This is a genomic window from Conexibacter sp. W3-3-2 (genome assembly GCF_009707605.1).
Taxonomy (GTDB): domain Bacteria; phylum Actinomycetota; class Thermoleophilia; order Solirubrobacterales; family Solirubrobacteraceae; genus Paraconexibacter; species Paraconexibacter algicola.
The window spans coordinates 1-53,659 of the sequence record NZ_WLYW01000004.1; the positions used below are offsets into that span (position 1 = coordinate 1).

Genomic DNA, 53,659 nt, shown 5'->3' on the forward strand with positions numbered 1-53,659 from the left:
CGCAGATGTTGAGCGTGCCGTCGTTGCCAGGCACCTCGGCCCGTGCAGGTGGAGTCTGACCGGCGGGCGGGAACGAGGGCGCGACGACCGACGTGATTGTGCGGCGTGACCGGACGGCGCCGGCGGCGGCGTTGGGCACTTTTTCGGAGGGTCGCTTACGAGGGCGTCCAGCTGCGTCCGCAGGCCTCGGGCGAGGATGCTTTGGGGCAGGATCGACACGTTGTTACCAGGGTCAGGTCGACGGCGGCCCGTGGGTCGCGTCGCCGGCGGACAGGGTGGTGGCCAGGTTCGGCCCCAGTTTTCCGGTTTCCGAGCGATCGCTCCAGGTCCTCGCGGGCAACTCTACGGCGGCGGGAGACGGTGAGCCGCGACGGGTACGTCCATGGCCACGCAGTCGCCAGGCCCTCGCCGACTCCCGCGGCGCGCCGGCGCCGACAGCAGCCCTCTGCGCTCCGACGCCCGCTCCAACTCCGACGCCCTCAGCGGCCCGGCCCCGACGCCACGGCCGGCGCAGCCGGCGGTGCGGTTCTCGTCGGTGTCCCCGCGGCGGGCGCAGGACGGTCGGGTGACGATCCGGGTTCCGCGGTACGCACAGTGAGCGCTCTGGCCGGGCGAGGGTGCGGCTGCAGCTGGGTAAGCAATTGGTGACGCCGCTGATCAGGCCCTTCGCGCGCAAGCTCTCGCTCGACCTCGGCGTGCGGACGACGGAGTACGCGCGTGACGGTCCGGGTGGTCGCGATCGAGCGGGACCAAGTCTGTGACCAAGACGGCGAGGGTGAAGCGATGACGGCTTGCTGCTCACGTGCTCGCCGCTGTTGGCGTGGTGCTCCTACCTCGTCGGCGAGAAGCTGCTTGCGTCGGCGGCGTGGTGATCATGGCGATCGCGCTGGTCAACGGCGTGATGCTCAGGGGCAGGTCGGAGCCTGATGACGTTCCGCGACGTTCTGCTGGGGCATTGGCGTGGCTGGTCGGCCGTGCTGTTCGGGATCCGTTACGGCGTGTGAGGGCGTCGACGAATCGCCGAGCCCGTGCTGACCCCGCTGGTCCGCTCGATCATCGACCGAGCGTCCTGGCGCGGATATCGATTCCGCCAGCGGCGCTGGCGGATGACGCGGCAGTGGCGATCGCGGAGCGGCATTGCCGCGGCGAGGACGTCGGCGTGCAGGCGTTCCGCGCTGACGGAAGGCGACGAGATCGCGGCGGCGGGAGGATGCGCGCTGCTGTTCCGGTGAGCGGACTGGTGGGAGGACGACTGCGGTTCGATCGTTGAGGTCGACGAGGTCGCGCACCTGTTCCCTTACTCCGATCGCCGCTGGTCCGCGTGGTGCCGCAGTCGCAGCGCCGCTGATCCCCACTAACCACACGGCCTGCGTCGGTCAGCGAGGCGGGGAGCTGGCCCGGTCTGCGCATAGTGCTGGGGCGCGCTCGATTAGCGTCGATGAGGCGCCCGGAGTTCGGTGAGGCTTCGGCCGCGGTAGTTGCTGGCGATGAGGGTGGTGTCGGGGCCGGTGAGGCCCTGGTCCCAGATGCGGCGCTTGTTGCCGTGGGTGGTCTGGCCGACGATCTGGCGGTCGTGGCCGTCGAGCTCGTAGCTGGCGAGGACGGTGCGCTTGCCGTCGCCGCAGGGAGCGTCGTCGCGACCGGGGTGATCCCAGCTGGGCGCCTCGTCGTCGGTCCAGGGCTGTCGCCAGTGCGGTGGGCCTGGTGAGGTCGCGGCCGGTGGGAAGGTCGCGCCAGCGCGGTCGGCCTTCAGCTCGCGGATGAGCCCGGAGGCCTGGGCGCTGGTGAGCTCGGGGCTGCGGGATGCTGCGCCCGGCCTGCCGGGCGGGGGTGGCGGGAAACGCTGCGCTGGCGCGGTGTGGAGGCTTATCGGGCATGTCGGGCTCCTTCGGTTTGTGGGGCCCGGTCCTGGTGCCAGACGGTGAGCCTCGGACGACGGGCGCGCGGAGCCGACGTGCGGAGCGGGCTCGAACACGCGCCCACCTTCCGGACTCTGGGCTAGCGCAGTAAGAAGGGCGGCCGGCCCGTGGGCCGGTGAAGGTGGCGTGGCGGATTGAGCGCGCGAGTGCGGCGGGAGCACGTCCGTCAACGTGAGCGATTCGCCTGGTGACCGGGCTCCGGGTCCTCCGACCGGCTTTGGTGCTCGAGATGCGCGTCGGCCTCATCGTCGTTCAGGTGGCTCCTGGTGCGGCGTTGCGCCACAGGGGTCAGATCCGATTGAGCGCGTGTCGGGTGTAGGTCATGCGATGCATTTCCGACGCTGAATGGGCGACGATCACCGAGAGCCTCGACCTGCTGTTGGTCTTCGAGCAGAGCGCGCGGACGCTCGCGGGGGAGGAGGCGAGCCTGCGGTTTCGCTGGTATGTCGTCGACAACCTCGAGCGCGGGATCGCGCAGCCGTTGGAGTTGGCGGTCGGCCAGCTCTTGACCGAACTCGGTCCGTGACAGGCGGCCACGGGCCCGCGGGTCGTCGTCACGTCCCGCCGAGCTGGTCGCGGAAGCGGTCACGGTCCTGGTCGCGGCGTGCGGCGCGTGCGCGTTCGAGGTCCTCGAGGGATCTTGGCGCGGCGGTCTGCGGGGATCGCTCGGGCGGTGTCGAGCTCGATCTTGGTGCGGGTGACGAAGTGGAGGTCGGGCGTGATGCCGTCGCGGCGGCGCTGTTCCCATTCGGAGACGTCGAAGGGGTCGATCCGGGCGCGGTAGTCCATCTGCAGGCGGCCGTCGGTCCCGACGTCGAGCCTGCGGCCAGTGAGGTGGGCGTCGCGGATCCAGAGACGCCGTTGGTCGTTCCAGGCTGGGGGTGCCCAGTCCTCGTCGATCTACGGGGTGCCGTCGACGAACAGCGGGGCGCCGTTGTCATCCAGCTTGATCCATGTCGGCCACGGCTGATCGAGGCGGAACGCGATCCGGCCTGCTGGCGCCGTGGCGCGCTGGGTCTGGCGGCGCGTGGCCCGGGCTCGGGCCTTGGCGTCGTGCTGCGGGTCGTGGGCGGCGGCCTTGGCCCGCATGCGCTTGGTGAGCCGGTCGAGGGCCCAGATCGCGCCCTGAGCGTGCGCCCGGCCGGGGTTCCGGCCGCGGCGCTGGCGGCGGTGAGCGCCAGGAGCGCGGCGAGCGGGTGCTCGGGGGAGGTGCTCGGGCCGGTGCCCGGCGTGGTCGGCGTAGCGGCGGCGTGCGCGCTGCAGGCGATCTAGGTCCTCGGGATTCGCGGCCGCCGCCGGCGCTGGGCCTGGGGCCTGGGCGAGGGCGAGCGGGCCGGCTATCGCCGCGGCCCACGCCTCCTTGAGCCGCGCTAGCGGACCCTGGCGATTGGCGGGCCACTCGGCGAGCTGCAGCGCGCGGCGTCGGATGGCGTCGGCGAGCATGCCGTGGCTCTCCGCGAGGGCCTCTTCTCGGGCTCGTACGCGCTCCAGGAGTGCCGCGAGGTCGACCCGGGCGCCGGAGGCCTGCAGATCGCCCGGAACGGCCCCGTGCGGGCCGTCTGAGGCCCCTGCGGGCACCCGGAGCGGCCCGAACCTCCTTGCTTCGATGAGGCTGTTCCCACTGGGCTCGAGTGCGGCCACGAGAGGTGCGCCTTCATCGGAGGCCGCAGGACGGCTGCATGACGAATCTCCGGGTGCATGCGCGCGCATCACGCCTGTGGTTGTTCCGCAAGCGTCACTGATCTTCGGTGCGTTTGAGCTGCGATCCCTAAGCGTGTCCCGAGGCGCAGCCGAGGGACGGCTGTTCTGAGACGTAGTCGAAGCCCCGAAGGGGTGCTGGAACTGTTGAGAGGCGCTCACGAGATGCGAGCGCCTTCTTGGTGCAGCGGGCCCGGCCCCGATCGGCGGCCTGCTCGGCGCTCAGCGGCTTCCCGCGGCGGGCTGCGCCCTTGACCCCGGTGGAGGAGCCGGTGTTCAGCGCACGGCCGTAACGGCGCTTCCACGCGCGCAAGCGCTGCCTGGCCTGGTCGAGCTCGTCGGGGAGACGTCCGGGGCCGGTCGTAGACGGATCTCGGTCCGGGCGGGCTCCTCCTCAAGGTTCAGGCCCGCGCGCCAGCGCGGGACGCCGCACTCCTCCAAGACGTCGAGCCACTCCCGCATCCGGGACTGGTGGCGATCGCGGTCCGTGAACCGCTCACCGTCCATCTTCCAGCCCGGGCGGTTCTTGGCCTGGCCGGCGACGAGCTGCCCCATGCTCGTGGCGAACGTCCCGGACTTCTCTACCGCGGCGAGCCTCCGCAGCTGCTCGAGCACCACCAAGACGCTCTTGAACGTGCGGACGTCGTAGAGCTGCCGGCGCGAGATCTCGCCGACGTCGACGAGCTCCTGCCGCTGCCGGGTCAGGAGCACCAACAGCACCAGCGGCGGCACCGGCGCCGGCAGATCGGTGCGCTCCAACGGCACGCACGTCGAGCCCCGAGCCCGCTTGAGACCTCGCTCACGGGCAGGATCGCTGATCGGTCGCGGGGGCGCAGCTGCGGGCATCGCCCGCGACCCTGCGAGGCAGCGTGCCCGCTGCCCAGACTGGCGTTTTGCTCAGTGAGAGGTGGCGCCGGGCTCCCGCGAGGGTGGCGTTTAGCTCACGTTCTGCGGACCGGAGAACGCCGCGTCGAGGGTGGTCCTTTGCTCACGGTCGGCCTTGATGAGGGGGCAGGGGTGGCGGTTTGCTCACGAAAGGGTGGCGGTTTGCTCACGCCAGCCCGCCGGCGAGGGGTGGCTTCTTGCTCACGGGCTCTCGTTAGAACCGAGATTTCCTCGCGAAACCTCGATCGACAGGTTCGATCTACGAGGGTGGTCCCTTTGCTCACGGTCGGCCTTGATGAGGGGCAGGGTGGCGGTTTGCTCACGAAAGGGTGGCGGTTTGCTCACGCCAGCCCGCCCGAGCGACGCGAACGGTCAACCGGGGCTCGGCGTAGAACGTCCGATTCGCAGTCGGTCGACCTCGCCTTGAGCGACCGCGAGCCGAGGGTGGTCCTTTGCTCACGATCAGCCCGTCGGAGCTTGAGGGTGGCGGTTTGCTCACAAGGTCGCACGAGCGTGGGCCCGCTGGAGGGTGGCGCTTTGCTCTCCTAAAGCTGGCGCGTTCGGAGAGTGGCGGCTTGCTCACGGAGAGGTGGCGGTTTGCTCACGGATCCCGTAGGAGCGTCCGGGGACGTCCTTAAGTTGCTCGCGTGTCGCACACCGCGCAGCGAACGTTGATGGCCAGCCCGGAGGGGTCATCGAGGGTGGATGGACGAGGATGCTGCTTCCTCGAGCGCGCAGCTGATGGGTGACGGTCCGTCGGGGAGCCTGGTCATCGATTCTCGCGAGGTCTTGCGCTCAACCGCCCGGGTCGTCGGTGCCGAGTTCGGCGAGCTCCACGTCAAGACGTGGATGGCTCTCGTGACCATCTTCGTGAACGACGGGCTCCCGGAAGACGGCACGGGGAGCAGCACGATCGGGGAGCTGGCCCGCACGATTTGGGGCGCCGACAAGGGGATGGGCGGCGGGAACACGAAGCGAGTCGTGGGGGCGCTTCTCGATCTCTACCGTGCAGAGGTCGCTCTTCCCGGCTTCAACATCGCTACGGGTGAGGCGGCAGATGGTCTCTCCCTGAGCCGCCTGCTCAGCGATCTCTACGTCGACGAAGCCATCCGCCAGGCGTTCGACCTCCCCGGGTCGCTGTCACCGAAGGACGCAGGGCGCCGTTTCGGCGCTACTCGTGGCGAGACGGTCACCTGGGTTTTCAACCGGCGCTACGCCGACCGGTTGGCGCAGAGCGAGCTACGACGCTTCGACTGGAGCAAGGCTCAGCAGCTGCGCGGAACGGCGATGGCGATGTGGCTCCTGTTCGGGTCTCCCCCGCGTGCCGTACCGCGACTACTTCGGCGGCGGCGACCCAGATCTCGAGCACGTGTGGGTTCCGCTCACGCTTGAGCAGTGCCACGCGCTCGGCGTCCATGCTGCGACCGACGCCGCTAGGCGTCGGACTCTGAACCAGGCTGGGGCCCGAGTCTGCGCAGCCGATCCGATGTTCGTCGCTATGGAGGCGCACGGAAGCCGCGGTAGTCAAAGCGCGCTTCACGTAGTCCGGCGCCGGTCGCATGAGCGTTCGCTCTTGCGCCCCTATGAGCAGACGATGCAACTGACACTGACCTCCGGCGGTCAGTAGATCGTCAACTCCCCGGCGTACCGCGGCACATGGTGCGCCGCGTTAGCGGCTAGGGGTATCGGCCACGCCCTCACCTGATGGCCACATCGGTCGGCCTGGGCGGGGCGGGCACCAGGATGGCTGATCCGGTCAGAGCTTGGCCAGAAGCGCGGGCGAGAGCAGCGCGGACGCGCCAGGTCTTCTGGGCTGGGACCTGTGGGGGTTTGGTGTCGGGGTTAGGTGTCATGGACGCCTACGACGACGAGCTGGACGTTGCGGCTGAGGACGCGCTGCTGTTCGGAGATGAGGATGCGGCTGGGGATTCGCGGGCTGCGCCGGAGCTTGAGCTGAAGCCGCCGGGTCCTCGGCGGCATTCGCCGGAGCTGGGTCCGCGGGTGTTGGCGGCGTGGCGTCGAGGCGACGGGGAGCCGGTCGACCGCGAAGCGGACGTCGAGGCGGAGGGCACGGCGCCGATGACGGCGGAGCCGTTGTTCGCGTCAGCGGTGGAGGAGGCGCCGGTGCCCCGGCGTGCGCCGCTTGTCGTCGAGGCGGAGTCGGGGCCGCGCAGCCTGGGGCCGGCCCCATGCCGTCCGACGAAGGTGGAGCCGGTCGGCGGGTCGCCGCGCCTCGGGTGGCGGTGGCGGCCGGGCTCGGGGTGGCCGCTGTGGCGGTGGCGGCGTTGGTCATCCCGTCGCTGGGTGGCGAGCGCTCGTCGGCGTCGGCGTCGGCGGTCCCCGTGCCGACGGCGACCCCGGCGCCGGTGACGCGGACGGTGACGGTGACGGCGGCGCCGCGTCCTCGGAAACGGCCGACGTCGCCGCGGCCTGCGGCAAAGAAGCGGGTCCGGGCGAAGCGGCCGGTGGCGGTGCGTCGCGCGGTGGTGCCTGCACCGGCGCGGCCTGCGGTCGGCGCGCCGGCGGTGCCGGTGTATCGGGCGCCGGCGTACCGGGCCCCGTCGTCGGGCTCGGGCGCGGATGCGGCGTTTGGGGTGAGGACGCCGTGAGCGTGGGCGAGCTGAACGAGGCTGTCGCTCGGTTCCGCGCCCGGACGGCGGAGCCGGCTGCGGTGCGGGTGGCGCGGCCGGCCGTGGGGGTGGACCGCCCGCGGCCGCCGTTTGCGGTTCGTCGCGTCGCCGAGGTGGCGGCCGCGGTCGCGCTGGTCGTGCTCGTGGCGCTGAGGGTCGTGGGGGGCGTGTGATGAAGCGTCGGGTGTCGGTGCGCCGGTTGCGGTGGCGGGAGTCGTACAACCGGGTGCTGCTGAGCGTGGTCCTGGTCGCGCTCGGAGGATTTGGGGTGTGGCGGGCGGTGGATCCGCCGCGGGCGGTCGTCGTCGAGCGTCCGGTCGGCCGTCTGGCTGATCCGACGTCGGCGGCTCTGGCGGAGCGGTTCACGGACGCGTTCCTGGGCTACGACGCCGCGGCGCCCCAGCCGCGGGAGGACACGCTGCGGGCGATCACGGGGGATGGCCCGGTCGGGGCCGCGTCGATGAGCGTCCCGGCGGACGGTCGCCGGCGGGTGCGGGGCACGCGGATCGTGCAGGACCTCGAGACGTCGCTTGGTCGGCGGTACGTCGTGGAGGCTGACACGGACACCGACGGCCCGATGTACCTCGCGGTCACCGTGCGCCGGACCGAGGACGGTCCGCGGATCGTCGGGTATCCGGCGATCGTCGGGGCCCCTCGTCCGGTGAGGCGGTCGATCTGGCCGACCGGGGCGATGAGGCGCCGGATGAGGTGCGCGCGATCAGCGAGCGCGCGTTGAGGAACTTCCTGGCGGGCGATGGCGGGAACTTGCGCGCGGATCTCGCGCCGAGTGCCCGGGTCAGCTTGCCGTCGGTCGCGTTGCGACTGGACCGCGTGCTGTCGGTGCGGTGGAGCGAGCGTGGCCGGGCGGTGATGGCGACGGTGGTCGCCTCCGACCGGCACGGGGCGTCGTTGACGCTCGGCTACGAGCTCGGGGTGGAGCAGCGAGGTCGCTGGTTCGTCGCGGGCATTCACAACGACCCCGCGGCCGGCTAGGCGCGCGGGACAGGAGGTACAGACGATGTTCAGTTCAGGGATGCCGCGGGAGGTGGCGCGGCTGCTGGCGATGGTGGTCGTGCTCGTCTTCGCGGCGAGTGCGGCCGCCCCGGTGGTCGCGTCGGCTCAGCAGAGCTCCGGCGGGATGGTGACCGGGTCGGGCTGGGGCGGGGAGACCGGTCGGGCCGCCGGCGACAAGCCGGTCGGCGTGGGTGCGTCGGGCGGGTTCGGTGACATCGCCAAGAACACCAACGGGACCGTGAAGACGGTCGCGACGGTGCTGGTGGGGATCGGGCTGATCGTGGCGATCGGGGTGGCGTGGGCGCAGACCAGCGTGAAGACGCTGGGGTTCGCGGTGCTCATGGCGATCCTCGCCTCGATGGCGATCAGCGGCAAGCTCTACAACGCCGCGGAGGACACCGGCAAGGACCTCGGCGGGACCGGCACCACCGGCTCCGTGCACGTCCCGAAGCCGGCCGACCTGTCGGCCGCGCTGGCTGCGGGGCGGGTGGCGTAGGTGTCGGTCGACGCGGAGCCCGGGGTTCGGGTGCAGGTCGTCAACTTCGACAGGTTGTGGGGCGCGGATCCGCGCTGGTACCGGCTCGGCGACGACGTGTCGCTGGGCCGCCGCGGCGTGTCGCAGACGATGGTCCTGTACCTGGTCGCCGGGCTCGCGTCGGCCTGGTTCCTGCGTCAGGTGCCGCCGGCCAGCTGGCTCGTGGGCGAGATCTCGTGGTGGCTGTGGATGCCCGCCGTCGTCGGATCGTTCACCGCGGCTGCCGCGGTGAAGCCCAACGGATTGCGGATGCACGAGTTCCTCCCGGCGATCTTGGGCGCGGCGGTCTCGCCGCGCTGTCACTGGGCTGGGAGCCGGCGGCGGGCTTGAGGGCACGTGGACCGCTGAGGATCTGCCGCTGCTGGGCGACGGAAGCCCCGGCGGCGAGGAGATCCGCTATCGCGGCCCGGGCCGCGTGCGGATCGCTGGGGAGGTGACGCGCACCGGCGACGAGCTCGTGGTGCGCGCGGGTGGTCAGGGCGGCCAGACGGTCGTCGTGGATGCGGGCCAGACCGTGCGGATCACGGTCGATCGAGGGAGTGAGGCAGGGTGCAGCCGCTGACGTGGGTGTCGGGCAATGTCGTCTACGCGAGAGGCATGGACGACCCGTGGGCGGTCTTCCGGCTGCCGACGCGCAACTACGCGCTGCGGAAGGTCACCGACCGGCTGGGCCTGGTCGAGCAGATCGCCTCGCTGACCCGCGACGTCGAGGCGGACCTGCAGCTGCTGCGGGTCGCGCGCTGGTGGGACGGCGAGCGCTACGAGGATCTCGACGAGGCCGCCGAGCGCGGCGCGACGGACCCCGAGCTGCGCGCCGCCCGGGCCGCGTACCGGGCCGAGCAGGCCGCGTCGCTGTCCGGGGCGTTCGCGCCGTCCGAGGCGTTCGTGGCGATCTCCCTGACGCCGGCGCGACGGGCGCGCGGCGAGGTCGCCGCGGAGCTCCTCGAGGATCCGCGCTCCGGTCTTGACCGGTGGCGCTCGAAGCTTTCCAAGGTCTCGCTGGCTTCGGGCCGAGATCTCGCCGAGGTCGAGCGCGATCACGAGCTGGCCGACGAGCTGTTCGACCGCGTGCGCGGCGCCGTGAGCGGCGCACGGCCGGCGGATCTCGCCGAGGTCGAGTGGCTGGTCCGTCGCGCGTCGACGCGCGGGCTCGGGGAGCCGGTCGTCGACGGCCTGCACCACCCGCGCGCCGTGCTCGCCCAGCGGGGCGGACGCTCGCGCCTGACACCGTGCTCGGCGGACCTGCTCGCGTGGGCCGGGCACATCACCCGCTACCGCGATGCGGTCCACGTGGTCGGCGAGCTGGGCAACTCCTGGCAGACCACGTTGGTCGCCGAGACACTCCCGGTCGACGACCTCGCCCCCTCCGTGGCGCTCGAGGTCATGTGGCGGCCGTGCGACCGCCTGCCGTTCCCCGTCGACGTCACCCTCTCCACGCAGTACATCTCGCCGGCCCGGGCCCAGGCGCAGGTGCGAGCGGAGATGGCGAAGGCCGACGAGGCCGCGGACGAGGAGCACCTCGCCGCCCGCGGCGTCAGCGACGCGACCCACGACCGCACGCAGGTCGCGCGTGACGCGGAGAGCTACCTCGGCACCGGCGAGCCGCTCTTCGCCGGCGTGCTGCAGATCACGGTCGCCGCGGAGTCGCGGGAGGAGCTGCGCCGGCGGGTGCGGGAAGCGAAGACGGCGTGGTCGGCGCACGGGATGCGGCTGCGGGTCCCGATCGCGCAGCAGCTGCAGGGCTGGTTCGCGAGCCTGCCCGGCCAGCGCCCGTGGGTGCGCGGGTTCACCCGGCGGATGAGCGCCGAGCAGATCGGCGCATTCGCACCGACCGCCACCCGCCGCCTCGGCGCCGGGGACGGCTGGGTCTGGGGCCACACCCGCAACGCCTCGGCGACCGTCGTGCGATGGAACCCCGCCGACGGCTCGAAGCTCAACCGGGCCGCGGGGATCTTGATGGTCGGCGACTCCGGCGCCGGCAAGACCACCGCCGGCGGCAAGCTCGCGATGGAAGCCGCCCTGGACGAGGCGATCGTCTTCGACTCCACGGGCAAACAGGACGACCACCACTGGCAATCCGACCCCGCTCTCGGCGACCGCGTCGACGTCGTCACGCTCGGCGCCGACCGCCATCTGCGCGGCCTGCTGGACCCGTGGCGCAACGCGCCGCCGGAGCTCCGCTCGGACGCCGCCACCGACTTCCTCACCGCACTGCTCCCACGGCTCGCGCCGGCCGTCTGGGAGACCGAGCTGCAGCAGGCCGTCGCCGCCGTGCGCGAGCACGAGGCACGCCCGACCAACTCGCACGTCCTTCGCGCCCTGCGCGCCCGCGGGGAGACGAGGCGATCGCTCTGGTCGAGCACCTCGAGACCTACGCGACCAACGGCCTCGCGCAGCTCGGGTTCGCACCCTTGGACGGGTCGGTCCGGGCGATCGGGGATCGGCAGATCACCTGCATGGTCACCGAGAACCTCCCCGTCCCGGCGCGCGGGGTGTCGCGCTCGGAGTACGAGCCGCTGGAGCGGCAGGGCGCAGCGTTGACGAAGCTCATCGCGCTGTTGGGGATGGGCGTGATGAGCAGGTTCCCCGACCGCCAGAAGTTCATGTGCTTCGACGAAGCCCGGCTGCTCCTCGACGATCCGGCCGGGCGGCGGATGATCGACAGCGCGCAGCGCCTGGGCCGCTCCAAGCAGGTCGTCCCCGTGATCGCCACGCAGTACGCCGCCGACGTCGGCCTCGAGCGCGGCTCGGTCGGCGCGCTGTTCGGAGCGGTGTGGGCGTTCCGCGCGGTCGACGAGGCTGACGCTCGTCAGCAGTGCGAGCTCCTGGGGATCGACCCGGAGCCCGACACACTGCAGACTCAGGTCGGCCTCGACGACGGCCAGGCCACCGTGCGCGATCACCGCGGGCAGATCGAGACGATCCAAGTCACGCTCCCGGCCAGCTTTCGGCGGCGTGTGGAGACCAACCCGCTCAAGCGCGCCGCGCAGCGTCAGGCGGTAGCCACCGATGCGCGCTGACCGGTGGATCGTGCTGGTGGCCGTGGCGATCGCCACGGCCCTGACCTTGGCCGGACCGGTGGGCGCGCAGGAGCGACGTCCGGCGACCGATCCCCCTTCGCCCGTGAGCACGCCGACGCCGGCGACCACCGGGATCGGTGGAACGTCGGCGAGCGGGACGGTCGGGACGGGCGCCCCGGCGGGGATCGGGGTCGGTGGCTCGAGCAGCCTGCAATCGGGGGTCGTGCGCGGCGCACGCGGGGACGATCTGCTGTCCGGGAACGGGTTGAAGTCGCCGTGGTGCAAGGTCCCGATGGGCCGCGAGGCGGCGGCCAACTGCGCGGTCGGCGGGCAGGCGTCGACGATGGCCGTCGGCAACCGCTGGTCGTGGGACATCCACGTCGACACCAAGTCCTGGACCGGCGCGCCGCGGCCCGGCGACACCTTCATCGCGATGCTGCTGGAGCTGCTGCGGTTCGGCTGGGGCCTCATGGTCCTCATCACCCGCGGCTGCTTCTGGCTGGTCGAGTTCGCCCTGGGGTTCCAGCCGCTGGATGGCTCCGGCAAGACCGGGCTGGCCCGTGAGCTCTCCCGGGGCGCGGACACGATCACCCGGCCGCTGGCGTTGCTGCTGGCCCCGATCGGGGCGGTGTGGCTGATGTGGACTGCGCTGCAGCGCCAGCGGCAGGGCGAGGCGCTACAGCAGCTGGCGCTCATGGCCGTCTTGGGCGCGGTCGGTCTCGCGGTCATGCACAACCCGGTCGCGACGATCAACGGCGTCGCGACCTCTGGCCAGCAGCTCGGCCTCGCCGTCATCGGTGCCGCATCCGGCAACGGCTCCAACGGGGAACGGGCCGCGCAGAGGGCCTGGGGTCGATGGGGCGCAGCGTGATCGACCAGCCGCTGGCGCTCCTGCAGTTCGGCGACGTCGACTTCGGCACCAACCCTGACCGCCTCTCACCCGAGCTGCGCGCGGCCGCGGTGAAGCGGGCGGCCGGCGAGAACAACCCGGAGCGGGTCAAGGCCGTCGCCGCGGCGCGCACGAACCTGGAGCTGTTCACGGCGTGGCCGATGAACGCCGGCGCGCGGAACTCGATCAACGACGAGGACAGCCTGCTGCGCGTGATGTGCGGCGCCGAGGACACCGAGAAGTGCGAAGGCCCGATGGCCGAGTACGCCCGCTTTCGCACCGAGTCCGGGGCGTGGGACCGGATGACCGGCCTGGTGCTGGTCTTGATCCCGATGGTCCCCCTGTGGGTGATCCTCGCGGTCACCGCGGTGCTGATGATGGCGGCGCAGATCATGGTCGTCGTCCGCACTGTGCAGTTGCTGTTCGTCGTGGCGCTCAGCACCGCCGGGAAGGCCGGGACCGAGCGCGTGGTCTCCTACGCCGGCGAGCTGCTCGGCGACCTGCTGGCCGCGTTCAAGCACGCGGCCTTCCTCGCGCTGGTGCTGGTGATCTGGCGACTGTTCTCCGCGGAGGTCGGCACCGGCGCGATCGGCCAGTGGCTGGTACTGGCGATCGTCCTGGTCGTCCTGGTCATCAAGCGCGAGTCCCTGTGGGGGTTCGCCAGCAACGGCCGCCAGCGCGACGCCGGCGCCGCGATCGCCACCCGCCTCGCCGCGGGCATGGCGGTCCGATCCGCTGCGCGCGCGGTGATGAACCGTCGCGACCCGCGCATGCAGCACGCCCGGCTGATGCAGAAGCAGGCCAAGGCCCGGACCCGCAATGCGGACGGCTCCGGGACAGTGCCGGGGCAGCGGGCGCTCGGCGCCGCGCTGGCCGGTCCGATGGGCCCGCACCTGCGCGCCCCGGGCGCACACGAGCATCGCACCGCCGAGGATGCGCGCACGCCGCCGGTCGGCGCTGCTGGCGCCCCCGCGCCGGTGGCCGCGGCGCTCGGCGTTCCGGGCACGTCGCCGAAGGCGGCCGGAAACGCGGGCGTCGAGGTTCCGGCGGGCTCGGATGCGCTGGGGCAGGCCCGGGCGGACCGGGCGCGGCGGGTCCGGTCGACGCTCGACGAGCGCGACGCGCTGCTCGAGCGCAAGACGCTCGACGGCGAGCAGGAGCAGCAGGCTCGCACGCAGCTCGCTCGCCGCCGCGGCGAGCTGGCGCGCGTCAGGGATCTCCGCGGGGCCGAGCGCGACCCGCGCAAGCGGCAGGCACTGCGCAAGCGCGAGGTCAGCTTGCAGCGCCGCGCCGCGGCCTCGCAGGCACGCCTGGCGCGATCCGATCGGGCCCGGGACTTGGCGAAGGAGCCGCTGGCGGTCCGTCGCGAGAAGGCGAACACGTGGCTCCGCGCGCAGGCCAAGCTCAAGCCCGGGGCCGCCCCGCACGGGGCGGCACGTCGGCGTGAGTACCGCAACTACCCGCAGCTCGCCGGGCTCGCGGGGAGCAGTGCCCGGCAGTACCGCGACGGGTCCTCCGCGCAGCAGCTCGCCACCCGGGCGAAGGTCGACCGGGAGCTTCGCCGCCACCAGGCCGACGGCAAGGTGATGGCCAAGGACCGCGCCCGGGCCGCCAAGTCCGCCGCTCCCGTTGGGGGCGGGGAGAAGCAGGTGCCGTATCGCAAGGACGCGGGGCGTCACGAGCAGCGCAGGCAGGGATGATCCCGTTCCGACTCATCGCCGCTGCGGTGGCGATCGCCGCGCTGATCCTGCTCGGCTCGTTCATGGCCCTGTTCGGCGTGGCGGTCCCGTCGGCGACCGCGTGCACACCGGCGGGCATGTCACCCGTCCTGGCCGCCGCCGCGGCCGCGCAAGGCGTCGACCCCGGAGCGGTCGAAGGGCAGCGGGCGACGTTCCGCACGCTGCAGTCCGGCGGGGCGGTTGGCGATATCCCGCCGACCTACGCGGCGCTCTACCAGCAGGCCGCGGCGAAGTACAGGCTGGGGGAGTGGGCGACCTTGGCGGCGGTGGGGTCGATCGAGACCGACCACGGCCGCAGCCCGCTCCCGGGGTTCGGTCCGGCACCAACAGCGCGGGCGCCGCCGGGCCCATGCAGTTCATCGCCTCCACGTGGGCGGCGTACGGCGTGGACGGCAACGGCGACGGCCGCCGCAACATCTACGACCCGCAGGACGCGATCCCGGGAGCGGCGAACTACCTGAGCGCCTCCGGCGCGCCGGGGAGCTGGCAGAGGGCGCTGTTCGCCTACAACCACGCGCAGTGGTACGTCGACGAGGTCCTCGCCCGCGCCCGCGAGTACCGGGAGCTCGGCGCCGGAGCGGTCGCCGGCGCCGACCCGAGCATGCAGCTGACCAGCTGCGCCGCATCGGAAGACGTGGCGGCCGGGGGCAGCTCGGAGGTCGGGGCGCGGATCGTCGAGATCGCGCGCGGCGAGCTCGGCGAGCTTGAGCGGCCGATCGGCTCCAACTGCACGAAGTACAACGCCCCCGGCTGCTACGCGTGGTGCTCGGCGTTCACGACCTGGGTCTGGCAGAGGGCCGGCGTCCGCGTCCCGATCATCCCGTGCTCCGGGAACGTGCTCGGCTGGGCGGCCGCCAACGGCGGCCGCCGTCTCGGACCGGACGCGACGCCGGCACCTGGTGACGCGATCGTCTACGGCACCGGGCCGACGTGCCCGGCCAGCGTGCACATCGGCCTCGTCGAGCAGGTGTTCCCCGACGGGCGGATCGCTACGATCGAGGGCAACGGCAGCGACAGCGCCGTCTCCCGCAAGGCCCCGTTCTTCCCCGCTCAGGCGCAGGCCTCCGGCCGGCCCGGGCCCGTGTACGGCTACGCCCGCCCACCCGGCTCGAGCACCACGACGGAGGACCGCACATGACCCGACGAACGCTCACCGTGGCCGCGGCGATCGCCGCGGCCTTCGCAGGTTGCGCAGACGACGACGCTGAGCGCCAGCCGGTGATCGAGGCGGCACCGGTGATTCGGCAGGCGCCGAGCCCGGCCGGCCAGGACCAGTACACGCCTGAGCAGGCGCGCAAGGAGCGCCGCGCGCAGGAGGCGATGCCGGCGCTGCAGGACCTCCCGTTCACGGGCGGTGGTGTGCGGGTCGAGCTCGTCGACGTCGCGCCGGACGGTCGGCTGGTCGTGAAGGTCACGGCCGCCTCGGAGCGGCAGGCGCGGCGTGGGTACCGCCGTTGGCTTGCGCGTTCCGGGGATTCCGGGGCGCGCTTCGTGCCGCTCTATCGCTGGACCGCAGCTCAACGATCAACGAAGGGACGACGATGAGACGACAGGACGACGAGACCGCGCTTGTGACCGGGGTGCTGGTGATCGCCGCCGCGTTGGCGGTCGCGGTCGCCGCGGCGTACGTGATGTGCGCCGGGCCCGCGTGGGTCGCGACCGGCCAGCTGCCCGCGGTGTGGCCGACGCTTGAGGGCGCGGTCCGTCTCCCTGGCGAGCTCGCGGATCCGGCCCGGGCGTTCGCCCCCGAGGTCGCCGGGCTGATGCCCGGCCCGGCGGGGTGGTGGGCGGTGTTCGCGCTGATGACCGTCGGCACCGCCGCAGTCGTTCTGCGGGTGTGGTTGAGCGTGGACGGGTTGCGCGGCCGCGCTCGGATCGGCCTGCGCTCGTACGACCCGCGCGGTTGGGTACGGACGCGATCGTGGGCGCGGCCGCGGGATCTCGCGCACCTCCGTACCGGCGACGGGGATTCGTGGACGATGGTCCGGCTGGATCGTCGGCTGATCGGCACGCAGGCCGAGACGCATGTGCTGACGGTCGCCCCTACCGGCGCCGGCAAGACGTCCGGTCCGGTGGTGACGTGGTTGCTGGAGCACGACGGTCCCGCGATCGTGACGAGCAGCAAGACCGACGTGCTGAAGCTCACGCTCGGCGCCCGCCTCGCCCGCGGACCCGTCTGGGTCTACGCGCCCTTGGTGCCGCCGGACGCACTCTCGGTGAGGGGCGCGGGGTGGACGCCGCTTGCTGGGTGTGAGGAGTGGGAGTACGCGAAGCTCATGGGCCGCTGGCTGGCCGCAGCGGAGGGCGAGTCGGAGAGCCAGTCCGACGGCGCGCGGTTCTACCGCCACGCTGCGGCGACGCTGATCGGCCCGCTGCTGCACGCCGCGGCGCTCGAGGCACGGCCGATGGCCGACGTCCTGATGTGGATCCAGACGCGATCCACCGAACCGGTCGACTTGCTCCGTGGCCGCGGGGCGGTGGCGGCGGCGCGGACGGTGCAGGAGACGTGGAACCTCGACGACCGCGCGCGGTCGCTGACCACGCTCACCGCGCTGCAGCTGCTCGACGGGTTCACCTATCCGACGGTGCAGCGCCTGGACCGTCCGGACATCGATCCCGCGAAGCTGATCGCTGGCCGCGGGACGCTGTACATGATCGCCCCGGAGTCGCTGCAGGAGATCACCCGCCCGCTGTTCGCGGGGCTGCTCGCCGCGGTGTTCCGCGAGTGCGAGCTGCACGCCAACCGCAACGGTCCGCTGGACCCGACGCTGCGCGTGGTGCTCGACGAGACGCGGCGGCTGGCGGCGATCGAGGACCTCCCCGGGCTGCTGTCGGTGTGCCGCTCGTGGGGCGTGCGGGTGGCGACGGTGTGGCAGGGGCTTGGGCAGATCGAGCAGCGCTACGGCAAGGCCTCAGACGAGGTCCTGGGGAACTCGTTGGCCAAGCTCGTCATGGGCCCGTTGCAGGACGAGCAGACCCGCGACTACCTGGTCGACCTCCTCGACGAGGAGCGTCATGTGGAGACCAGCTACGACGTGTCGGGCCCGCTCGGGCGGACGGCTCGGCAGCAGTACGACCGCGAGCGCGACAAGGCCCGGGCGCAGACGCTCCAGCAGCTCGGCCGCGGCGAGGCGATCTACCTGCACGGCCGCGACCTGCCGGCCAAGGGCAAGGTGCAGCCCTACTGGGAACGCCCAGACCTCACAGCAGTCATGCAGGCCGGGGACACCTACCTGGCCGAACGCCGGGCGCGAGCCGCAGATCAGACCGCCACCCGGAGGATTGCGGCCACCGGTGCGGTCACCGAAGGGGAGAGGACCTGATGGGCGTCGTCCCTCGTTGGTGGCTACCAGTGGATGAGAAGCACCGTGAGAAAGCCGGCCGCGAACATCCCGGCAAAGACGGTCAAGGCCGATCGCGCACGCTGCGCTGCCCCGCGCTTTGCCCGTCGTAGCGCGACAAGCGCTACGACTAGGCCGCCGATAGCGAGCCAGGCTTGGACCCAGGCGACCACCTGGAGAAGGTCGTCGCGCTCGGACTGGATGCCGGCGATGAGCGCGGCGCTCGGGACCCAGAGCAGCGCCAGAAGCACTGCGGCGACACTCGCAACCGAGACGCTCGCGCTTGATTTGTCCGTGGTCACTGCTGGCGGTCGCAGGACGATTTCGACTAGGGGTTCAGCCGTCGACGCAACGCGGCGGCGATTGCTATCCCGATTCCGAGAAGAATGACGGTGAAGATGGCGTTCAGCGGAGCTGCGCTGTCGGCGTCGGGGGCGATGTCGGGCACGGCTCGCATCACCAGATAGCCGACGAAGCCACCCAAGGTGACGGCAGCCGTCGCGTCCGCAGTAGTCGTCCGGCACGTCACGTACGCGACTCCGATCACCGATAGCGAGAGGACGAGCGAGAACTGCAGCCAGGTTTCGGCCATGCCGCCAGCGACGACGAAGACGCTGGAGAATGCGGCGGTGGCCGCCGCTAGACGGTAAGCAGTTCGGTTCACTGGCCTGCACAGCCTCCTTCCTCGCGCGGGTGCAGCGAGATCCTCGCGATGTATCCGCTGTTGTCGAAGCCCTGGTACGGCCCATCGGCACCCGGGTGGTAGATGTAGCGCCGATAGGAGCACTGCCGCTTGAGCGCGGCGACCGATTGGCTGCGGACGGCGTCCCAGTCTCGGTCGGGCTGGTGGTTGAAAGGCTTGATTCCGCCGCCTTCGTCGTCGGCGGTGGCCGGGTTGTCCTTCGGGAAGAAGACGAGCTTCTCGTGATGCATGCCGGCGATCATGAACTGGTCTCGCCGACCGTGAGAGGCACGTTCTGCCAGTGTGGCTTGTCTTGGCCCAGGGCTAACGAACGTGTCACCAGGCGCCATTTTGACGATCTCCGCGGCTGCGTCGCGATGGTTGCTGAGGAATCGGCTGGCGGCTGGCCGCTTACCGCAGCGACCAACGCCGGCACGGAAAGCGCTCAGCTGCAGGAGTTTTCGAGCGAAATGGCACTTCCTGACACGTTCGTTAGTACTGGGCCGAGGGGGAGAGAACCAGGTCGTCCAGCCCTAGAAGGGGTATGGACACCTTGATCTCTTGGAGGGGCCGCGTGCGCGCGGTCGTCATCGGTGACGCGGTCAGGCTAACCGCCGAGCACCGCGATCTCGGCGCGGAGGACCCGGACACGCTCTGGGTCCTCGCGCTGGTCGCGCAGGCCCAGGCGTGGCCGCCCGACGCATTGTGGGACCAGGAGCTGGCCGCGCGAGCCGCGCGCACCACGCTCGCGCCGCCGGCCGACGTCGTCGCTGCGTGGTCGCGCGCGGAGGACCTGCGATCGCTGGCGGCTGCGCTCGGGGTGCCCTGGGAGGTCGCCCTGGCGCGGCTGCTGGACCGTGACGTGAGCGTCGCCTTCAGCGCGGCCGGGACGCCCGGGCTCGCGCGCGGCCCTCGACGGAGAGACGCTCGACGGCGCGCGCGCTGTCGCCGGTGATCTCCTGGATCTCACGGTAGCTGTGCCCGGTGGCCAGCAGGCCCAGGACCGTGCGCTGACGCTCGGTCAGCGACGCGGCCATCGCCGCGAGCTCCTCGCGCGCCACGGCCTTCTCGTGCGCGCTGGGCTCGCCGTTGTCGATGATCACGTCACCGATCGGAGCGTCGCGATCGCTGCGGGCGTGCGCGTCCAGGACGCGCCGGCGAGCGGTGATCGACAGCCAGCCGTACAGACGCGGGTGGCAGGTGAGGTCGACGTGCTCGCGCGTCAGCGCCAGCAGCCACGTGTCGGCAAGGGCCTCCTCGATCAGCGCCTCCGAGGCCCACGGCATCTGGCCGCGGACCTGGCGGTGCAGGCGGTCGGCGATCGCCTTGTAGGCGGCGGTGAACTGCTCGTTGCGGGTGACGGGCTTCATGGCTTCTCCTGACTCCCGCGCCTCGAGTGGCGCCGGGGTGGTCGTTGATGAAGCCGCCGGTAGCGGGACCGCACGCGAACGCACCCGCCACGATCAGCGCAGCGGGCCGGACCCGTAAGGGCCGGCGATCGTGGCGGGGCGGATTGCGCGCGGCCCCGCTAGGCATCAGGCAAAGCAACGACCACCCCTGCGCCGTCGCGAGACCTACGAGCCAGGATCAGGAAACAGCGTGGGTGCTCGTGTTCGCTGCACGCCAGCGGCGCGCGGATGTCGCTCACCGTGTGCGGCGTCGACGGCTGCGCGATGTTCGTCGGGAGAACGCGCCCGTGCAGAGGGTGGTGCGGGCCAGCAGGCGGGATTGGTCCAGGGGGTCCGGGTCCAGCGCGATCATCACGGTCCCGCCCACGGCCAGGTGCATGAGTGGCCGTTGGGTGCCGGGGGTCCAGGTCGGGCTTCCGGGCTTGATCGGGCACAGCGCGAAGAGCCGATTCAGCTCGTCGGCGATCTGGTCTTCGGGCAGTTCTCGGACGCGTTCGCGGTAGCGCTGGATGGCGTGGGCGCTGACCCTCACGGTGACCGCTTGTCCGCTGTTGAGGTGGCCGTCGACGAGGATGTCCCGCGCGATGTCACTGGTCATCGTCGTTGGCCAGTCGAAGGAGGCGGTAGGCCTCGAGGTCGTTGATGAGCTTGGAGGCCTCTTGGCGGTTTGGCGGTTCGCCGCCGCGCAGGAGTGCGGCGATGACGTAGAGCTGCTTGTAGGTCGGCGCCTTCTCCGCAGAGACCGTCTGCGGATCGACGAATGCAACGGGGTGCATGTCGGCTCCTCTTCGATGCAGTGGGCTGGACGTTCTCCTTTCGTTGTAGGACCTGGCTGAAAGGTCCGCGGGAGGCGGCGCGGCGAGCTATCCCGCGCGCGTATGAGGGCTCATGCCCGCGCGCATGAGGGCGCGCGCACGTCGCGCGCGCGCGTACGCGCGCGCGAGGCCAAACGCAACAACCTCACGATGCTGGCGCGCAGGCGCTTGGAAGTGCGAGATCAATGGCCGCCGATGGCGTGACCTGACCGCGCGGCGTGACAGGCGTCGACGAAGCGTCGATGTGCGATCCGCTGCGAACGGGTCGCGCGATGGTCGTGGGGGAGGTCGGGCCGTGCCACCGCGAGATCCGTCAAGAGGAGTGCGGCGGCGTGGTAGATCGCCGGCTTCGCGCGCGGTCCGCGAGCGAACGCTTCATGGCGTTCTCCGTCACTCGACACGAACCAGGCGCGGGCGAGAAACTCGAGGTCGTGCTGCGGCCCAGTGACGTCGACGATCAGCGCGCCAGCCGTCTTGCCCACGTATCGCAGACGGCACAGCCGTCCGAGCGAGACGCGCGTCGGGGGAAAGGTCCGGGTTTCGAGCACGCCAGGAGGGTCGGACGACCTACCGAACATCTGACACCGCATCCGACGGCGCGCGGCCGCAAGCGAGTCCAACTGCAGCCTTCCCGGCACAACCGCCGCGTCCTATTGCCGATAGGTGCTCGGACACGTCCCGAGAATCCAGTCGGTGTCCGCCGCGATCGGCAGGCGCCACCTAGTGGCCGACTCGCGGAGCATGTCCGGGAAAGGGCATTCTCGGACGTGGCAGCACGAGCGGGGGCCGCGAGGCCCGGCGGGCAGGCGCGGCGGACCGCTCCTGCCCGCAGTTAGCTACACCGCTCGCTGAGCGGCCTCGATTAGCTGGTCGCAGCATCCGGTGATGCTGAACTCGAGCCGATCTCCGCGCTGGTTCTTCAGGGTGGCTCGCGCTCGCTGGCCATGCTGCCGGCACCGGACCGACTCGATGCGTTCCGTGGCGGCCTTGACAGCCACGTCGCAAACTTCCTGCTGCATGCCGTCGAAGAACTGGCGCTGCGAGACGCGGCGACCGTTCAGCGTGTACTCCAGTTCGAATCCCATCGGGTTCTCTCTTTCCCGGCGAGCGATAGAGTCCGTCGCCGTAGTTCAGTGACGGGGCGGAAGTTGCAGCTCCCGCCCCGCCGGTTGCTGGCTACTTCTCGCGCCGGACGCCCTTGAAGGGCGTCCCGTCGGCCTTCTGGTCCAGGATGCGACCCGTCTCGGTGTCGCGCTTGGCCCAGTTGCCGCTGGGTGTCTTGAACTGCGAGCGCTGCTTCACGGCGCCCTTCCTGCCGGGTCCCTTCGGGGGTTGGTGGCCATTGGCTACCTCCTGCTCGTGGGTTTCGAGACGTTCAAAACGCCCCATACCGGCCAAAGTCTACAAGGTCACCAAAGTCCTACAAGTCTTTAACGTTGACAAAGGCGCTAAGGTCACCATGCATCGGGTACGACAAAGAGAGGAAGCGACATCACCACGTGTCGCTTCGTCGGACTCGTCAACAAGATGAAGGAGCCATCGTGAGCAAGACCCAGGAGTTCACCGCGGTGAACGCCGACGCGGGAGCACTCCCGCAGAAGGACGTCTTGAACGTCCGGGAGACCGCCCGCGAGCTCGGCGTCCACGAGAACACGGTTCGCAACCTCGAACAGCGTGGCCAGCTGACCGCGATCCGGTTGCCCGGATCGGGGTTCCGCCGGTTCAAGAAGGAAGACGTCGATCGCGTTCGCGACGAGATGTTCAAGCAGTTCGCGCCCGAGACAGAGATCGGCGAGGAACGCGACGACATGCCGGAGCGGATCCTCAGCACTCCCGAGGACTACCACCAGTCGTAGTTCCGGCGGGTCGGGGCTTCACACTGGCCAGGTGAGCAGCCAGCCCCGGCCCGACGACCACCTCTACTACGAGGACCGCACCACCCACCTGCGCCAGGGGGACCTCTTCACGGGAGTCCCCATGGGCCTGCAGCTGCCGGCCGACGTCTTCAACCACGGGAACCGCAAATTCGTCTCGGGGCCGTTCGAAGTCGGATTCGCGATGTTGATCACGCCCTCGTGCTCAATGGCGGCACAAGGAGAGCCCGGCCGCTACGCGCATCCCTTCCGCACCGTCGTTCCGGTATGGCCACTGGAGGACCTCGTCGCGCAAGGTGCGATCAAGGAGGCCTCCTTGGACCAGCTGCGCAAGTACGACCACCTAGCCAACTATCTGTACCTACCCGCGCTTGCGTCGGCCGAGATGCCGGAGAGCCTGGCGTTGCTCTACGCCCCTACGACCCTCGATCACGGCTACCTCGAGCAGCAACGCATCGCACAGCTCTCGGTGACCGCTGCCGTGCATCTCAAGCGCCAGCTCGCCCGTCACTACGGGGGCAGCCTGTTCAGGCACGAAGCCTTCGACGATTAGGCAGCCGCCTGGTCCTCGTCGACGTCCGAGAGGACCCGGTGAGGGATTCCGTCGATCCACCAGACCGGCTCGCCCTCGTACTCGCCGGCCCATCCTTCGGCGCCGCAAACAAGGCGACATCGCATCGGGGGGACCCTGTCGTCGGCCAGAACGGGCATCCCGTAGATCTCATCCCAGGAGAGAAGCGCGAAGTTCGCTGGGTTAAGAAGGACGAGGTACGGCGCGTCCAGTCCCTGTTGCGCGTGCTCGTCGAGGACCTTGACTACCGAGCAGAGCAGGGCGCCCTCGATGTACAACGCATCGTCTTCGGAGTCCCCCTCGAGCACCCGAACATTGTGGCACCTGCCGCGACGGAAGCCCATGGAAAGTCGACCACGTTGCGACCTGAAGCGTCGCGATACGGAGCATCGCGAATAGCCCACATCAAGCCCGGTGATAAACACGAGGACGGCGAAACCAGAGTGACGATTCGAAGTGGTCGACCTCTTGGCAAGGCCCCTCATAAAGGCACTTATCAGGGGCAAGCCGTCCGGGGCACCGTTCACGATCGGGGGCATGACCGATCTTCGTCTCGTCCCCGATCCGCTGCCGGCGGTCCCCGGTCTCTGGCCGAACGACACGCTCGAGGTCGATGTCTCCGCGCTCGTCGACGCCGAGCTGCGGCTGCTCGCGCGCGCGACCGGCGACCACCTGCCCGCCGAGCTGCAGGCGCAGGTCCTCGAGCTGAGGGCCCAGCGCGCCCGGGCCGGCGTATGACTCTGCGCGGCGGCCGCGTTGTTTACGGCGTTGACGCGGGCGCGCGCGAATACACCATCGCGGCCTGGCGTGTCGAGCCGCGACCCGTCCCGGGATCATGAGCGACCTCGCGCGCCGCGACGTCGTCGAGGTCCTCGACGGACCGGGGGAGGGGGAGACCTGCTGCAGGCTGCGCTCGGGGTCGCGGCCGAGCAGGCCGCGCCGAACACCCGCCGCGCCTACGCCGCCGCCTACCGCCAGCTCGCCGACTTCGCCGCCGCCCGGGCCGGCGGGCAGCCGGTGACCGCGGCCGCCGTCGACCGCGACCTGGTGGTTGCGTTCCGCGACGACCTCGCTCGCCGTGGCCTGTCCTCGTCGACGCTGTCCTCGAGGATGGCCGCGATCCGCCGGCTTGCCGACGCCCTGGAGCTCGACCCGCGGATCCAGCGGGTCAAGACGATCAAGGCGGGGGAGGAGGCGCCGGTTCGGGCGCTCTCGCTCGCCGAGTACGACGGCCTGCTGCGGATCCCCGACCGCCGCACCACCGCCGGGTTGCGCGATGTCGCGATCCTCGCGCTCATGGGCGACGCCGGCCTGCGCCGCGCCGAAGTCACCCGCTTGAACGTCGAGGACATCACCGAGCACGCCCGCCACCGCGCCGGCGCCCGCGACGCGATCGCCCCGACCCGCTCGCAGACCCGCTACGCCGTCGTCGTCCGGCAGGCCAAGGGCGGCAAGACCCGCACCGTCCCCCTCAGCAAGCAGGCGCTCGAGGCCGTCGCCGCGTGGTTCAAGCGCCGACCAGCATCGAGCGAGGAGGACCTCGTCGGAGCGCCGCTGTTCGTGACGCTCACCCGCAACCGGCCCGCGCAGCGGATGCAGCCCGACGCGATCGCCGAGCTCACCGCCAAGCACGCCACCACTGCCCGGCTGCCCGATGACCTTCGTCACCCGCACGTCCTGCGGCACACGTTCTGCACCCAGCTCGCAGAACGCGACGTGCCGGTCGAGCTTATCCGCGACCTCGCCGGCCATGCCGACGTGCGCACGACGCTGAAGTACGTCACGCTCACCGACGCCCGACGTGCCGACGCAATCCGCGACGGTTTCGAGCGAGGACGGGTCGCGCTGGAGCGGTTGTAAGAGCATCGGGCCGGATGTCTGTCAGCACGGAGGGGGCGGTGACGCGCCGATTGCACCGTTACGGTGCCGTCTGCTCCTGCGCTCGTGAGCCGGGGGGGGCAGGCTCGGCCTAGTCCAACTGGGACGCGGACAGAGCGAGTGTCGTTTCGGACCACAAAGGTCGCGCACTGTCGTTCTGCGTAGACGAAACCGCCTGGGTAGGGAATCCATTCCTGATCGGCACAACGGACGGCGCGTGGCGTTTGCCGGAGGATTGAGGACGATCGTGGCACTCGGGAAGGCCATCCCACTATGTCTACCCGGCGTCCTTCCTCGCCCTCAGCTGTTAGACGCAAAGTCGTTCGGCCTCGGACCCATAGTCCGATCTTTCCGAATCGCCGGCCGTCCGCGGCAGTGCTTTCCTGTAGCGCGGCGCCTACCGAGGAACCAAGGGGAAGGGCGAGTACAGCGTCGCGAAGCATGACAAGCCCGTCTGGAGTTGCTCGCCCACAGTCGTCGTTGCTGGTCGCACTGGGCGAAGCCGCTGGCTGCGGGGTCGAACTTGAGGGCTTGCTGTCGGTCCCCGTGGCGCCACAGCCAACGAAGACGGCGGCAGGCAACAGCCCCGCTGCCGCCGTCATCGCAGCACGCTTTAGGACCTGCACGGTCCTGAAGCGACGTACCCACACGAGCAGTAGAAGGGCCCTTGGTAGCAGGTGGAGCCCCGGGCGCACTCGCCGCACCCGTAAAGCCCGCCACTCTGGCAGCAGAACCAGAACTTCTTGTTGTATCCGCTCGGGCACGTAAACCCTCCGCTGCTTCCGCAGCCGGAGCAGCGCCGGTCGCTGGCGAGACCGCAGCATCGGTAGGGGTACGCGGACGCCTCGTCCGCTCCCGCTGCGGCTATTCCCGCAAACAGCGCGGCGCTCGCCGCAGTGAAACGACCGAGTACGCCGCGTCGGGTCGACTCGCTTTCTTGGTCAAACATCTGCACCGACATGGTCCTCCTTAGGTGGCTGTCAGGGTCAGGGCGGCAACGAGAAGCAGCCCAGAGATGGTGGCGTTCATGCCAGTGCGGCGGGCGTTGATCGCCATGGTGAGGTCATTAGTCGTGCGCGCGAAAGCTCCGGTGGGAGCACAGAGTGCGGCGATGGCAAGGGGGGATGACGAAGCCCGCGGCGTATCCGGCTCCGACCCATGGCCCGGCGAGTCCCAGGAGTCCCACACTCAGCAACGCCCACGTGGCGAACGATGTTCGGTAAGTGGTCACCATCGCGCCTGTATCGACCCCCCAGGCAAATGAACCGGGGATGTCGCCGAGGCGTGCCGGCAGCATGCGCGGCGTCTGGCGAAGCAGAAGACTCCGGCGAACGCCCGTCAGCTCGAGAATGGCGAAGGCCAGAAGCACGATCGCCCCGAGCCAGATAGCGACTTGTTCTGGGACAGCGAGCAGCTCTCCGAGCGTCGCGAAAGCGCCAGACACCAATGTCGCAGATAGCAGGAAGCCTCCTCCTAGAGGCATGACCATCCTGAGGCTTTGACGTCTGCTCGTGCTCCTCACGGGAGCGTCGGGATCAAGTCGCATGACGCCGACAAAGGACAGGCCTCACGGGCTAGCGAGCTGCGCAAAGCCCGCCGCCATCGCCAACGCGAAGATCGCGACCTCATCCCACATGGTGACTCTCCTGCCGTGGAGCGGTTGCCTGCGGCAGCGCCGTTTTTACCTGGCGGACAGTGGAGATTCCGACAGCGCCGACGGCGCGGCCGTCTTCGACGCCCACCACCGAAGGGGCGACGTCCATGCCTAGAAAGCCTGCCAGGGCTTCATCGCTGTCGGCGAACACCTGAGAAGTCTCCGCGAGGCGGCGAAACGCTGGCGTTGCGTCAACGTCCTCGCTAGGGATCACGAAGATCGCTCGCCGGTCCGGCGCTGATGCATAGGCCTCGGCGACCAACCGGCAGGTACCGCAGGTTGCGTGAAGGAAGACAAGGCCGTGATGCCCTTCGAGCATGTCGGGCGGCAGGTCCACCGGCGCTTCGCGCAGGTCGCGCTCCTGGAACTCGAGCGCCATCGGCGAATCGTCCAGATCGAGGGTTCGTCGGATTTCGGCGAGTTGCCGGAATACCTCAACGAGCGCCGCTGATGTGATCAGCAGACCGCCAGATGCGACGAGGACGAGGACGGTCACCATTGTTTAAGCCGCTTCTGCAGCAAAGCTCTTCGTGCTAAGGCGCGCTTCGTCCATCGAGCGACGAGCCCCTCGCACCTTCCACCACGACGAGCCACCCAGGATGGCTACCGCTGCCGCAGACAGGGCTAGACCGAACGCTGCGCCCTCCGCTCCTTCGACAGGGGCATCACTCGGCAGATACCCGATCATAAGAGCAGGGACAATCATGACCAGCGCCACCATGAACAAGCTAATTTGCTGCTTTCCCAAAGACTTCGGCCGACGCTGAACCGCTCCGAAGCACGCACAGGGGACATCGATTCCTCTGCGCATCGCGACTGCTCCGGCGCCCGCGAACGCGGCAAAGACTGCTATGACGGCACCCGCGACGAGCTCGCTGGTGGGTGCCGTGAACGAACCGACACCAATCGCGAGTTCCACGATCGGTACTGCCACAGCGCCGGCTGCTGCGAGACGTTTCCGCATGCCGAGCGCGACAAGCATGTCGGACGTCTGTTCACGCGCGACAGCCTTCGCTGCTCCAGCGGCAAGGAGCAGCGACCCAAACAGCCAGATCCCGATGAGTGTCGCGCCGCTCACTTTCGGACGTCGTTCACCGCGTTCGCGTACCGAGCGCCGTCCTGTGGATCTGTCCAGTACGTGATGACCGCGCGGCCAGACTGGTCAGCTGGGTCACCGACACTCTCGTTCACCGCGAATGTCCCAGCGCTGGTTCCGAGCTCTTCGTCATCGGAGCGCTTGATGGTCGTAGTCACTGCCGAGGCCATAGACTGAAAGACCGTCGCGTAGACGATCGCGTCGTCGACGCTGTCGGACGCAAAGACAACCTCTTCGCCCGTGACGAAGTCAGTTAGGTCGGCAACGTCGCCTGCCAGCCCGTGCAACACCTCGCAGCCAGGGGCGAGGTGCACGACGACGGCCTGGCCCCCGACGAGTTCTACGCTCGCACTTTCCGCGCTTTCCAGGCTTCGGAAGGTGCCGGAATGGAAACCGTCTACTCCCGACGCGGACGCGGATCCGGGCGTTGCGATGGCATGCCCGACTGCGGTGATCGCGCCTAGCTTGAACAGGTCACGACGGTTCGTCTTCACTGCGTTCCTCCAGATAACTTGGTGACGCACGCTCTACCGCCCCAGCATGTCGCACATGACCGTTCGGCGTCAACCTTCTAGCGCCATGCGCCAGCGCCGGGAAGGTGCTCGGGTGCTACCTGCTGCATCAAGTCGCTGGCACTCTCGCGGAGCCTACGGCTGAACACAGCGACGTGCGCACGTTGCTTTACGGACTCCGCACCGTCGCCCCTAAAGTCTTCTTCTGCTTCACGCCAAGACAGCTCTACCACGATCACACGAGGCGGATCTAGTGAGTTACGACCAGCAGGAACATGTTCCGTTGACCTCTCTTTCGCACGGAGCGGGGTGCGGGTGCAAGCTCCCGGCGGCCGCGCTGCGACCCATCTTGGACTCGCTTGACGCACGCGAAGACTCACGTCTCATCGTCGGGAACCGGACGTCTGACGATGCCGGAGTCGTCCGGATCAGCAACGATCTTGCGTTGATCCAGACGGTCGATTTCTTCACTCCAATCGTCGACGATCCGTTTGACTTCGGGCGGATCGCCGCGGCCAACGCGCTATCAGACGTCTACGCGATGGGGGGGAACGCCGTTGTCGGCGTTGTCCTTGGTCGCGTTCCCGCTGGAGCGCCTCGGCGCTGGCGTTCTTCGAGAAGTCCTGCGCGGGGGGCTTTCGGTCATCGAAGCAGCGGGTGCGTTGGTGGTCGGGGGGCATTCGATCGATGACCCCGAGCCGAAGTTCGGATTTGCAGTGACGGGGACGATCCACCCAGACCGGATCCTCACAAACGCGGGGGCTCGCGTTGGAGATGCGCTTGTCCTGACCAAGCCGCTCGGAGTCGGGGCGATTACGACCGCGTTGAAGCGTGGAGTAGGCGGCAAGGAGTCGCTCGACGCGGCAATTGAAACGATGGGGGCCCTTAACGATCGAGCTGCATCGGCGGCTCTTGCGACGGGCGCTCATGCTGCGACCGACGTGACGGGGTTCGGACTCGTGGTCCACCTCCACGAGCTTGCGCTCGCTAGCGGCGTCGCCGCAGAAGTGGACGCTGACAGGGTTCCGGCGCTTGCGGGGGTTGACGAACTCTTGCGCGGGGACGGGGCAGTCTCAGGAGGCAGCGCAAAGAACCGAGCGTACTCTGCGGAGTTCACTACGTTCGACGCCGTCGTACCGGAATGGCAGCGGCGACTCGTCTCCGACGCAACGACGTCAGGAGGACTCTTGATAGCCGTGGATGCAGATCGGGCTGCTGAGATCCCGGGAGTTGTCATCGGTAGGCTGGTCGAGGGACGGCCCGGATCGATCAAGGTATGTTCGTGAGCGGTCAGACCGGGAGCGGCCAGGGCCTGGTGGCCTACCCGGCCTTCAAAGCCGGCGAGCCGCGGCAGCCCCGCGGTTGGGAGGTTCGACTCCTTCGCCGCTCCGCTTGCCGTGCCGCGCACGATGTTCGCTGAGGCTGAGATGAGACGACGTCTGCGCGAATTGCCGTCAGTCGACCGGCTCGCCGTGGCTGTCGCTCGAGTAGAGCTTGAAGAGCGCCGCGCCGCGATTCTGGCTGGAGACGACGACGTAGACGGGCGAGACCTGGTTGCCTGCGCGCACGATCGCCTTCGGCCATCGCTCCAACGTGTCCTGAATGCGACTGGGGTGGTCCTTCACACGAACCTCGGTCGCGCCCCTCTCGCCGAAGCCGCGCAACTCGCGGTCAGCTCGACAGCCCGCGGATACACCAATCTCGAGGTGGACCTGCTCTCGGGTCAGCGCGGTTCACGACACGATCATGTCGCCGACCTGCTTTGCGAGCTCACTGGGTCAGAGGCAGCGATGACAGTCAACAACTGCGCAGCCGCGACGCTCCTTGCCACTTCCGCGCTCGCTGGTAAGGGAGCGGAAATCATCGTGTCACGAGGCCACTTGGTCGAGATCGGCGGCGCCTTTCGCATCCCGGAGGTCGTGGCGTTGAGCCATTCGGAAATGGTGGAGGTCGGCACCACCAACCGCACGCGCCTCGGGGATTACCGCCGCGCCATCACTGAACGCACGCGAGCCGTATTGCGCGTCCATCCTTCGAACTTCCGGACCGTAGGTTTCGCAGAAGAAGTCGAGATCGAAGCTCTTTGTGGCTTGGGCGTGCCTGTCATCGACGATGTCGGTTCCGGAGTGCTTGCCGACGACCTCGCCGTGCTTGCAGACGAGCCGTCGGTCCGGAGATCGGTCAGAGCGGGTGCCGCTGTCGTGGCCTTCTCCGGGGACAAGTTGCTGGGCGGTCCACAGTCCGGGTTGATGGTCGGACGCCGTGATGCAATCGAGCAATGTCGTTCTCACCCGCTGGCTCGAGCAGTCCGTATCGACAAGTTGTCGTTGGCGGCGCTCGAGGCGACGCTAGCGTTGTACCGCGATCCGGAGTATGCGCGACGTGCGTTGCCGGTATTGGCCATGCTCTGCGCAACCGACGAAGAACTTGCCGAGCGCGCAACCCGTTTGGCTGGCTTGACTGGAGGCCGGGTGAGTAGCGCAACGGCGCGCGTCGGAGGCGGGGCGCTTCCGCTTGTCGAACTCGCTGGGCCGGTCGTTACGTTGGATGCTGGCGCCCGCGGCGCTAAGGCCCTGGCGGCGGCGCTGCGTCAGGGGCAGCCCCCGGTTGTAGCCCGAATATCCGACGGGGAGGTCCTTTTGGACCCTCGCACCCTTGCTGACGACGAGCTTGAGGCAGCCGCTGCGACCGTCCTTCTTGCCCTCCACTGCAAGACGGAATGACAGGACCACTGACTCTCGGTACTGCCGGACATGTTGACCACGGGAAGACCTCCCTCGTCGCAGCGCTGACCGGGTGCGATACCGACCGCTTGCCGGAAGAGCGCGCGCGTGGGCTCTCGATCGCTCTTGGATACGCGCCGCTGATCTTGCCCAACGGCCGTCAGATCTCGGTCATCGACGTCCCTGGACATGAGCGCTTTGTCCGCACGATGGTCGCGGGAGCTACCGGAATCGACGCCTATCTGATGGTGATTGCTGCCGACGATGGCGTCATGCCCCAAACCCGCGAACACTGGACGGTGTTGCGAGCTCTCAACATTCGCCGTGGCGTCGTCGCGATCACCAAGGCGGACATCGCAGACCCGGCAGCGGCATCCGCGCAGGCACGCGACCTGCTCGGACCCGACGTCAGTCTGATCCCGTGCTCGGCGCGCACCGGTCTGGGACTCGCCAACCTCACCGAACGGCTCACAACGATTCTCACGCACACTGAATCCCGCGCGCGCCATGTAGGGCCGGTCGTGCTGCATATCGATCGGGTGTTTGCGGTCAAAGGCGCCGGCACGGTTGTGACCGGGACCCTGTGGTCAGGAGTTCTGCGGCGCGGCGACCGGCTCGCGGTGTTTCCGATCGACCAACGAATACGGGTCCGCGACCTCCGTGTCCACGAAACCCCGGTCGACCAGGTCCCCGCTGGACAGCGGGTAGCCGTCAACGTGACAGGAGTGCACCGGGAGCACATCAAGCCAGGCGACGCGCTCGTCAGCACAGAGGCCAAGATCCGCCCCTCTTGGATCCTCGATCTGCAATCGAGTTTCAAGGATGATCCGTCAGGGCGCTACGTCCATTTGCATCACGGGACGCGTAGCTCTCTGGGACGCTTGGCCAGTCTCGGTGACGGTCGCTGGCAGTTCAGAGGACGCGACCCGCTGCTGGCCCGGGCCGGCGATCGCGTCGTAATCCGGGCCAGTTCGCCCCCGAACACGCTCGGGGGCGCGCTCGTTCTCGATCCGCATGCAAAGCGGCACCGTCCCAACTCGCGAGCAGCAACACACCGAACGGCTCGACCGGACCCCGGATACTCACCGCCCGATCTTGAGCCGAAGGCTTTTGGTGGCGGCCCGGCGTCCTTCACCCCTAGCGAACTGGCCCTCGAGCGGCTGTTGCGCGACGCTGGCCACGAGCCCCCAGACCGGTCCACGCTAGCCGCGTTCTCTGAAGAACTTCGCACCCTTGTCGCAGCCGGTGTCGCCATCCGACTCGGCGGCACCATGTACGGCCACTCCAAGGCACTCGCCACTGTCAGGCACCAGGCGCTAGCGATTCTCGCGGATGAAGGGGAAATCACGGTAGCCAGGCTGCGCGACGAATTGGGGACCTCGCGAAAGTACGCTCTAGCGCATCTGGAGTACCTCGACGCGATTCGAGTCACAAGATGTCTACCCGACTACAGGAGGGTGGTCGTACGTCGTTCGTCGCGTGCCGATGGGAAACCTTCGTGAGTTGCGAGGGCTGTTCGTGAGTTCCGATGGCCCCGTATGCCTCGCCGAAGCCGCCGCCGGAGTTGCGTGCGAACTCGCGACAGTCGCGTAGGCCTCCGCTTGGGTCGACCGGACCGCGCTGGCGCGTGTCGCTCCGGGGGTGGTCACCTGCCACGAATGGTCCTCGCGGCGCGTGATGTCGTAGTCAGCCATGATCTTCCCTTACATACTCGACATGAAGCATGCAAATCGGCCGCTGTTCAGACTTCCGTCTTCGGTTTGTGCTTGGATTCCGGACATGCGTTTCGATGATTGCTGCCCCGAGGGTGTCGCTGGCCGGCTGCGCGTCGTACTGATGGACGTGTTGGGGGCGGTCTACGACGACAACAGCGAGCGGTTTGATCTGGATCGGTGGGATACGCCGCGCGGGTTCGGGATCACGACGTCGGAGAACGTCGCCGAGGCGCTGTTCGAGGCGACCGAGGGGATGGATGGCGTGACGCCGCACTACAGCGAGCACACGTTCTTCCTGCGGTTGGACAACGACATCGAGGTCTACGTCTGCAAGGCGCCGCCGGGGACCATGTCGGCGGAGACGATGCGGTTTGACAGCTCGCAGGTGCGCAAGCGGATCGTCAAGCGCAACGGCGCACAGCTGCGCCTGGACGTCGTCAACGGCACTTTGACGGCGGTCGAGGACGGTCGCGCCCCCTACGTGGTGGTGGTGCACTTCGGGGACCCCGACAACGGGTTCTCCCATGCGATCGTCGGCGTCCCCTACGAGCTGGACGCCGGCACGTTGGGGTGGGAGTGGCACGAGCCGCTCACCCGCCCGGCCACCGGCGCCGTTGCCGGGGAGGAGGTGGACTTCGGGCTGCGCCTACGGGCGGTGCCCGAACTCGACGAGGCCCCGCAGGAGACGGAGGACTCGGGTGACGAGCGGGTCGTGGCGCTGCCTGCGGCCGCGGGCGACGACGACTTGGAGCTCGAGCTGCGCGAGTCCGAGGACGCTGCCGGTGACGAGCGCGACGATCGGTCGTGAGCGGCCTGGGATCTGCCGCGGCGCATTTCGATCCGCAGCGGCTGAAGCTCGCCCGTCAGCTGCAGGGCATCACCCGCACCGAGGTCGCCCGCCGCGCTGACCTCACGCCGGCATCCGTCAGTCAGTTCGAGAGCGGCACGCACACTCCGCGGCCGGCGACGCTCGCCCGGTTGGCGCTGGCGCTGAGCGTCCCGGCCGGCTTCCTTGCGGGCAGTGGGCAGCCGACGCTACTGCCCGACGTGCAGGACTCGTTCTTTCGCAGTCTGCGCCGCACGACCAAACGCGACCGCGAACAGGCCACAGCCCTGGCCGGGTTGGCCGCCGAGCTCGTGCGCAGCGTCGAACAGCGCGTCACCCTGCCCCCGTTCGATGACCTCGGCCTGCACCTGGACCCCGACAATCCGCCAGAGGCCGCAGAGGCAGCGGCGAGCGTGGTGCGTGAGCGCTGGGGGATCCCTGCAGACCGGCCGGTGGAGAACGTGGTGCGGGTGCTCGAGCGTCATGGGATCGTGGTGTTCCGCACTGCCTTGATCGACAACGACCAGACCTCGGACACCGTTGATGCGTTCTCCTGGACGTCCGGGCCGCGGCCCTTGGTGATGCTCGGCACGGCCAAGAACGTGTATGAGCGCTCGCGGCTGGACGCTGCGCACGAGCTCGGTCACATCCTTTTGCACGCCGCCGATCCCGAGCCGGCCAACAAGCAGCTCGAGCAGCAGGCCCAGCGCTTTGGCAGCGCATTCATCGCCCCGGCCGAGCTCATCACCGACGGCTGGCCCACCGGACGGCTAGACTGGCGCCAACTGCAACGCCTACGCACCGAGGTCGGCCTCTCCCTCGCTGCACTGCTCTACCGCGGCCGTGATCTCGGCCTCTTGGATGCGGCCGGGTATACCAGCGCGATGAAGTACCTCTCCGCCCGCGGCTGGCGACGCCAAGAGCCCGGACCCCGGCCCGCCCCCGAACGGCCCCTGCTCATCACCCAGGCCCTCGGACTGCTGGCTGAGCACGACATCACCCTCGAAGACCTCGCCGGCCAGGCGCAGCTGATTGCGGCCGGCCAGCTACGAGACCGTCTCGGCCTCCACGCGCCCGGGCTGCGCGTCACGATTTGAGCTGAAGCATGGGGGAGACGACGACCTACGCCGGCCGCTATGTGCCGGGCTTGCAGCACGGCGGCGAGCGCACCGAGCTGAGCTGCACCACCACGACCCCCAACGGCGGCACCAGCCACGTCGTCCTGGCGTCCGGACCCCGCGTCGTCCTGGACTGGGAGACCACCGCCGACAAAGCCACCATCGCGGCCGCTGTGCTGCGTCACTGGCTTACCCGCCAGTCCGACCCCGACGAGCTGCACGACTTCCTGGACCAGCTCACCACCGACTGGGCCACGGGCACGGCCTGGGAGATCACCGGCCAGCAGCTGCGCGCGGCGGGGTTCGTGCCGTGAGCGATCGGCGAGCTGATGGCGCCTGATACCGGGACGGCGATCCTCGTGCTTGGCGTCTTTGTCTTGCCGGGGTTCGTGACGATCCTGCTGCGTGAGCGGCTCTACATCGTGCGCAGGGACGACGGCGCGTTTGACCGGCTCCTGCTCGCCTTGTTCTACTCCGCCTTGGTCTACGTCTTGGTCCTTGCCGTCGCGGTGATCGCCGGCGCCGATCGCGGGGATCTCATCGCGATCTACGAGGGCCGCCGCAGCCTTCGGCTCTCGCTGATCGTCGGCACCTGCATCGTCCTTGTGCTGCCGATCGTGATCGCCGTCGCGGGCGCCCGGTGGTCGCGATCGTCGTGGCGCGGCCGGGCGCTGAGGTGGCTCAAGCTCTCGACGGCGCATTCGACCCGCTCGGGGTGGGACGCCATGTTCTCTCAGGAAGGCACGGCGATGATCCGGGTCCGCACGACCACGGGCCGCATCGTCGGCGGCTGGTATGGCTCCCAGAGCCTTGCCGCCTACTCCGACCACGGCGGAGACCTGTTCATCGCCGAGCGATGGGAGTTCGACGACGACGGGTGGTTCAGCAAACCTGCCGTGGGGTCGCTCGGACTGTGGGTCTCCGCAGGCGAGATCGCGACGGTGGAGGTCTACGCTTCGACCGAGCCCTCGCCGCCGACCGACCCGTCAGACTGACCACATGCCCAAACCTCCGAACCCTTCGGGACCGAAGACTCTCGGCCAAGGCCCGCTCGAGGAGCGCGGGATGCGTCCGAACAGCCAGGCGCCGCGCCCTACCGCGCCCCCGCCCAAGCCCAGCGACACGAAGAAGTGACCGAGCGCGACGACCCTGCCGAGCAGAAGGAGCCGGCGGCTGACCGGCTGATCGAGGGCTGGGCGCCCGGGGAGAAAGCGATGGGCCCACGCGCCGCTGCTCCGCGGCCCACCCAGCCGCCCCCTAAACCGGACGACCTGCCCGAGCAACCGCTGCAGAAGAGCGGCGACTCATGACCCGCTAGAGCTGGCGGGTTGTTTCGGGGAGTCGCAGGGGTGGTTTGAGGGTGTAGTAGCGCTCGAAGGTCACGCCTCGTTCGGTGAGGGGGGGCGGGGCGCGAGACGACGCGCATCTCGAGGAGGTCGAGGTGGCGTAGCTGGGTGAGTCCGTCGTGGATTCGGGTGGCGCTGAGCCCGTACCACTTGGCGGCATGGGTGACGGGCAGGATGAACTCGTCCTGCAGAGAGACGCAGATCAGCAGGACGAGCTTGGCGGACATCGAGAGTCGCTCGTCGTAGGCCATGCGCCAGTAGGCGTAGGGGAGCTGCAGGTAGTTGCCTTCTGGGACCGCTCGGTGCTCGTCGGTGGCGCCGGGGTGGGTGTAGGGGGTCCTGCTGCCGTCTTCGCGCAGCAGCACGATGCGGCGGTGGCGTCCCTGGCGGCTGGTGCGGATGAGGCCTTGCTGTTCCAGCCAGGTCCATTGCCGGGACATCGACTGCACTCCCGCCGTGGTTTCCGGGACGCCGACCATGCGCGCCCAGACCTTCGAGGGGAGCGTGACGTCCCAGGGCTCCTTGCTGACCAGGGCGTGGCAGAGGAGGTAGAGGTCCAGTGCGGTGTTGCGTTTGCCAAACGCGCTGAGCGGTCCGCCGCCGATTCCGGGCCCGCCGCGCGGGTTGGGTCGCTGCACGAACGCGCGGCGTAGCGGCAGGGTTTCGCGGCCAGAGCGGCGCAGCAGTTCTTCGATCGCGGCGCGGCGCAGATCGGAGCTCATCAGCTTGAAAGCACTCGCACCCGGGTGATCCGGTCGTCGTTGCTGTGCACCAGCGAGATCCGCCGACCGTCGATCGTTTTCTCGCGGACCGTCCAGCCGTCGTAAGGGCTGACGTAGTGCTCGTAGGTAACCTTGCCCGTAGCGGCGACATCGAGCGCCTCCTCTTCGGAGACCCCCCAGTCCTGGAGGTCCTTGCGAGCTTGGCTCTCGAACAGCGGCATACGAGCAGCCTAGCTTCCTACGAGCTCCACGGCGACCGAATACGCCGCGCAGCTCCCTCGCGGCTTGGCGGCAGCCGAAAGCAATACAAAGTCCATGCAATGACCGTTATCAGGACCCGATACAAGACCCATACGAGGACCGATGAATGTCTAGAGGAGGCTGGGGTGCTGGGTTGAGGCTTTCGTGTTTGCCGACGGTTGCGCGTCTGGAAGATTGTGGTGCACATTCCGACCAAGGGAAGATCATGGCCTCCAACATCACCGTCAATGAGCGTGGTGACAGCGTCTACGTGACCGTCGTCCCTGACGCAATCCGCGATCGCGCCGAAGCGCCGGCGCCCTTCGTCTACGTCGACTACGACGCCGAGGGCCGCGTCGTGGGGTTCAGCGCCGAAGGCCCCGCCGTGCACGCCGCCATCGACATCTTCAACGACTGGCTTCGCGGGGACCGCAGCGAGCCGCTGGACCACCAACTGCCGCGCTGGCCACAACTCGTCCCCTCCGCCTGAGGAACAGCCGATGCCCGACACCTCACCAAAGAAGCCCGCTGACCGGACCGCCGAGGACGTCGCTCTCGACGAGGACCTCGACACCGCGACCAGCCCGGCGGACATCGCCCAGGACACCTTCAGCGCGACACGCATCGCGCAGATGCGCATGGACCGCGTCGCGCGCCTCGAGCGCGCTGCCTCATCGTCTACCCCTGCTCGGCCACCCCGGCGGCGCGCGGCCGCACGTCAGGCGGGATGAGCCAGTGACTCTGCGCCTGCGAGACCCGTAGCGCGGTCACGCGGCCGCCGCAGCTGGGCACACCCTCTGGCTCACCAAGCGTGCCGTCGGTCAAGCGGTCCATGTCAATCGACAGCCGCACGATGAACAGCGCCCAATCCAGGCCGTCCTGGATAGTCAGCGGCGTGTTGGGGATGAACGCCAACCCGTCCAGCCCCGCCGCCGCTTTCGCCGACAGCGCGATGCCCTGACGGTCCATCGCCGCCCGGTCAAAGCCCTCCAGAAGCCGCCGCACATACTGCGTGTTGCCTCGAAACAGAAAGCCCGGCTCATCGGTCGTGAGTTCCGCGGCGGCGGCGGCATTGGGCAGCCCGGGGACGACGACCTCCCGAACCTGCCCGACGCCCCGCCCGTCATAGCCCGCAACCAAGAACCCGACCTGCTTCAGGCCCAGGCCTGAACGCTTGGCCTCGGCCGCGATCGCGTCCTCAGCGAACTCGCGCAGATCACCGGCTACATCGTCCGCGAGCGTCCCCGCCTCCGACGAGCGCCGCGCCACGAAACTCCGCACCAGCCCCGAGATCGTGGAATGCCCGATCAGCGCCGACCCGTACGTCGCGATCCCCACCCCCGGATAGGGCGCAAACACCTTCTGCGCCTCGTCGGTCCTGATCCTGTGACGCCGCCCGCCGCGCAGCGTCGCTCGCCCGTCCCCGGCCAACACGATCCCGTCAGGAGCAACGGCAACGGCAACGATCGTCACAACCGCACTCCTCTAGTTCGCCGGCGTCGTCTCGGTCGTCACCTTCGCATCGCCAGCCGCCGCCTCGATCGCGGCCTTCACCGCGCTGGCAGCCGCATCAACCGGAAGCTTCAGCACCGCCGTCGTCAGACGCTCCAACGCCGTCTCCGGCTCATCCTTGGCCTCGACCTTCACCGACCCATCCTTGGCCACCACCAGAAAGTACCCGTACGCCAGATCGCGACTGCGGTTGATCTGCACCGGGTCCTTCGTCAGATCGATCACCGTACCGCCCTCAATCTCACGCCACAGCCGCACCAGGAAGTTCCCCAGCAACGCCGCCCCACCGAACACCACAGCCGCAGTCAGCGGATCCAGATGCTCCAGCGTCTCCTCGAACTCGACACCCTCCACCTGCTCCTGCACAATTCCTGCCGAAGCTCGCGGGATATCACTCCCAATCTCAAGCCGCATCTCTTCTCCCTCTCTCAGATCTCAGCGCCAACCCGAACCTACCTCAGGACCCGGGTCGCGACGCAAAGCTTCCGACATCCACAGCGACTCACACCAACACTTCGTCGCAAGCGAACTAGGAGGGGCCTTGACGACGTAAGGGAGACTTCCTACGTGGCGCGAACGTGGCTTTCGATCCGTGTTGAACTCGTTGAGGGCCGGGGGCGCTCGTTCTGGCCTCGGCCCGGGCGCGATCTGGCGGCGTCGCGCTCGCACACATTCGCGCAGCTGGCCGAGGCGATCGATACCGCGTTCTCGCGCTGGGACCGATCTCACCTGACCATGTTCGAGCTGGGCGACGGCTCGCGGCTGGTCGGCCCGATCCCATGGGAGGATCCGAGTGAGCAGATGTGTCCGGCCGGCGAGGTCAAGCTCAGCCGGCTCGCGGCGGCGGAGCAGTTCGTCTACACCTTCGATATGGGCGATGACTGGACGCATCTGCTGACCGTCGCCGAGCACCGCGTCGACCCGCTCGAGAAGCTCGGGATCGTGCCCGCGGTCCCGCTCGCCTACTGGGGCTGGGGCGAGCTTCCCGACCAGTACGGCAGGCGCACCGCCCAGGACGACGGCGAACGCCCGCTCACGCCCGATCCCCGACGCAGCGACCTGCCTGCGCTCAGGCCATGGTGGGGCGAGGGCGCAAAGCACTACTCCGACTGACCTCGCCGCTTCCGACCGGCCGGTCGGCGGTCCATCGTCTGCGACGCATCCCCGCACCCGAAACTGAGTGCTGTGCGCCTCATGCTCGCTCGAGATGGGCGAGCTCGTTGCGCGCGTGCTGAGCTAGCGTCCGGGCTTCGTCGGCGCGGAGGCCGGACGTTGTTGCGGCAATGCGGTCGTAGGTGCGGACCTTCGCCTGCGCCAGGAGCACGCGAGCGTCCTCTTCGGTGACGCCGTCGGGGAGCTGTCGGTCGACGAGCCGCTTCGCCAGGTCGGTGACGAGCGCGATGCCGGAGATCCCGGGATGGGTGTCGTTGATCGCGTGGATCCCGGCGCTGACGGGCGCCTCGTCGCGTTTGGGGTCGGTGCGCTCGCGGTGCCGCGCGCTCCAGGCGTCGAGCCGGCGGAGGGTGCGCTTGGGGTCTTCGAGTCCGTCGGGGCAGGCCCACCAGCCCGGCGAGCCAGCCGAGCCCTCGCGCCCCGGGAAGATGATGCGCTCGCGGACCTCCTCGACGCCGGAGGCGAACCGGGCGTGGGCGGACTGTTTGGTGACGTCGCCGAGCTGCTGGCCGACGTCCTGCCAGCTGACGCCCGCTTCGCGCGCCGCGGTGACGGCGAGCAGCTGGATCTCCTCGGCCTGCTGCACGAGCTGGTGTGCGAGCTCGACGAGCTCGCGCGTGTCGTCCGGGTGGACGGTGACGAGCGAGCGTGCGCGGTCGCTGAGGTCCTGTGCGGCCGCGGCGACGGCGAGGCGGGCCTGGGCGTGCATGGAGAGGTCCATGCGGTGAGTGTAGTCTTGACCCCTGACAACCGTCCAATTACGTTGTCACACGTTGTTGGTCAGTTGTTGATTGACGTAATCATCATTATCGGGCGTGGCTCGAGACCGCTGCCGGAACGAGACAGGGACCCCGCAGAGCGAGGTCCCTGTCTTGCTTGTGTCCGCGAGGGCTGGCTATCGTACGCTCGCGCGATGTCGCCCATGCGACAGTCACATCTGAGCGATGCCCGAGGCCGCGTAGGACCCGTTGGGCTGCAACGTGTATGTCATGTTGGTCGCCGAGTTGTAGACGGTCTGCGGTCGCGTGAAGTCGGTGACGGGTTGACGCGTCCCGGCATCCCACGCCTTGCTGATGGTCCACGCGCCGCCGTTGTAAACCATCGTCGCCACAACGCCAGCGGCTACCGCCGCGACGAACGGCGCCACGGCGCGCGCGCCCTCGCGCTCGACGTACTCGACCTCGACGACTTCCATCTCTGTCCCTTCTTCAGGGGTATACGGCTCGGCACCCTCGGGGTACGGGCTTCCGTTGCTGGGCGGGTCGATCGGCATTGGTGCCCCCGGGAACGCGACTGGTCAGGTAGGCCGCACTCTGGCGCGATGAGGCCCAGCTTGCAAGGCCTCGCTGCCAAGATTCGGACGACGCAGGACGGCGCTCAGGGGCCGCTCGTTACGCGCTTTGGTCGTGGGTGATCACGATCGTTGTCCCGGCGCCTGCATCGAGGGTGTACTGCAGCGTGCGGTCGTCCAGCTCGATCTCGTCGTACGTGGTGCCGTCTAGCGGGATGCTGATCGTGCCCCCGTCGTCCGGGTAGCTGATCGTCACCGAGGAGCTCGATGCCGTGATCGCGGCATCGGTCCCGGCGATCGTCACGGTGACGCCGTCGCCGGTCGACGTGACGATCGTCGACTCGCCGATCTTCTCCAGACCTTGGCTCTTGAGGCGAGCCGCGAACTCACTTTGAGGGTACTCAGGCATCGGCCCACCTTAACTCTTGGGGGTTCTGCTCAGGGTCGGCGGGCGATCGTGATGGGTGCGGTGGTGCCGTCGGTGCCGAAGGGTGCGTGGGCGAAGACGATCTCGTGCTGGGTGAGCCGGACGGTCGCTCGCGAGGGGACGGCGTAGCGGATCCGGCGTCGGGATGGGAGTTGCAGCCCGTAGCCTGCGCGGGGGCCGGAGGTGCTGCTGGCGGTCCAGACGGCGAGGGTGTCGTCGAGCGCGAGGAACGGCTGGTCGGCCAGACCGCCGTAGCGGGGGCTGAGGGTGATTGCGGGTGCTCCGCGGCGTCGCAGCACAGTGTTGACGGTCGGGTTGTCGGTGCTGCGTGTCGCGATGACGCGAGTACTGCACGCCAGGGCCTCGGCGTTGGGGGTCTCGGGCATCAAGGCCCGTAGCGTGGCGCAGCGTGGCTTGAGTGTGTCGCTGTCGAGGTCGCGGCCGGGTCCGAGGTCGTCGACGGTCTTGCCGGTTCGGCGGTTACGGTAGACGGCGATGCACGTGAGGGCCTCGCCCGGCTCCCCGTTCACGCATCGTCTGATAGCCAGCCACCTTGTGCCGAGCGCGTCGACGACGGTTCGGGTGTTGGTCGTCGGCCGTGATCGGACCTTCCGGCTGCGCAGGTCGATGAGCAGCGCAGTGCGCTGGATGCCGTCGCGGTAGCAGCCCACCAGCGCGGTGCGATCATCGCCATCCAGTGCCACGCAGCCGCGGCGGCCGAGTCGGATGTCGAACACGCGCATGGTCTGCGTGTCACGCACGCGCAGACGGGTTGTCGCGGCTGCCGGGATGTACGCGATGTAGCGGCGGCCGTGGCCGACGACGCCGCGGGCGAACTGGGTACGTCCGAGCTCCTCGTAGCCGCCGGCCTTCGCGGTGTCGACGCGGACCGGGGTGATGATCTGGGGGCTGGCGGCGGCGGGCGCGGCGAGGATGCCGCTGCCCACCATGACGCACGCTGCGCTGAGCAGGCGCTTCTTCGGGGTGAGGATCATAGTGTTGGTCAGAAGTGGTACTTGAGGTACTGGATGGCCGGGGCTCCGAGCGTGAACCGTTCGGCGTCGCGCTTGGACTTCACCGCAAAGCGGTTCCACATCCAGAACCCGCTGACCTGGCCTTCGAAGCGGCGGACTGCTGAGGCGATCCGGGTCTTCTGTGCCGTGGTGCCACCGGGGCTTCCGAGCTCGGTGAAGTAGAACGGCTTGCCGGTGCGGCGCTTGGCCTCGTCGATGTCCTTTGCGATGCGGTCGAAGTTGTAGTCGTTGTCGGAGATCCCGGGGAAGTAGTCGATGCCCAGGAAGTCCAGGCTGCTTGCCCAGTCCCGAACATCGCCGGGGAGATCCGCCGGCACTTCCGTGACAAGGCGCCGACGATCCGGCTGCCTCGCGACATCCAGGAGCGCGCCGCGCTCCTGCAGACCGAGACCGAGCGGCTCACCGTCCGGTTGCAGCGCTCCCCGTCGGTGCCCGAGCTCGCGCGGGCTTGCGAGCTGACCGTCGAGGAGATTCTGGACGTGATGGCTGGTGAGCGCGCGCGGGCGGTCGGGTCGCTGGACGCCCCGGTCCTGCAGGACACCGCGACGCTGCACGAGCTCCACGGCGACCGTGACGGCGGGTATGCGCTGGCCGAGCACCGCGCCACCCTGGACGCCGCGCTCGGCGTCGTCGGGCCGCGTGAGCGCGAGATCCTGCGGCTGCGCTTCGAGGAGGACCTCACGCAGTCGCAGATCGCCGAGCGCGTCGGCCTCAGCCAGATGCACGTCTCACGCCTGCTGCGCCAGACCCTCGAGACCCTCCGCACTACATGCGACCACCCCACCCCACTCCCTCTCACGGCCAGCTGAACGCGCAACGCGTGTCTCATGATGCCCAGGTTGTTGGCGCATCAACGGCGGCTGCAGTACGGTGACCTGGCGCACGGGCAGGGTGTGAGGGTTTCGACGAACGGGGGTTGTCATGGACGGGCTGGATCTTGTCGTGCGGGAGTTGCAGGTCCGTGATGGGCGGCAGGTGACCTGCCGGCAGCTCGCCGCCCAGCTTGGCCTGGAGGAGCGGCGGGTGCGGGTGCTGCTGGGCGAGGCCCGCCGCCTCGGGCACGCGGCGGCTATGGGGTCAAGCCCGTCGGGCGCGACGCTCTACGTCGCCGCCCACACCCCTCCCCCACCCGCGCACGCCGCGACCCAGGATTTCGCCGCGGCCGGGTAGCCGCGCGTAGAGTGCGCTGGACCGCTGCGTGCCACCTCTCTCACGCGCGGACCGGAGCTCTCACACCGGCGTCCCCGATCCCACCTTGCGTCGGGGACGCCCGCTCCGGCCATGAGCGCCCCGGTGACCGTGTTCAGGCGCGGCGGTGCGCGACGGCCCGAAGGGCGGCGCGTCGTGCGCGCTTGCGTTTGGCTGCCGCCTTGCGCTTGGCGGCCTTGAGAGCTTTGCGGCTGGCCTTGAGTTGCTTGCGTAGCTTGGCGGCCTGCGCGCGCGCGGCCTTGAGCTTGGCCTGCAGCGCAGCGGTGTCCTGCTGCTGGGCCTGCAGACCGGCGACCTGGGCCTGCAGCGTGGAGAGCTGCGAGGTGACAGCCGCGAGCTGGTAGCTCAGCAGCACGCTTTGACCCTCGGCCCCGAGCGGCATCTCCGGCGTCCCGCTCGTGGCGATCGGGCCGAGCAGGTCGCTCTCGGCATACAGGTCGGCGTTGGGGTAGGCGGCGTGCTGGACGCAGGCGATCAGCAGCCCGGTGTCCGCGACGGTGAGCGTGTAGGTGGCGCTGGTGGCGTCGGGGATCGCCGTGGGATAGGGCAGCGGGGAGTTGACGTCGACCGTGTACCAGAACGTGTCCGTGCTCTGCGGCGGTGCGGAGAACGTGGCCGGCCCGCAGCTCAGGGTCTCCCCGACTACCGGGTTGCCGGTGATGGTGGGCGGGCTGGTGATGGTGGGTGCGATCGGCGGGTTGGGAGCGGTCGCGTAGGCGCGCAGCGCTGGGGCCGCGAGACGGGTGTAGACGCCGGGGAATCCGGGCTGCGCGCAGCCCTCGCCCCAGGACACCACGCCGACCAGGCGGTAGTCCGCCGGGTTGGCCGGGTCCGGGCTCGCGACGGTCGGGGCGATGATCGGGCCGCCGGAGTCCCCGTAGCAGGAGTCCCGGCCCGGGCTCGAGGCGCAGAACATGTCTGTGGTGCGGAAGGAGGAGCCGTAGGCGTCGGTGCAGGCGCTGTCGCTGAGCCGGTCCACCGTGGTGAAGCGCAGCGTGTCGGCGGTGTAGACGGCCCCGAACGGGCCGGGATCGTGCAGCGCCCCCCACCCCGAGACCGACAGCGTCTTGCCCACAGCCCACAGGCTGTCGTCGCTGCCGCCCTGCGCACCGGTGATCGCGATCGGCTTGGCGTTGGGGACCGGCCCGCTCAGCAGCAGCAGCGCGAGGTCGTTGCGCGGAACTCCGGCGTAGGCGTCGGCGTCGGGGTTGACCGAGATCGCCGAGACCGTCGCTGCGGTGCCCACGGTCTGGTCCGAGAGGGTCGGGCGGTTGGCCACGACCGCGATGTCTGCCGGGGCGGTGTCGGTGACGCAGTGGGCGGCGGTTAGGACGCGGGTTGGGCTGATCAGCGTCCCGCCGCAGAACTGGCCCTCGACCGGGGCCGCTGCATCGACGAGCGCGACCTGCCATGGGAACCCGCCGGCCGGCACCTCCGACCCACCGACGATCCGCGGCGCGGCCTGCGCCGACGCACCCACCGCCAGCACGCTGACGACGGTCATGAGGATGGTGGCCGCAACGCGGCGTGAAAGCTTCACAGAAACCAGATCTCCTGCAGTTCGAAAGTGCCGACACGCCTCAACCGACGGAGCCCGGGCGCCGCCCTGAAGCATCGCGGTTCGTCTGCTGAATTTCTGTCCGTCAGGCGGCCCGATCGACGTCAGCCGATCGCCCGACACCCACCACCCAGAACTGGGGATGCGCACTGCACCGGGTTTGGTCTTGTGGCGCTGGCCGGGGGGCTGAAGATGACGTCAGCGTGGAGAGCCGTCTCTGCGCTTCGCTGGCCGGACGGTCCGGAACTCGACACGGGGGCCGTTGTGCGGCAGGTGGTGCGGAAGCTCTGGAGCACGCGGTGGGAACGGCGGAAGCCCGCAGAGTGTGTGCGGGCTTCCGGGACGTCGTTGATGCCAGGTCAGGCGCCGGTGCGGTGCCTGACGAGGTGCTGGACGCCGGTCGCGGCCAGCCCCCCGGCGAGCAGTGCCGCGACGAGCGCAACTGCGAGCTGCGCGGCGTTATCGAGGTCCAGCAGCATGGCGAGGACTCCGAAGACGACCATCGCGGTGACCGCTGAGGTCAGCGCGCGGGAGAGCAGTGCGGAGGGCATGTCAGCGATTGTGGCAGTCCTTGCTGCTGCGTCCGAACCAGCCGGACCACAGCTGGGCGTAGGGGGCCTGGTAGTACAGGCACTGGCCGTTGGCGCGGGCGTCGCGGGCGGAGTTGATGAAGTTGTAGGCGCGAGCGGCGATGATGCCCTTGCAGGCGGCCTTCAGCGCGAAGTTGGGGATCAGGCTGCAGGCCTCGGAGATCGCTGCGGCGGTGCCGGCGGCACCGACGGCCAGGGACGCGACGCGGTTGGTGACGTCCTTGGAGAAGGTCGCCTTGATGGTCAGCCAGCCGGGATCGAGGTCGACGCTGGGGTCGGCGACGACGGGGTAGCTCACGCCCGCGGTGCGGTGCTCGACGATCTGCACGACGTCGGTGCCGTCGATCTCGTAGCGGGTGGCGATCTCGCGGCCCTCGGCGTCCCGCGCCCACGGTGCGGGCAGCAGCGCGGCGGTCGCGCCGTTCTCATCGAGGACGGCGATCGAGCCGTCGGCCTGCTGCTGCAGCGCCGCAGCGGCGCCGCCGAGCGCGAAGCGGTAGGTGGTCGGCGCGTCGGGTGAGATGATGTGGATGAGCGCGCGGGCGCCGGCGATCGTCGGCTGCACGGCGATCTGGTTGTCGGCGTGGTCGCCGTCGTAGATGGTGGTGGACCCTGCCGGGGTGCCGGCACCGTCGGCCGGAAGGCCGAGCGTGATCTGCGGCGTGGCGAGCGAGACCGGCCCGTCGGCGGCCCCGGGGGTGATCTGCACGTCGGCGCTCCCGTCAGACGGGGCGTCGATGCCGCTCGGCGCGACCGAGCCGGCCAGGCCCTGTTCGGCCAGCGCCTGGTCCAGGTCGCTGACCACAGCGCTGGTCGGCCCGTCGGCCAGCGCCATCGAGGGGGCGAGGGAGAGGGCAGCGGTCGCAGAGAGTGCGAGCGCGGCTGACGCAGCGACACTGGCCAGCACGTGAGGGGCACGGCGCATGGGGAAAGGTCCTCCCGGTCGGGTGAGAGGGGCCGGTGCCCGTCTCGTAGTGAGAGAGATCGTGACCGCCGAAATACGCCTTGTCTGTCTGTCGAGCGACCACATTTGCGTCAGCCGTCCGCCCGACGCGCACCACCCAGTTCTGGGGATGCGCCCCCGTCGTTGCCTAGCTCATCGGCGCGGACCGGCGTCGTTCGAGCACAGCGGCGGACGAGGGTGCGACCGATTCGGCGTGCGCGTGGTCGGCGGTACGTCGGATCGGCAGCGCGATCCTGACCGTCGTCCCGTCGGTGCCAGTGTCGATCTCGAGGGTTCCGGCGAACGCATGGAGGCGTTCGGCCATGGCGGCGAGGCCGAGATGACCTTGCTCGCGAGCCTGGGTGAGCCGGCCGGGCGGGATCCCGTGGCCATCGTCGCTGACCGTGAGGGTGAGGCGATCCTCGGTCTGCTGGACGGTCGCGGAGATCCGGGTGGCGTGTGCGTGCCGAGCGGCGTTGGTGAGCAGCTCGCGGGCGATCTGGAAGAGCAGGTCGTCGTAGAGCTTGCTCGTCGCGGTCACCTCGATGTCGATCTCGGCGTCGGTGGTGGCGCGGACCCGGGCCGCGAGATCGCGAAGGGCCGGCGCGAGACCGAAGAGGTCGAGCTGGTGGGGGTGCAGCTCAAAGAGCGCGTCGCGGAGCTCGGCGACGGTCCTCTTGATCGAGCTGCGGGCGTCGTCGAACCCGGACAGATCGCCGCGTTTGGCCTGGCGCAGGCGCAGGTCGGCGGAGAGCAGGTTCTGGACCGGCCCGTCATGCAGCGCGTACGCGAGGCGGCGTCGCTCGCGCTGCTGGGCGCCGACCGCGTCAGCGATCAGCCGCTGACGGCGCGCCTCGTGCTCGGCAACCTGCCGGCGGCGGGCCTGCAAGATCCTGGCGAACAGCACGGCCATCGCGCCGGTCCACGCGAGATACAGGCCGTGCACGATCGTCTGCTCGGTCGCATCCGCCGGCAGCTGACGATCCACCGGGACCAGCGCGGCGGTCAGGTACACCAGCACCGCGCCCAGCGCCCACCACGCGGTCGCCCGTGGGGCCTGGGTCATCGCGGCCCACAGCGGCACGATGTACAGCGCGCGACGGATCTGGGAGAACGCACCGCCGGAGAGCGCCTCAAGCAGCATCAAAAACGACAGGTCCGCCACCGCGGTGAAGTGCCCCAGCCGGACCGGCTCGCGGCCGGCCATGACCACGACCAGCACCGCGACCGCGTAGATCGCCGCCGCAGCGTAGACCCACCAGAACCCTGGGCTCAGCAGATCACGGTCGACCAGCAGCTCGCCGATCGCGATCACCGGCATCAACGACACGCGCAGCACCGCCAGCGCGCGGCGCGGCTCGTCGTTCACGCCACGCTCACTCGATCAACCCGCGCCGCAGCGCCTCAGCGACCGCCGCCGTGGCGCCGGAGACCCCGAGCTTCTCGTACACCCGTGCCTGGTAGGTCTTCACCGTCCCGGTCCCGAGATGCATCGCCTTGGCGATCTCCGCCGACCCCAACCCCTGCGCCAACGCCCGGAGCACCTCGAGCTCGCGCGCCGATGGAACCAGAGCAGGCTCCTCGCGCTGCTGTAGACGGGCCTGGCGGACGTGCTGGAAGACCTCGTGCTGCAGATCCGGGGCCACCACCGTACGGCCCGAGGCGAGCGCCAGGACCGCGTCGCAGAGATCGTCCTCCTCGGCGTCCTTGCTCAAGAAGCCAGCCGCACCGGCCTGCAGCGCCTCGTGAACCAGCTCCCCCCTGCCCGTAGGCGGAGAGCAGCAGCACCGGCACCGCCACGGACTGCTCGGCCAGCTGGCGGACGACCTGGACCCCGTCCAGCGACGGCATCCGCACATCGAGCACCGCGACATCCGGCTGCAGCTCCACGATCAGCTCCAGCGCCTGGCCGCCGTCCGCGGCGCGGGCGACGACCTGCAGCTGCTCGTGCCCCGCGATCGTCCGCGCCAGGGCGTCGCGAAAGAGCGGATGGTCGTCCGCGACCAGCACATCGACCAGCGCCCCTTCCCGCACCTCTCGGTGTCTACCACAACGCTCCACGGCCACGGTCCACATCCCACACATCCTGAACCCTCAACCACCCGCTGAACATCGCCACTTCTGGGTCCCCAATGTCCTCCAGACGACCGACACGACATCGCGAAACCGGACCGACGGATGCACCGAAGATGCAGGTTCGAGCCATGAGTCCGCGCAAACCCGACCGCGCACATTGCCCGCACCGCAAGCTGAGTCAACGTGCGCCGGATGGTGGTCTGGTCCAGATCGCTGGTAGGTGGGTAGGAAGCGTGTGGTGACCCCGGCAAGCCCCGACAACCAGAGCATCTATGCGCGGGACGCGCTACGTGAAGGCCTCGCGCTGCTCGTGGCGACTTTCGCGCACCTCGCCACGCTCGACGAGCTCGAGGCCCGGCTGTTCGCACAGACCGACGCTCGCCTGCTGCAAACAGCCGGACCGAACGCTCGATGGTTGAGCGCTCTGGCCCAGGAGGCCGACGCTCGACGCGCGCTCATCCGCGACCGGCTCGCCCAGACGCGCCTGGCGATCACCCCGATCGGCCCCGCACTCGAGGAGTTCCTCGCCGCCCTCCCGGCGCCCGGCCCCCGGGCTCCTGCGCCGCAGCGGCGGATCGCCCAGCCGCCCTCGATCGACGCTCTCGGCACGGACGCCGACGACATACTCGCCGCCATCACCAAGCTCGGCGCCTGGCACCGGCGCGCCGCCGAGGACCTCCTACGCGACCTCCGTCGTGCCATCACGCTGCTCACCGGAGCCCCCTGGCCCGCCAGCGCACCCGCAGCGCTCGCCGCGTCCGCCGTCGCCAGCCTCCGCGCACAGCTCGAGTCGCACCCCGCACCATCCCCGAACGGAACCAAGACGCTCGGCGCCCTCGCGCCCCACACGGCGCCCCCGATCCACACAACCGCTCCCCCCCAACCTAAGCAGGGCGCCTGCGGTCGCTGAGATTGCCGCGCGCGCTCGGACTCGCGACCGTCGCCGGACGGAGCGGTCCGGGAGCACCAGGCCCTCGCCACTACGCGCCGCAGCCACCGTCACCGCCGCAGCTGTGCGCTGAGGTGCAGCGGCGGCCCTGGATCTCGAAGCTGTCGCGCAGTCCGGTGAGGTCAAGCACCCGGCCGACCGGCGGGGAGATGCAACACACGACCAGCCGGCTGACGGCGCGCCGCAGCCCAAGCAGGCACAGCACTCCGGTGGAGTCGATGAACTCGACCTCGCCGAGGTGCAGCAGCACGCAAGCATCGGGCTCCATGCCGCTTACGGCAGCTACAAACGGCTTCTGCGCAGCGAGGTCCAGCTCGCCGACGCAGCGCAGCTCGCGCACGTCGTCGGCGCGCACCGCGGCCTCGATCGCGAACACCGCGTCCTCGCGATGCCGTGCGCGCCGCGGTGGCCAGCGTCTCTCGGGCCCTTCGCCGCCCTGCCCGCCCCCGAGAGTCATCTCGATCACCCAACGCCGACCGGCTGGGAAACTTGCTCCGGACCCGTCAGGTCTTGGGCGACGGCTGCCGTTGGCGCCCCACCGCTCCGGCGTACACGGTTGTACATTTCTGCGGGATGGCTCCGGCTGCCGAACGCTCCGTCGTCTACGAGGGCCGGTATCTGCGAACGGCCGCCGGCCGTGAGCGCGCACAGGTCAGCTGCACCACCCAGCGCGCTGACGGCGGTTCGAGCCACGTCGTGCTCGCCTCCGGGCCCAGAGCCCTGCTGGACTGGGACACCACTCCCGACTGGGCCACCGTCGCCGCCGTCATCCTGCACCACTGGCTCGGAGCCCCCCCCAGCCAGGACGACCTCCAGACGTTTCTCAACCAGATCGCCACAGACTGGCAGCCCGGACACCCATGGACCGTCGCCGACCAGCAGCTCCAGGCCGCCGGGCTCACCCCACTCCCCGCCAACCCCTGACCAGACACGACCGGCACCTCTCCTTCCCGCGCTCAGCCCACCGCGCGCGACGCCCCGCCTCATGAGCTATTGGAGGCCGCGCTCACCCCCAGGGCGCTCGCCGCAGTCGCCCGGTCCTAGCCGTTGGCGGGTCAGCGTGCGAGGAGGGCGCGGAGCTTCGGGAGGGACTGAACGATGGCGGGCTCGCCGTCTATGCCGCACTGCTTGACCAGCTCCTGCACCCCCCTGTCGGGTGGCCAGGACTCGGCCGCCGCCACGACCCCCAGAAGCTCCACCGCACCTGTCGCAACGCCAGCGTCGACAATGACGCCGCCATCGAAGGCCCTTACGGCGGCGTCGCTCAGGCGCAGCGCGTAGATCTCCCCCGTCTCCTTGAGCCACGTGACGCGGTGATTGGCGCCGTCGGCCACCTCACGCCAATACAAGCCGTGATCCCACTCCTCGGCATCACGCCGCTGCGGACGCGCAGCGTAGAACGTCTCCAGATCATCATCGTAGGTCGACATGCGACAAGTCTGCCCAACGCCACGGCCATGACGCCCCTGGCCCACCCCTGCCGCGCGGGTCAGAGCTACACCAGATCGCGCTCGACCGTGAGGACGCGCCGCGCGTAGCAGGCAGGCCAGGGTCGGCGGCCGGACATCCGCAGCCTGCCGGGCGGCCGCGCCCGCTGTTCCGGCCGAAGACGCGCACCGGTGACCGCGAGCCAAAGCTTGACCGTGCGCAGCGTGGGAACGCGGCGCTGACGCGGTGCGCGAGCTGCTGCACTTGGTCGGTGTTGAGCGGGCCGGGGCGTCGGGCGAGTTTTGCGGCGGCGCGGGTGCTGGCGACGGGGACGCCGTCGACGGTGATGTTGGTGGAGAGCAGCGGGAGGCCCTCGCCGTCGACGATGCAGAGCATGCCGCGCACGTCGATGTCAGCGCCGACGGCGCGGCGGACGTGCTGGAGCTGGCGGTGCACGCCGTCGATCAGGGTGGTGCGATCGCCGGGGCCAACCGGGTGAGCAGCAGGCCGCAACGGCAGGTCACGGTCGGTGCCGTGGAGTGCCGTCGCCGGCACCCTGGGCACGCGGCGGTGAGCTGGATCCCACCCTCGCGGGGGGCTCCGAAGGGGCCGCGGGGCGTCCGTCGGTCTCGCCGCGCCGGGGGTCGCGCATTACGTAGTCGATGAGGCGGCCGCGGTCGGTGGCGGTGAGACCGCCCAGCGACCACCCGGTGGTGACCGGGATGGGCCCGTTGACCATCGTGAGTCTGGGCCAGCCGAAACGCTCCGTGTCGGGGCTGATGGCGTACGGCGGTGGCTGTGGGGACACGTGGTGTCCTCCTCTCCCCCACACGCTCGGGTGTGGGCTGTGCGGGCCGGCTCAGGTGCCGGTCCTGGTGCCGTCGATCCGCACGCCTTAGCGTGCCATCGTCGACGGGGCCAGGACCGGAACCCGAGCCCCTCCCTCCGCGTCAGGTCGAGCTTCAGCAGGTCGCGCAGACGCAGCTCGACCGCTTCCAGCGCCAGCGGTAGCACGTCGAGCAGGGCGAGCATCCGGCGGTTGCGCTCGAGATCCAGACCGCGATCGTGCGCCGCCCGGGCCGCCCACCGCGCGGCGGCCCGCTCGTAGCGCGGGTCGTGTTGGTCGGCCATCAGCAGCAGGATCTTCAGCGCGTCCAGGAGGTCGACGCGTGGGAGGTCGCGGGCGGCCGCGTCGACGATCGTGAGGTTCTTGGTCAGCAGCGCCCGGCGCAGTCGGGCGTATGCGTGACCGTGATCTCCCATCGACCCTCCCCACCGTACACGAACACACGTTCGCTATCGGTGGGTGGGGTCAGCAGCGTGGTCAGGGGTTGGTGAGCAGATCGCGGGCGAGCTGGTGTGCGGGGATGTACCGCTCGGCGTCGGGGCGCGGGAGGGCCATGAGGCCTTCGATGAAGATCAGGTGCGTGCGGATCTCGGCGAGCGTCATGCCCTCGGTGGTGGTGTCGCGCAGGAGCATGAGTAGCCCGCGGCCGATCACGGCCTGGGCCTCGGTCAGCAGCGGGTCTCGCCCCATCGAGACCTGGTCGGTGTCGGCGTCGTTGTTCTGACGCTGGTCGGTGGTGTTGTGGTGTGCGGTCATGGGTCGCTCGTCGCGGCGGTCGGGTCGAACGCACGCGCCCCGTCACCGGCCGCAGGCCCGTGGGGTGACGGGGTGTGGCGGATTGAGCCAGCCGCCGGGATGGTGCGCCCGGGACGCGCACCACAACTCCCCTCTCCCGCGTCTACCGGCGGCGGCGCCGCGCCTGGGCGGAGCGGCGGCGCTCCGCCAAGCGGGGACCTGGCGTGCTATCGATCTGGTCAAGTGCGCGCTCGGCTTGGTCGAGCGCCTCCAGGAGCTCCACGCGCACGTCCTCGGCGGTCTGCCCGTCTTGGAGGAGGTCGGGGGCGTCGACGGCCATCAGGTAGATCGTGGCGACGCGCGTGAGGTCGCGCAGCGCCTGGTCGCGATCGACGGTCACGACGCCGGGCCTGCCGCGTGCAGCCGGCGGTGCGCGAGCTGGTAGACGCTGGGCGTGGTGCCGGTGGGGTGGCGGATGCCGTAGGCCAGGACGCGTAGGCCGAAGGGGCGTTCGGGGTGGGCGACGACGACGGCGACGAGCCCCCACTTGTTCTCGCCCTCGGGCACGTAGACCTTCAGGCAGTTCGGCAGCCTGGTGCCGTCGCGGCCCTCGGGGTCGCAGCGACGCAGGCGGCTGACGGGGATGCCGCCGTGCTGTTCTACGAGGCGCAGCAGCCGGCCGAGCTCGACGGCGGCAGTAGAGGGCAGCCGCTCGAGGTCAGCGGTCATCTGCGCCTGGTCCAGGCGCAGGGGGACGAAAGTGTCGGCCATCGCGGGTCAGCCTTCGTCGTCGGTAGGGAGATCGCGCAGGAACGCGGGGATCTCCTCACCGGTCAGCTGGCGCTCGCCGTGACGCTCAAGGATGCCCTTGAGCGAGAGGTCCGGACGGATGACGAGCGCGCCGTCGGGGCGCTCCTCCTCGAGCACGTACCGACCCTCGAGGTCGCCGTGCAGCGTCAAGATGTTCGTCTGCGGATCGAGCACTACGGTCGAGTGTCGCACCTGGTCGGACATGGCGCTACTCCTTCCCGCCGAG

At 69.7% G+C, this 53,659-nt stretch carries 67 protein-coding genes, 1 tRNA gene and 2 pseudogenes; 32 read left to right on the top strand and 38 right to left on the bottom strand.

Translation table 11 applies throughout. From position 1 onward, the window contains the following. Positions 1 to 2,241: 2,241 nt before the first annotated feature. Entirely contained in the window at positions 2,242 to 2,445 is a 204-nt protein-coding gene (locus GKE82_RS25700) for a hypothetical protein (RefSeq protein WP_154735745.1), read from the top strand. 59 nt (positions 2,446 to 2,504) lie between these two features. Here GKE82_RS25700 and GKE82_RS25705 read toward each other — a convergent pair whose 3' ends face one another. The 3 genes from GKE82_RS25705 to GKE82_RS25715 all read right to left on the bottom strand — a co-directional run bounded on the left by GKE82_RS25705 (position 2,505) and on the right by GKE82_RS25715 (position 4,376). After that, on the bottom strand, positions 2,505 to 2,708 hold the full coding sequence (locus tag GKE82_RS25705; RefSeq protein WP_154735746.1) for a hypothetical protein: 204 nt from the start codon (positions 2,706 to 2,708) through the stop codon (positions 2,505 to 2,507). 111 nt (positions 2,709 to 2,819) lie between these two features. Further along, the gene (locus GKE82_RS25710; protein WP_154735747.1) at positions 2,820 to 3,362 is read right to left on the bottom strand and encodes a hypothetical protein; all 543 of its coding nucleotides are present in this window, start codon (positions 3,360 to 3,362) and stop codon (positions 2,820 to 2,822) included. Between the two features lie 531 nt (positions 3,363 to 3,893). Further along, complete coding sequence (locus GKE82_RS25715) at positions 3,894 to 4,376, bottom strand: hypothetical protein (RefSeq protein WP_154735748.1); 483 nt, start codon at positions 4,374 to 4,376, stop codon at positions 3,894 to 3,896. An 831-nt stretch (positions 4,377 to 5,207) separates the two neighbouring features. On the opposite strand from GKE82_RS25715, the gene GKE82_RS25720 reads away from it, so the two are divergent. The 12 genes from GKE82_RS25720 (at position 5,208) to GKE82_RS25785 (ending at position 17,652) form a co-directional block, all read left to right on the top strand. Continuing rightward, positions 5,208 to 5,894 (top strand): hypothetical protein, encoded by a 687-nt coding sequence (locus GKE82_RS25720; protein WP_154735749.1) that lies wholly within the window; start codon positions 5,208 to 5,210, stop codon positions 5,892 to 5,894. Between the two features lie 1,219 nt (positions 5,895 to 7,113). Continuing rightward, positions 7,114 to 7,305, top strand: coding sequence for a hypothetical protein (locus tag GKE82_RS25725; protein WP_154735750.1), 192 nt, complete (start codon positions 7,114 to 7,116; stop codon positions 7,303 to 7,305). After that, positions 7,305 to 7,868 carry a hypothetical protein gene (locus GKE82_RS25730; protein ID WP_154735751.1) on the top strand — a complete coding sequence of 188 codons (564 nt, stop codon included), beginning with the start codon at positions 7,305 to 7,307 and terminating at the stop codon, positions 7,866 to 7,868. The genes GKE82_RS25725 and GKE82_RS25730 overlap by 1 nt, the downstream gene beginning before the upstream one ends. Beyond that, positions 7,841 to 8,125, top strand: coding sequence for a hypothetical protein (locus GKE82_RS25735; protein WP_154735752.1), 285 nt, complete (start codon positions 7,841 to 7,843; stop codon positions 8,123 to 8,125). The genes GKE82_RS25730 and GKE82_RS25735 overlap by 28 nt, the downstream gene beginning before the upstream one ends. 40 nt (positions 8,126 to 8,165) lie before the next feature. After that, on the top strand, positions 8,166 to 8,642 hold the full coding sequence (locus tag GKE82_RS25740; protein WP_154735753.1) for a hypothetical protein: 477 nt from the start codon (positions 8,166 to 8,168) through the stop codon (positions 8,640 to 8,642). Next, positions 8,643 to 9,011 carry a hypothetical protein gene (locus GKE82_RS25745; protein WP_154735754.1) on the top strand — a complete coding sequence of 123 codons (369 nt, stop codon included), beginning with the start codon at positions 8,643 to 8,645 and terminating at the stop codon, positions 9,009 to 9,011. A 1,577-nt stretch (positions 9,012 to 10,588) separates the two neighbouring features. Further along, positions 10,589 to 11,701, top strand: a complete 1,113-nt coding sequence (locus GKE82_RS31815; protein WP_375337068.1) for an ATP-binding protein — start codon at positions 10,589 to 10,591, stop codon at positions 11,699 to 11,701. Between the two features lie 103 nt (positions 11,702 to 11,804). Beyond that, positions 11,805 to 12,572, top strand: coding sequence for a hypothetical protein (locus GKE82_RS25760; protein ID WP_154735757.1), 768 nt, complete (start codon positions 11,805 to 11,807; stop codon positions 12,570 to 12,572). Then, entirely contained in the window at positions 12,569 to 14,290 is a 1,722-nt protein-coding gene (locus GKE82_RS25765; protein ID WP_154735758.1) for a hypothetical protein, read from the top strand. Before GKE82_RS25760 ends, GKE82_RS25765 begins: the two co-directional genes overlap by 4 nt. A gap of 286 nt (positions 14,291 to 14,576) precedes the next feature. Beyond that, entirely contained in the window at positions 14,577 to 15,467 is an 891-nt protein-coding gene (locus tag GKE82_RS30285) for a lytic murein transglycosylase (RefSeq protein ID WP_309233847.1), read from the top strand. Between the two features lie 17 nt (positions 15,468 to 15,484). Then, positions 15,485 to 15,874 (top strand): hypothetical protein, encoded by a 390-nt coding sequence (locus tag GKE82_RS25780; RefSeq protein ID WP_154735759.1) that lies wholly within the window; start codon positions 15,485 to 15,487, stop codon positions 15,872 to 15,874. Next, positions 15,871 to 17,652: a type IV secretory system conjugative DNA transfer family protein gene (locus tag GKE82_RS25785; RefSeq protein ID WP_154735760.1), complete on the top strand. Its 1,782-nt coding sequence runs from the start codon at positions 15,871 to 15,873 to the stop codon at positions 17,650 to 17,652. Before GKE82_RS25780 ends, GKE82_RS25785 begins: the two co-directional genes overlap by 4 nt. Positions 17,653 to 17,675: 23 nt before the next feature. On the opposite strand, the gene GKE82_RS25790 is transcribed toward GKE82_RS25785, so the two are convergent. The 3 genes from GKE82_RS25790 to GKE82_RS25800 form a co-directional block, all read right to left on the bottom strand. Further along, complete coding sequence (locus GKE82_RS25790) at positions 17,676 to 17,921, bottom strand: hypothetical protein (protein WP_154735761.1); 246 nt, start codon at positions 17,919 to 17,921, stop codon at positions 17,676 to 17,678. A gap of 77 nt (positions 17,922 to 17,998) precedes the next feature. Beyond that, entirely contained in the window at positions 17,999 to 18,262 is a 264-nt protein-coding gene (locus tag GKE82_RS25795; protein ID WP_154735762.1) for a hypothetical protein, read from the bottom strand. 68 nt (positions 18,263 to 18,330) lie between these two features. Then, positions 18,331 to 18,603, bottom strand: a complete 273-nt coding sequence (locus GKE82_RS25800; RefSeq protein WP_154735763.1) for a hypothetical protein — start codon at positions 18,601 to 18,603, stop codon at positions 18,331 to 18,333. A gap of 293 nt (positions 18,604 to 18,896) precedes the next feature. Between GKE82_RS25800 and GKE82_RS25805 the strand changes: the two genes are divergently transcribed. Continuing rightward, entirely contained in the window at positions 18,897 to 19,307 is a 411-nt protein-coding gene (locus tag GKE82_RS25805) for a hypothetical protein (protein ID WP_196189476.1), read from the top strand. On the opposite strand, the gene GKE82_RS25810 is transcribed toward GKE82_RS25805, so the two are convergent. The 6 genes from GKE82_RS25810 to GKE82_RS30290 form a co-directional block, all read right to left on the bottom strand. Beyond that, the gene (locus GKE82_RS25810) at positions 19,228 to 19,722 is read right to left on the bottom strand and encodes an RNA polymerase sigma factor (protein ID WP_154735765.1); all 495 of its coding nucleotides are present in this window, start codon (positions 19,720 to 19,722) and stop codon (positions 19,228 to 19,230) included. The two genes, GKE82_RS25805 and GKE82_RS25810, sit on opposite strands and share 80 nt — an antisense overlap. Before the next feature lie 274 nt (positions 19,723 to 19,996). Then, positions 19,997 to 20,359, bottom strand: coding sequence for a hypothetical protein (locus GKE82_RS25815; protein ID WP_154735766.1), 363 nt, complete (start codon positions 20,357 to 20,359; stop codon positions 19,997 to 19,999). After that, positions 20,349 to 20,537, bottom strand: a complete 189-nt coding sequence (locus GKE82_RS25820; protein ID WP_154735767.1) for a hypothetical protein — start codon at positions 20,535 to 20,537, stop codon at positions 20,349 to 20,351. Before GKE82_RS25820 ends, GKE82_RS25815 begins: the two co-directional genes overlap by 11 nt. Before the next feature lie 221 nt (positions 20,538 to 20,758). Beyond that, positions 20,759 to 21,124 (bottom strand): hypothetical protein, encoded by a 366-nt coding sequence (locus tag GKE82_RS25825; RefSeq protein WP_154735768.1) that lies wholly within the window; start codon positions 21,122 to 21,124, stop codon positions 20,759 to 20,761. A gap of 288 nt (positions 21,125 to 21,412) precedes the next feature. After that, on the bottom strand, positions 21,413 to 21,661 hold the full coding sequence (locus GKE82_RS25830; RefSeq protein WP_154735769.1) for a hypothetical protein: 249 nt from the start codon (positions 21,659 to 21,661) through the stop codon (positions 21,413 to 21,415). Positions 21,662 to 21,752: 91 nt separating this feature from the next. Beyond that, a complete protein-coding gene (locus GKE82_RS30290; RefSeq protein ID WP_255451181.1) occupies positions 21,753 to 21,878 on the bottom strand; it encodes a hypothetical protein in 126 nt (41 codons plus the stop codon). Positions 21,879 to 22,117: 239 nt separating this feature from the next. On the opposite strand from GKE82_RS30290, the gene GKE82_RS25840 reads away from it, so the two are divergent. Both GKE82_RS25840 and GKE82_RS25845 read left to right on the top strand, forming a co-directional pair. Beyond that, entirely contained in the window at positions 22,118 to 22,432 is a 315-nt protein-coding gene (locus GKE82_RS25840) for a helix-turn-helix domain-containing protein (protein WP_196189477.1), read from the top strand. Positions 22,433 to 22,463: 31 nt separating this feature from the next. Further along, entirely contained in the window at positions 22,464 to 23,003 is a 540-nt protein-coding gene (locus tag GKE82_RS25845) for a hypothetical protein (protein ID WP_154735772.1), read from the top strand. Here GKE82_RS25845 and GKE82_RS25850 read toward each other — a convergent pair. Further along, positions 23,000 to 23,329 (bottom strand): hypothetical protein, encoded by a 330-nt coding sequence (locus tag GKE82_RS25850; protein WP_154735773.1) that lies wholly within the window; start codon positions 23,327 to 23,329, stop codon positions 23,000 to 23,002. The genes GKE82_RS25845 and GKE82_RS25850 overlap by 4 nt on opposite strands. A gap of 229 nt (positions 23,330 to 23,558) precedes the next feature. Here GKE82_RS25850 and GKE82_RS25855 point away from each other — a divergent pair, with 229 nt between their 5' ends. Together GKE82_RS25855 and GKE82_RS25860 are read left to right on the top strand one after the other, a co-directional pair. Then, positions 23,559 to 23,759: a hypothetical protein gene (locus GKE82_RS25855; RefSeq protein ID WP_154735774.1), complete on the top strand. Its 201-nt coding sequence runs from the start codon at positions 23,559 to 23,561 to the stop codon at positions 23,757 to 23,759. Positions 23,760 to 23,828: 69 nt separating this feature from the next. After that, a complete protein-coding gene (locus GKE82_RS25860; protein ID WP_196189478.1) occupies positions 23,829 to 24,881 on the top strand; it encodes a tyrosine-type recombinase/integrase in 1,053 nt (350 codons plus the stop codon). 1,643 nt (positions 24,882 to 26,524) lie between these two features. On the opposite strand, the gene GKE82_RS25865 is transcribed toward GKE82_RS25860, so the two are convergent. Genes GKE82_RS25865 through GKE82_RS25875 form a run of 3 tightly spaced genes read right to left on the bottom strand, consistent with a single transcriptional unit; the run spans position 26,525 to position 28,143 of the window. Further along, positions 26,525 to 27,049, bottom strand: a complete 525-nt coding sequence (locus GKE82_RS25865; protein WP_230317284.1) for a hypothetical protein — start codon at positions 27,047 to 27,049, stop codon at positions 26,525 to 26,527. A gap of 6 nt (positions 27,050 to 27,055) precedes the next feature. Next, entirely contained in the window at positions 27,056 to 27,631 is a 576-nt protein-coding gene (locus GKE82_RS25870) for a MauE/DoxX family redox-associated membrane protein (RefSeq protein WP_154735777.1), read from the bottom strand. Beyond that, positions 27,628 to 28,143 (bottom strand): hypothetical protein, encoded by a 516-nt coding sequence (locus tag GKE82_RS25875; RefSeq protein WP_154735778.1) that lies wholly within the window; start codon positions 28,141 to 28,143, stop codon positions 27,628 to 27,630. The genes GKE82_RS25870 and GKE82_RS25875 overlap by 4 nt, the downstream gene beginning before the upstream one ends. 271 nt (positions 28,144 to 28,414) lie before the next feature. Here GKE82_RS25875 and selD point away from each other — a divergent pair. The 4 genes and pseudogenes from selD (at position 28,415) to selB (ending at position 32,386) form a co-directional block, all read left to right on the top strand. Further along, positions 28,415 to 29,447 (top strand): annotated as a pseudogene (gene selD / locus GKE82_RS25880) (selenide, water dikinase SelD). A 12-nt stretch (positions 29,448 to 29,459) separates the two neighbouring features. Then, positions 29,460 to 29,553: transfer RNA gene (locus GKE82_RS25885), tRNA-Sec, on the top strand. Positions 29,554 to 29,588: 35 nt separating this feature from the next. Further along, entirely contained in the window at positions 29,589 to 30,884 is a 1,296-nt protein-coding gene (gene selA / locus GKE82_RS25890; RefSeq protein ID WP_230317285.1) for an L-seryl-tRNA(Sec) selenium transferase, read from the top strand. After that, positions 30,881 to 32,386 carry a selenocysteine-specific translation elongation factor gene (selB, locus tag GKE82_RS25895; RefSeq protein WP_154735779.1) on the top strand — a complete coding sequence of 502 codons (1,506 nt, stop codon included), beginning with the start codon at positions 30,881 to 30,883 and terminating at the stop codon, positions 32,384 to 32,386. Before selA ends, selB begins: the two co-directional genes overlap by 4 nt. Here the strand turns inward: selB and GKE82_RS31820 are convergent. Further along, the gene (locus GKE82_RS31820) at positions 32,324 to 32,578 is read right to left on the bottom strand and encodes a DUF2188 domain-containing protein (RefSeq protein ID WP_154735780.1); all 255 of its coding nucleotides are present in this window, start codon (positions 32,576 to 32,578) and stop codon (positions 32,324 to 32,326) included. The two genes, selB and GKE82_RS31820, sit on opposite strands and share 63 nt — an antisense overlap. Between GKE82_RS31820 and GKE82_RS25905 the strand changes: the two genes are divergently transcribed. The 4 genes from GKE82_RS25905 to GKE82_RS25920 are packed head-to-tail and all read left to right on the top strand — an operon-like array spanning position 32,577 to position 35,538. Next, entirely contained in the window at positions 32,577 to 33,407 is an 831-nt protein-coding gene (locus GKE82_RS25905; protein ID WP_154735781.1) for a hypothetical protein, read from the top strand. The genes GKE82_RS31820 and GKE82_RS25905 overlap by 2 nt on opposite strands. Further along, positions 33,404 to 34,522 carry an XRE family transcriptional regulator gene (locus tag GKE82_RS25910; RefSeq protein ID WP_154735782.1) on the top strand — a complete coding sequence of 373 codons (1,119 nt, stop codon included), beginning with the start codon at positions 33,404 to 33,406 and terminating at the stop codon, positions 34,520 to 34,522. The genes GKE82_RS25905 and GKE82_RS25910 overlap by 4 nt, the downstream gene beginning before the upstream one ends. 8 nt (positions 34,523 to 34,530) lie before the next feature. Next, positions 34,531 to 34,857 (top strand): hypothetical protein, encoded by a 327-nt coding sequence (locus GKE82_RS25915; protein ID WP_154735783.1) that lies wholly within the window; start codon positions 34,531 to 34,533, stop codon positions 34,855 to 34,857. Positions 34,858 to 34,872: 15 nt separating this feature from the next. Further along, on the top strand, positions 34,873 to 35,538 hold the full coding sequence (locus GKE82_RS25920; protein ID WP_154735784.1) for a DUF6338 family protein: 666 nt from the start codon (positions 34,873 to 34,875) through the stop codon (positions 35,536 to 35,538). Positions 35,539 to 35,636: 98 nt separating this feature from the next. Here the strand turns inward: GKE82_RS25920 and GKE82_RS25925 are convergent, their stop codons facing one another. Together GKE82_RS25925 and GKE82_RS25930 are read right to left on the bottom strand one after the other, a co-directional pair. Continuing rightward, the gene (locus GKE82_RS25925; protein WP_154735785.1) at positions 35,637 to 36,611 is read right to left on the bottom strand and encodes a hypothetical protein; all 975 of its coding nucleotides are present in this window, start codon (positions 36,609 to 36,611) and stop codon (positions 35,637 to 35,639) included. Further along, positions 36,611 to 36,832: a hypothetical protein gene (locus GKE82_RS25930; protein WP_154735786.1), complete on the bottom strand. Its 222-nt coding sequence runs from the start codon at positions 36,830 to 36,832 to the stop codon at positions 36,611 to 36,613. Before GKE82_RS25930 ends, GKE82_RS25925 begins: the two co-directional genes overlap by 1 nt. Before the next feature lie 245 nt (positions 36,833 to 37,077). Between GKE82_RS25930 and GKE82_RS25935 the strand changes: the two genes are divergently transcribed. Beyond that, positions 37,078 to 37,341 (top strand): DUF2283 domain-containing protein, encoded by a 264-nt coding sequence (locus GKE82_RS25935; protein WP_196189479.1) that lies wholly within the window; start codon positions 37,078 to 37,080, stop codon positions 37,339 to 37,341. A gap of 188 nt (positions 37,342 to 37,529) precedes the next feature. Here the strand turns inward: GKE82_RS25935 and GKE82_RS25940 are convergent, their stop codons facing one another. Next, positions 37,530 to 38,324, bottom strand: coding sequence for a hypothetical protein (locus GKE82_RS25940; protein WP_154735788.1), 795 nt, complete (start codon positions 38,322 to 38,324; stop codon positions 37,530 to 37,532). A 12-nt stretch (positions 38,325 to 38,336) separates the two neighbouring features. After that, positions 38,337 to 38,729, bottom strand: coding sequence for a hypothetical protein (locus GKE82_RS25945; RefSeq protein WP_154735789.1), 393 nt, complete (start codon positions 38,727 to 38,729; stop codon positions 38,337 to 38,339). 201 nt (positions 38,730 to 38,930) lie between these two features. Here GKE82_RS25945 and GKE82_RS25950 point away from each other — a divergent pair, with 201 nt between their 5' ends. Then, a complete protein-coding gene (locus GKE82_RS25950) occupies positions 38,931 to 39,476 on the top strand; it encodes a hypothetical protein (protein ID WP_309233848.1) in 546 nt (181 codons plus the stop codon). A gap of 79 nt (positions 39,477 to 39,555) precedes the next feature. Here GKE82_RS25950 and GKE82_RS25955 read toward each other — a convergent pair whose 3' ends face one another. The 5 genes from GKE82_RS25955 to GKE82_RS29475 all read right to left on the bottom strand — a co-directional run bounded on the left by GKE82_RS25955 (position 39,556) and on the right by GKE82_RS29475 (position 42,605). Further along, the gene (locus GKE82_RS25955; RefSeq protein WP_154735791.1) at positions 39,556 to 40,257 is read right to left on the bottom strand and encodes a hypothetical protein; all 702 of its coding nucleotides are present in this window, start codon (positions 40,255 to 40,257) and stop codon (positions 39,556 to 39,558) included. A 210-nt stretch (positions 40,258 to 40,467) separates the two neighbouring features. Further along, positions 40,468 to 40,731: a hypothetical protein gene (locus GKE82_RS25960; protein ID WP_154735792.1), complete on the bottom strand. Its 264-nt coding sequence runs from the start codon at positions 40,729 to 40,731 to the stop codon at positions 40,468 to 40,470. A 196-nt stretch (positions 40,732 to 40,927) separates the two neighbouring features. Continuing rightward, the gene (locus tag GKE82_RS25965) at positions 40,928 to 41,236 is read right to left on the bottom strand and encodes a hypothetical protein (RefSeq protein WP_154735793.1); all 309 of its coding nucleotides are present in this window, start codon (positions 41,234 to 41,236) and stop codon (positions 40,928 to 40,930) included. Between the two features lie 29 nt (positions 41,237 to 41,265). Beyond that, positions 41,266 to 42,249 (bottom strand): hypothetical protein, encoded by a 984-nt coding sequence (locus tag GKE82_RS25970; protein ID WP_154735794.1) that lies wholly within the window; start codon positions 42,247 to 42,249, stop codon positions 41,266 to 41,268. 8 nt (positions 42,250 to 42,257) lie between these two features. Beyond that, positions 42,258 to 42,605, bottom strand: coding sequence for a hypothetical protein (locus GKE82_RS29475; RefSeq protein ID WP_230317286.1), 348 nt, complete (start codon positions 42,603 to 42,605; stop codon positions 42,258 to 42,260). A 27-nt stretch (positions 42,606 to 42,632) separates the two neighbouring features. Here GKE82_RS29475 and GKE82_RS25975 point away from each other — a divergent pair, with 27 nt between their 5' ends. Together GKE82_RS25975 and GKE82_RS25980 are read left to right on the top strand one after the other, a co-directional pair. Then, positions 42,633 to 43,097, top strand: a complete 465-nt coding sequence (locus tag GKE82_RS25975) for a sigma-70 family RNA polymerase sigma factor (RefSeq protein WP_230317294.1) — start codon at positions 42,633 to 42,635, stop codon at positions 43,095 to 43,097. A gap of 112 nt (positions 43,098 to 43,209) precedes the next feature. Then, on the top strand, positions 43,210 to 43,458 hold the full coding sequence (locus GKE82_RS25980) for a hypothetical protein (RefSeq protein ID WP_154735796.1): 249 nt from the start codon (positions 43,210 to 43,212) through the stop codon (positions 43,456 to 43,458). Between the two features lie 133 nt (positions 43,459 to 43,591). On the opposite strand, the gene GKE82_RS25985 is transcribed toward GKE82_RS25980, so the two are convergent. The 6 genes and pseudogenes from GKE82_RS25985 to GKE82_RS31825 form a co-directional block, all read right to left on the bottom strand. Further along, positions 43,592 to 45,001: a serine protease gene (locus GKE82_RS25985; RefSeq protein ID WP_196189480.1), complete on the bottom strand. Its 1,410-nt coding sequence runs from the start codon at positions 44,999 to 45,001 to the stop codon at positions 43,592 to 43,594. Positions 45,002 to 45,414: 413 nt separating this feature from the next. Then, positions 45,415 to 45,606: a hypothetical protein gene (locus tag GKE82_RS25990; protein ID WP_154735798.1), complete on the bottom strand. Its 192-nt coding sequence runs from the start codon at positions 45,604 to 45,606 to the stop codon at positions 45,415 to 45,417. Between the two features lies 1 nt (position 45,607). Next, entirely contained in the window at positions 45,608 to 46,480 is an 873-nt protein-coding gene (locus GKE82_RS25995; RefSeq protein WP_154735799.1) for a hypothetical protein, read from the bottom strand. Positions 46,481 to 46,736: 256 nt separating this feature from the next. Then, positions 46,737 to 47,927 (bottom strand): sensor histidine kinase, encoded by a 1,191-nt coding sequence (locus tag GKE82_RS26000; RefSeq protein WP_154735800.1) that lies wholly within the window; start codon positions 47,925 to 47,927, stop codon positions 46,737 to 46,739. 37 nt (positions 47,928 to 47,964) lie between these two features. Next, entirely contained in the window at positions 47,965 to 48,303 is a 339-nt protein-coding gene (locus tag GKE82_RS29480; RefSeq protein WP_230317287.1) for a response regulator transcription factor, read from the bottom strand. Between the two features lie 106 nt (positions 48,304 to 48,409). After that, a pseudogene (locus tag GKE82_RS31825) lies at positions 48,410 to 48,673 on the bottom strand (response regulator transcription factor); the annotation flags it as partial. 229 nt (positions 48,674 to 48,902) lie between these two features. Between GKE82_RS31825 and GKE82_RS26010 the strand changes: the two are divergent. Next, on the top strand, positions 48,903 to 49,574 hold the full coding sequence (locus tag GKE82_RS26010) for a hypothetical protein (protein WP_154735801.1): 672 nt from the start codon (positions 48,903 to 48,905) through the stop codon (positions 49,572 to 49,574). Positions 49,575 to 49,644: 70 nt separating this feature from the next. Here GKE82_RS26010 and GKE82_RS26015 read toward each other — a convergent pair whose 3' ends face one another. Then, complete coding sequence (locus GKE82_RS26015; RefSeq protein ID WP_196189481.1) at positions 49,645 to 49,989, bottom strand: STAS domain-containing protein; 345 nt, start codon at positions 49,987 to 49,989, stop codon at positions 49,645 to 49,647. A gap of 197 nt (positions 49,990 to 50,186) precedes the next feature. Between GKE82_RS26015 and GKE82_RS26020 the strand changes: the two genes are divergently transcribed. Beyond that, a complete protein-coding gene (locus GKE82_RS26020; protein WP_154735803.1) occupies positions 50,187 to 50,537 on the top strand; it encodes a hypothetical protein in 351 nt (116 codons plus the stop codon). 131 nt (positions 50,538 to 50,668) lie between these two features. On the opposite strand, the gene GKE82_RS26025 is transcribed toward GKE82_RS26020, so the two are convergent. From GKE82_RS26025 to GKE82_RS26045, 5 genes are all read right to left on the bottom strand, one after another. Continuing rightward, the gene (locus GKE82_RS26025) at positions 50,669 to 51,043 is read right to left on the bottom strand and encodes a hypothetical protein (protein WP_154735804.1); all 375 of its coding nucleotides are present in this window, start codon (positions 51,041 to 51,043) and stop codon (positions 50,669 to 50,671) included. A gap of 1,322 nt (positions 51,044 to 52,365) precedes the next feature. Beyond that, positions 52,366 to 52,644, bottom strand: coding sequence for a hypothetical protein (locus tag GKE82_RS26030; protein WP_154735805.1), 279 nt, complete (start codon positions 52,642 to 52,644; stop codon positions 52,366 to 52,368). Positions 52,645 to 52,786: 142 nt separating this feature from the next. Further along, positions 52,787 to 53,023, bottom strand: a complete 237-nt coding sequence (locus GKE82_RS26035; protein WP_154735806.1) for a hypothetical protein — start codon at positions 53,021 to 53,023, stop codon at positions 52,787 to 52,789. Next, entirely contained in the window at positions 53,020 to 53,394 is a 375-nt protein-coding gene (locus GKE82_RS26040) for a hypothetical protein (RefSeq protein ID WP_154735807.1), read from the bottom strand. The genes GKE82_RS26035 and GKE82_RS26040 overlap by 4 nt, the downstream gene beginning before the upstream one ends. Positions 53,395 to 53,400: 6 nt before the next feature. Beyond that, positions 53,401 to 53,637: a hypothetical protein gene (locus tag GKE82_RS26045; RefSeq protein ID WP_154735808.1), complete on the bottom strand. Its 237-nt coding sequence runs from the start codon at positions 53,635 to 53,637 to the stop codon at positions 53,401 to 53,403. Between the last annotated feature and the right edge of the window lie 22 nt (positions 53,638 to 53,659).

Coding starts and splice junctions, on each gene's coding strand:
- GKE82_RS25960 (WP_154735792.1), bottom strand. CDS start 40,731: ATGGAAGTCGTCGAGGTCGAGTACGTCGAGCGCGAGGGCGCGCGCGCC.
- GKE82_RS25730 (WP_154735751.1), top strand. CDS start 7,305: ATGAAGCGTCGGGTGTCGGTGCGCCGGTTGCGGTGGCGGGAGTCGTAC.
- GKE82_RS25920 (WP_154735784.1), top strand. CDS start 34,873: ATGGCGCCTGATACCGGGACGGCGATCCTCGTGCTTGGCGTCTTTGTC.
- GKE82_RS31815 (WP_375337068.1), top strand. CDS start 10,589: ATGGAACCCCGCCGACGGCTCGAAGCTCAACCGGGCCGCGGGGATCTT.
- GKE82_RS25705 (WP_154735746.1), bottom strand. CDS start 2,708: ATGGACTACCGCGCCCGGATCGACCCCTTCGACGTCTCCGAATGGGAA.
- GKE82_RS25810 (WP_154735765.1), bottom strand. CDS start 19,722: ATGAAGCCCGTCACCCGCAACGAGCAGTTCACCGCCGCCTACAAGGCG.
- GKE82_RS26030 (WP_154735805.1), bottom strand. CDS start 52,644: ATGACCGCACACCACAACACCACCGACCAGCGTCAGAACAACGACGCC.
- GKE82_RS25980 (WP_154735796.1), top strand. CDS start 43,210: ATGGACGGGCTGGATCTTGTCGTGCGGGAGTTGCAGGTCCGTGATGGG.
- GKE82_RS25915 (WP_154735783.1), top strand. CDS start 34,531: ATGGGGGAGACGACGACCTACGCCGGCCGCTATGTGCCGGGCTTGCAG.
- GKE82_RS26040 (WP_154735807.1), bottom strand. CDS start 53,394: ATGGCCGACACTTTCGTCCCCCTGCGCCTGGACCAGGCGCAGATGACC.
- GKE82_RS25800 (WP_154735763.1), bottom strand. CDS start 18,603: ATGCATCACGAGAAGCTCGTCTTCTTCCCGAAGGACAACCCGGCCACC.
- GKE82_RS25805 (WP_196189476.1), top strand. CDS start 18,897: ATGGACACCTTGATCTCTTGGAGGGGCCGCGTGCGCGCGGTCGTCATC.
- selA (WP_230317285.1), top strand. CDS start 29,589: ATGAGACGACGTCTGCGCGAATTGCCGTCAGTCGACCGGCTCGCCGTG.
- GKE82_RS25955 (WP_154735791.1), bottom strand. CDS start 40,257: ATGGACCTCTCCATGCACGCCCAGGCCCGCCTCGCCGTCGCCGCGGCC.
- GKE82_RS25855 (WP_154735774.1), top strand. CDS start 23,559: ATGACCGATCTTCGTCTCGTCCCCGATCCGCTGCCGGCGGTCCCCGGT.
- GKE82_RS25820 (WP_154735767.1), bottom strand. CDS start 20,537: ATGCACCCCGTTGCATTCGTCGATCCGCAGACGGTCTCTGCGGAGAAG.
- GKE82_RS25700 (WP_154735745.1), top strand. CDS start 2,242: ATGCGATGCATTTCCGACGCTGAATGGGCGACGATCACCGAGAGCCTC.
- GKE82_RS25965 (WP_154735793.1), bottom strand. CDS start 41,236: ATGCCTGAGTACCCTCAAAGTGAGTTCGCGGCTCGCCTCAAGAGCCAA.
- GKE82_RS25785 (WP_154735760.1), top strand. CDS start 15,871: ATGAGACGACAGGACGACGAGACCGCGCTTGTGACCGGGGTGCTGGTG.
- GKE82_RS26045 (WP_154735808.1), bottom strand. CDS start 53,637: ATGTCCGACCAGGTGCGACACTCGACCGTAGTGCTCGATCCGCAGACG.
- GKE82_RS26020 (WP_154735803.1), top strand. CDS start 50,187: ATGGCTCCGGCTGCCGAACGCTCCGTCGTCTACGAGGGCCGGTATCTG.
- GKE82_RS25710 (WP_154735747.1), bottom strand. CDS start 3,362: ATGCTCGCCGACGCCATCCGACGCCGCGCGCTGCAGCTCGCCGAGTGG.
- GKE82_RS25815 (WP_154735766.1), bottom strand. CDS start 20,359: ATGACCAGTGACATCGCGCGGGACATCCTCGTCGACGGCCACCTCAAC.
- GKE82_RS25970 (WP_154735794.1), bottom strand. CDS start 42,249: ATGATCCTCACCCCGAAGAAGCGCCTGCTCAGCGCAGCGTGCGTCATG.
- GKE82_RS25925 (WP_154735785.1), bottom strand. CDS start 36,611: ATGAGCTCCGATCTGCGCCGCGCCGCGATCGAAGAACTGCTGCGCCGC.
- selB (WP_154735779.1), top strand. CDS start 30,881: ATGACAGGACCACTGACTCTCGGTACTGCCGGACATGTTGACCACGGG.
- GKE82_RS25995 (WP_154735799.1), bottom strand. CDS start 46,480: ATGGCGCTGGCCGACGGGCCGACCAGCGCTGTGGTCAGCGACCTGGAC.
- GKE82_RS25720 (WP_154735749.1), top strand. CDS start 5,208: ATGGACGAGGATGCTGCTTCCTCGAGCGCGCAGCTGATGGGTGACGGT.
- GKE82_RS25930 (WP_154735786.1), bottom strand. CDS start 36,832: ATGCCGCTGTTCGAGAGCCAAGCTCGCAAGGACCTCCAGGACTGGGGG.
- GKE82_RS25935 (WP_196189479.1), top strand. CDS start 37,078: ATGGCCTCCAACATCACCGTCAATGAGCGTGGTGACAGCGTCTACGTG.
- GKE82_RS25795 (WP_154735762.1), bottom strand. CDS start 18,262: ATGGCCGAAACCTGGCTGCAGTTCTCGCTCGTCCTCTCGCTATCGGTG.
- GKE82_RS25740 (WP_154735753.1), top strand. CDS start 8,166: ATGCCGCGGGAGGTGGCGCGGCTGCTGGCGATGGTGGTCGTGCTCGTC.
- GKE82_RS25990 (WP_154735798.1), bottom strand. CDS start 45,606: ATGCCCTCCGCACTGCTCTCCCGCGCGCTGACCTCAGCGGTCACCGCG.
- GKE82_RS26025 (WP_154735804.1), bottom strand. CDS start 51,043: ATGTCGACCTACGATGATGATCTGGAGACGTTCTACGCTGCGCGTCCG.
- GKE82_RS31820 (WP_154735780.1), bottom strand. CDS start 32,578: ATGGCTGACTACGACATCACGCGCCGCGAGGACCATTCGTGGCAGGTG.
- GKE82_RS25830 (WP_154735769.1), bottom strand. CDS start 21,661: ATGGGATTCGAACTGGAGTACACGCTGAACGGTCGCCGCGTCTCGCAG.
- GKE82_RS25985 (WP_196189480.1), bottom strand. CDS start 45,001: ATGACCGTCGTCAGCGTGCTGGCGGTGGGTGCGTCGGCGCAGGCCGCG.
- GKE82_RS25905 (WP_154735781.1), top strand. CDS start 32,577: ATGATCTTCCCTTACATACTCGACATGAAGCATGCAAATCGGCCGCTG.